This window comes from Rheinheimera sp., assembly GCF_037442525.1.
Lineage (GTDB): Bacteria > Pseudomonadota > Gammaproteobacteria > Enterobacterales > Alteromonadaceae > Pararheinheimera.
Genome location: NZ_JBBIQD010000007.1, coordinates 113,122 through 169,933 on the forward strand (window position 1 = coordinate 113,122; position 56,812 = coordinate 169,933).

General features: G+C 54.7%; 54 protein-coding genes (2 of these 54 running past the window's edge). 23 read left to right on the forward strand and 31 right to left on the reverse strand.

Annotated features, from left to right (window positions below; translation table 11 throughout):
• On the forward strand, positions 1-1,287 hold the 3' portion of the coding sequence (locus tag WKJ03_RS11985; protein ID WP_337842447.1) for a GH92 family glycosyl hydrolase. The gene continues 939 nt to the left of window position 1, outside the view; only the last 1,287 of its 2,226 coding nucleotides appear in the window; its start codon lies off the left edge, out of view; the stop codon is at positions 1,285-1,287.
• A 37-nt stretch (positions 1,288-1,324) separates the two neighbouring features.
• On the opposite strand, the gene WKJ03_RS11990 is transcribed toward WKJ03_RS11985, so the two are convergent.
• The 10 genes from WKJ03_RS11990 to WKJ03_RS12035 all read right to left on the reverse strand — a co-directional run bounded on the left by WKJ03_RS11990 (position 1,325) and on the right by WKJ03_RS12035 (position 10,456).
• On the reverse strand, positions 1,325-1,687 hold the full coding sequence (locus WKJ03_RS11990; RefSeq protein WP_337842448.1) for a VOC family protein: 363 nt from the start codon (positions 1,685-1,687) through the stop codon (positions 1,325-1,327).
• A 157-nt stretch (positions 1,688-1,844) separates the two neighbouring features.
• On the reverse strand, positions 1,845-2,213 hold the full coding sequence (locus WKJ03_RS11995; RefSeq protein ID WP_337842449.1) for a hypothetical protein: 369 nt from the start codon (positions 2,211-2,213) through the stop codon (positions 1,845-1,847).
• Positions 2,214-2,291: 78 nt separating this feature from the next.
• On the reverse strand, positions 2,292-3,104 hold the full coding sequence (locus WKJ03_RS12000; RefSeq protein WP_337842450.1) for a hypothetical protein: 813 nt from the start codon (positions 3,102-3,104) through the stop codon (positions 2,292-2,294).
• Positions 3,105-3,154: 50 nt separating this feature from the next.
• A complete protein-coding gene (locus tag WKJ03_RS12005) occupies positions 3,155-3,721 on the reverse strand; it encodes a hypothetical protein (protein WP_337842451.1) in 567 nt (188 codons plus the stop codon).
• Positions 3,722-3,724: 3 nt separating this feature from the next.
• The gene (locus WKJ03_RS12010) at positions 3,725-4,345 is read right to left on the reverse strand and encodes a class I SAM-dependent methyltransferase (RefSeq protein ID WP_337842452.1); all 621 of its coding nucleotides are present in this window, start codon (positions 4,343-4,345) and stop codon (positions 3,725-3,727) included.
• 13 nt (positions 4,346-4,358) lie between these two features.
• A complete protein-coding gene (locus WKJ03_RS12015) occupies positions 4,359-4,748 on the reverse strand; it encodes a DUF4440 domain-containing protein (RefSeq protein WP_337842453.1) in 390 nt (129 codons plus the stop codon).
• Positions 4,745-5,437: an aspartate/glutamate racemase family protein gene (locus WKJ03_RS12020; RefSeq protein WP_337842454.1), complete on the reverse strand. Its 693-nt coding sequence runs from the start codon at positions 5,435-5,437 to the stop codon at positions 4,745-4,747. The genes WKJ03_RS12015 and WKJ03_RS12020 overlap by 4 nt, the downstream gene beginning before the upstream one ends.
• Before the next feature lie 117 nt (positions 5,438-5,554).
• Positions 5,555-7,219, reverse strand: a complete 1,665-nt coding sequence (locus tag WKJ03_RS12025; RefSeq protein ID WP_337842455.1) for an acyl-CoA dehydrogenase family protein — start codon at positions 7,217-7,219, stop codon at positions 5,555-5,557.
• Between the two features lie 133 nt (positions 7,220-7,352).
• Positions 7,353-8,660: a TIGR00366 family protein gene (locus WKJ03_RS12030; protein WP_337842456.1), complete on the reverse strand. Its 1,308-nt coding sequence runs from the start codon at positions 8,658-8,660 to the stop codon at positions 7,353-7,355.
• Positions 8,661-8,770: 110 nt separating this feature from the next.
• The gene (locus WKJ03_RS12035) at positions 8,771-10,456 is read right to left on the reverse strand and encodes a bifunctional metallophosphatase/5'-nucleotidase (protein WP_337842457.1); all 1,686 of its coding nucleotides are present in this window, start codon (positions 10,454-10,456) and stop codon (positions 8,771-8,773) included.
• A gap of 210 nt (positions 10,457-10,666) precedes the next feature.
• On the opposite strand from WKJ03_RS12035, the gene WKJ03_RS12040 reads away from it, so the two are divergent.
• Both WKJ03_RS12040 and WKJ03_RS12045 read left to right on the forward strand, forming a co-directional pair.
• Positions 10,667-10,948 carry a type II toxin-antitoxin system Phd/YefM family antitoxin gene (locus WKJ03_RS12040; RefSeq protein ID WP_337842458.1) on the forward strand — a complete coding sequence of 94 codons (282 nt, stop codon included), beginning with the start codon at positions 10,667-10,669 and terminating at the stop codon, positions 10,946-10,948.
• Positions 10,945-11,088, forward strand: coding sequence for a type II toxin-antitoxin system RelE/ParE family toxin (locus tag WKJ03_RS12045; protein WP_337842459.1), 144 nt, complete (start codon positions 10,945-10,947; stop codon positions 11,086-11,088). The genes WKJ03_RS12040 and WKJ03_RS12045 overlap by 4 nt, the downstream gene beginning before the upstream one ends.
• Before the next feature lie 301 nt (positions 11,089-11,389).
• On the opposite strand, the gene WKJ03_RS12050 is transcribed toward WKJ03_RS12045, so the two are convergent.
• From WKJ03_RS12050 to WKJ03_RS12095, 10 genes are all read right to left on the reverse strand, one after another.
• Entirely contained in the window at positions 11,390-11,848 is a 459-nt protein-coding gene (locus WKJ03_RS12050; protein WP_337842460.1) for a DUF86 domain-containing protein, read from the reverse strand.
• Positions 11,838-12,233, reverse strand: a complete 396-nt coding sequence (locus WKJ03_RS12055) for a nucleotidyltransferase domain-containing protein (protein WP_337842461.1) — start codon at positions 12,231-12,233, stop codon at positions 11,838-11,840. The genes WKJ03_RS12050 and WKJ03_RS12055 overlap by 11 nt, the downstream gene beginning before the upstream one ends.
• A gap of 423 nt (positions 12,234-12,656) precedes the next feature.
• On the reverse strand, positions 12,657-12,974 hold the full coding sequence (locus WKJ03_RS12060) for a CcdB family protein (protein ID WP_337842462.1): 318 nt from the start codon (positions 12,972-12,974) through the stop codon (positions 12,657-12,659).
• Complete coding sequence (locus WKJ03_RS12065; RefSeq protein WP_337842463.1) at positions 12,974-13,219, reverse strand: type II toxin-antitoxin system CcdA family antitoxin; 246 nt, start codon at positions 13,217-13,219, stop codon at positions 12,974-12,976. Before WKJ03_RS12065 ends, WKJ03_RS12060 begins: the two co-directional genes overlap by 1 nt.
• A 133-nt stretch (positions 13,220-13,352) precedes the next feature.
• Positions 13,353-16,478, reverse strand: coding sequence for a CusA/CzcA family heavy metal efflux RND transporter (locus tag WKJ03_RS12070; RefSeq protein WP_337842464.1), 3,126 nt, complete (start codon positions 16,476-16,478; stop codon positions 13,353-13,355).
• A 9-nt stretch (positions 16,479-16,487) separates the two neighbouring features.
• Positions 16,488-17,465, reverse strand: coding sequence for an HlyD family efflux transporter periplasmic adaptor subunit (locus WKJ03_RS12075; RefSeq protein ID WP_337842465.1), 978 nt, complete (start codon positions 17,463-17,465; stop codon positions 16,488-16,490).
• On the reverse strand, positions 17,455-18,783 hold the full coding sequence (locus WKJ03_RS12080) for a TolC family protein (RefSeq protein ID WP_337842466.1): 1,329 nt from the start codon (positions 18,781-18,783) through the stop codon (positions 17,455-17,457). Before WKJ03_RS12080 ends, WKJ03_RS12075 begins: the two co-directional genes overlap by 11 nt.
• Before the next feature lie 46 nt (positions 18,784-18,829).
• Complete coding sequence (locus tag WKJ03_RS12085) at positions 18,830-19,162, reverse strand: hypothetical protein (protein ID WP_337842467.1); 333 nt, start codon at positions 19,160-19,162, stop codon at positions 18,830-18,832.
• 156 nt (positions 19,163-19,318) lie between these two features.
• Positions 19,319-21,280 (reverse strand): RNA-binding domain-containing protein, encoded by a 1,962-nt coding sequence (locus WKJ03_RS12090; protein ID WP_337842468.1) that lies wholly within the window; start codon positions 21,278-21,280, stop codon positions 19,319-19,321.
• A 46-nt stretch (positions 21,281-21,326) separates the two neighbouring features.
• A complete protein-coding gene (locus WKJ03_RS12095) occupies positions 21,327-22,904 on the reverse strand; it encodes a sodium/solute symporter (RefSeq protein WP_337842469.1) in 1,578 nt (525 codons plus the stop codon).
• Positions 22,905-23,127: 223 nt separating this feature from the next.
• Here WKJ03_RS12095 and WKJ03_RS12100 point away from each other — a divergent pair, with 223 nt between their 5' ends.
• From WKJ03_RS12100 to WKJ03_RS12110, 3 genes are all read left to right on the forward strand, one after another.
• Complete coding sequence (locus WKJ03_RS12100; protein ID WP_337842470.1) at positions 23,128-23,607, forward strand: DUF2059 domain-containing protein; 480 nt, start codon at positions 23,128-23,130, stop codon at positions 23,605-23,607.
• A gap of 119 nt (positions 23,608-23,726) precedes the next feature.
• Entirely contained in the window at positions 23,727-24,374 is a 648-nt protein-coding gene (locus WKJ03_RS12105; protein ID WP_337842471.1) for a DoxX family protein, read from the forward strand.
• A 45-nt stretch (positions 24,375-24,419) separates the two neighbouring features.
• Positions 24,420-26,018 carry a methyl-accepting chemotaxis protein gene (locus WKJ03_RS12110; RefSeq protein ID WP_337842472.1) on the forward strand — a complete coding sequence of 533 codons (1,599 nt, stop codon included), beginning with the start codon at positions 24,420-24,422 and terminating at the stop codon, positions 26,016-26,018.
• Positions 26,019-26,126: 108 nt separating this feature from the next.
• On the opposite strand, the gene WKJ03_RS12115 is transcribed toward WKJ03_RS12110, so the two are convergent.
• Entirely contained in the window at positions 26,127-27,026 is a 900-nt protein-coding gene (locus WKJ03_RS12115; protein WP_337842473.1) for a LysR family transcriptional regulator, read from the reverse strand.
• Between the two features lie 89 nt (positions 27,027-27,115).
• Between WKJ03_RS12115 and WKJ03_RS12120 the strand changes: the two genes are divergently transcribed.
• On the forward strand, positions 27,116-28,063 hold the full coding sequence (locus WKJ03_RS12120; RefSeq protein WP_337842474.1) for a DMT family transporter: 948 nt from the start codon (positions 27,116-27,118) through the stop codon (positions 28,061-28,063).
• Between the two features lie 65 nt (positions 28,064-28,128).
• Here WKJ03_RS12120 and WKJ03_RS12125 read toward each other — a convergent pair whose 3' ends face one another.
• Entirely contained in the window at positions 28,129-29,082 is a 954-nt protein-coding gene (locus tag WKJ03_RS12125) for a LysR family transcriptional regulator (RefSeq protein WP_337842475.1), read from the reverse strand.
• Between the two features lie 169 nt (positions 29,083-29,251).
• Here WKJ03_RS12125 and WKJ03_RS12130 point away from each other — a divergent pair, with 169 nt between their 5' ends.
• Together WKJ03_RS12130 and WKJ03_RS12135 are read left to right on the forward strand one after the other, a co-directional pair.
• Positions 29,252-30,001, forward strand: a complete 750-nt coding sequence (locus tag WKJ03_RS12130; RefSeq protein WP_337842476.1) for a 3-oxoacyl-ACP reductase family protein — start codon at positions 29,252-29,254, stop codon at positions 29,999-30,001.
• Between the two features lie 10 nt (positions 30,002-30,011).
• Positions 30,012-30,608: an NADPH-dependent F420 reductase gene (locus WKJ03_RS12135; protein ID WP_337842477.1), complete on the forward strand. Its 597-nt coding sequence runs from the start codon at positions 30,012-30,014 to the stop codon at positions 30,606-30,608.
• A 137-nt stretch (positions 30,609-30,745) separates the two neighbouring features.
• Here WKJ03_RS12135 and ssb read toward each other — a convergent pair whose 3' ends face one another.
• Positions 30,746-31,396, reverse strand: a complete 651-nt coding sequence (gene ssb / locus WKJ03_RS12140; protein ID WP_337842478.1) for a single-stranded DNA-binding protein — start codon at positions 31,394-31,396, stop codon at positions 30,746-30,748.
• 12 nt (positions 31,397-31,408) lie between these two features.
• A complete protein-coding gene (locus tag WKJ03_RS12145; RefSeq protein ID WP_337842479.1) occupies positions 31,409-32,779 on the reverse strand; it encodes an MFS transporter in 1,371 nt (456 codons plus the stop codon).
• A gap of 371 nt (positions 32,780-33,150) precedes the next feature.
• On the opposite strand from WKJ03_RS12145, the gene WKJ03_RS12150 reads away from it, so the two are divergent.
• The 5 genes from WKJ03_RS12150 to WKJ03_RS12170 all read left to right on the forward strand — a co-directional run bounded on the left by WKJ03_RS12150 (position 33,151) and on the right by WKJ03_RS12170 (position 40,556).
• Positions 33,151-36,369, forward strand: a complete 3,219-nt coding sequence (locus WKJ03_RS12150; protein ID WP_337842480.1) for a TonB-dependent receptor — start codon at positions 33,151-33,153, stop codon at positions 36,367-36,369.
• A 221-nt stretch (positions 36,370-36,590) separates the two neighbouring features.
• On the forward strand, positions 36,591-39,419 hold the full coding sequence (gene uvrA / locus WKJ03_RS12155; protein WP_337842481.1) for an excinuclease ABC subunit UvrA: 2,829 nt from the start codon (positions 36,591-36,593) through the stop codon (positions 39,417-39,419).
• A gap of 167 nt (positions 39,420-39,586) precedes the next feature.
• A complete protein-coding gene (locus WKJ03_RS12160; RefSeq protein ID WP_337842482.1) occupies positions 39,587-39,844 on the forward strand; it encodes a type II toxin-antitoxin system ParD family antitoxin in 258 nt (85 codons plus the stop codon).
• A 5-nt stretch (positions 39,845-39,849) separates the two neighbouring features.
• Positions 39,850-40,149, forward strand: a complete 300-nt coding sequence (locus WKJ03_RS12165; RefSeq protein WP_337842483.1) for a type II toxin-antitoxin system RelE/ParE family toxin — start codon at positions 39,850-39,852, stop codon at positions 40,147-40,149.
• 215 nt (positions 40,150-40,364) lie between these two features.
• Complete coding sequence (locus WKJ03_RS12170; RefSeq protein ID WP_337842484.1) at positions 40,365-40,556, forward strand: ribosome alternative rescue factor ArfA; 192 nt, start codon at positions 40,365-40,367, stop codon at positions 40,554-40,556.
• Between the two features lie 89 nt (positions 40,557-40,645).
• On the opposite strand, the gene WKJ03_RS12175 is transcribed toward WKJ03_RS12170, so the two are convergent.
• The 3 genes from WKJ03_RS12175 to WKJ03_RS12185 form a co-directional block, all read right to left on the reverse strand.
• Entirely contained in the window at positions 40,646-41,437 is a 792-nt protein-coding gene (locus tag WKJ03_RS12175) for an HNH endonuclease (RefSeq protein ID WP_337842485.1), read from the reverse strand.
• Positions 41,438-41,583: 146 nt separating this feature from the next.
• Entirely contained in the window at positions 41,584-42,651 is a 1,068-nt protein-coding gene (locus WKJ03_RS12180) for an MBL fold metallo-hydrolase (RefSeq protein WP_337842486.1), read from the reverse strand.
• A gap of 139 nt (positions 42,652-42,790) precedes the next feature.
• Positions 42,791-43,306 (reverse strand): DUF1569 domain-containing protein, encoded by a 516-nt coding sequence (locus WKJ03_RS12185; RefSeq protein WP_337842487.1) that lies wholly within the window; start codon positions 43,304-43,306, stop codon positions 42,791-42,793.
• Positions 43,307-43,470: 164 nt separating this feature from the next.
• Here WKJ03_RS12185 and WKJ03_RS12190 point away from each other — a divergent pair, with 164 nt between their 5' ends.
• From WKJ03_RS12190 to WKJ03_RS12205, 4 genes are read left to right on the forward strand one after another with little or no spacing between them, the layout of a single operon-like run.
• Positions 43,471-45,735, forward strand: a complete 2,265-nt coding sequence (locus tag WKJ03_RS12190; protein WP_337842488.1) for a TonB-dependent receptor — start codon at positions 43,471-43,473, stop codon at positions 45,733-45,735.
• 16 nt (positions 45,736-45,751) lie between these two features.
• On the forward strand, positions 45,752-46,009 hold the full coding sequence (locus WKJ03_RS12195; protein ID WP_337842489.1) for a hypothetical protein: 258 nt from the start codon (positions 45,752-45,754) through the stop codon (positions 46,007-46,009).
• The gene (locus tag WKJ03_RS12200; RefSeq protein WP_337842490.1) at positions 45,999-46,265 is read left to right on the forward strand and encodes a hypothetical protein; all 267 of its coding nucleotides are present in this window, start codon (positions 45,999-46,001) and stop codon (positions 46,263-46,265) included. Before WKJ03_RS12195 ends, WKJ03_RS12200 begins: the two co-directional genes overlap by 11 nt.
• Positions 46,262-47,737, forward strand: coding sequence for a PepSY-associated TM helix domain-containing protein (locus tag WKJ03_RS12205; RefSeq protein ID WP_337842491.1), 1,476 nt, complete (start codon positions 46,262-46,264; stop codon positions 47,735-47,737). The genes WKJ03_RS12200 and WKJ03_RS12205 overlap by 4 nt, the downstream gene beginning before the upstream one ends.
• 42 nt (positions 47,738-47,779) lie before the next feature.
• Here WKJ03_RS12205 and WKJ03_RS12210 read toward each other — a convergent pair whose 3' ends face one another.
• Entirely contained in the window at positions 47,780-48,301 is a 522-nt protein-coding gene (locus WKJ03_RS12210; RefSeq protein ID WP_337842492.1) for a hypothetical protein, read from the reverse strand.
• Positions 48,302-48,409: 108 nt separating this feature from the next.
• Here WKJ03_RS12210 and WKJ03_RS12215 point away from each other — a divergent pair, with 108 nt between their 5' ends.
• The gene (locus WKJ03_RS12215) at positions 48,410-48,715 is read left to right on the forward strand and encodes a TraR/DksA C4-type zinc finger protein (protein ID WP_337842493.1); all 306 of its coding nucleotides are present in this window, start codon (positions 48,410-48,412) and stop codon (positions 48,713-48,715) included.
• Positions 48,716-48,727: 12 nt separating this feature from the next.
• Positions 48,728-48,976 carry a YdcH family protein gene (locus WKJ03_RS12220; protein WP_337842494.1) on the forward strand — a complete coding sequence of 83 codons (249 nt, stop codon included), beginning with the start codon at positions 48,728-48,730 and terminating at the stop codon, positions 48,974-48,976.
• 40 nt (positions 48,977-49,016) lie between these two features.
• Here the strand turns inward: WKJ03_RS12220 and WKJ03_RS12225 are convergent, their stop codons facing one another.
• From WKJ03_RS12225 to WKJ03_RS12235, 3 genes are read right to left on the reverse strand one after another with little or no spacing between them, the layout of a single operon-like run.
• On the reverse strand, positions 49,017-50,021 hold the full coding sequence (locus WKJ03_RS12225; protein ID WP_337842495.1) for an aspartyl/asparaginyl beta-hydroxylase domain-containing protein: 1,005 nt from the start codon (positions 50,019-50,021) through the stop codon (positions 49,017-49,019).
• A complete protein-coding gene (locus WKJ03_RS12230) occupies positions 50,018-53,086 on the reverse strand; it encodes an efflux RND transporter permease subunit (protein ID WP_337842496.1) in 3,069 nt (1,022 codons plus the stop codon). Before WKJ03_RS12230 ends, WKJ03_RS12225 begins: the two co-directional genes overlap by 4 nt.
• Positions 53,083-54,213 (reverse strand): efflux RND transporter periplasmic adaptor subunit, encoded by a 1,131-nt coding sequence (locus WKJ03_RS12235; protein WP_337842497.1) that lies wholly within the window; start codon positions 54,211-54,213, stop codon positions 53,083-53,085. The genes WKJ03_RS12230 and WKJ03_RS12235 overlap by 4 nt, the downstream gene beginning before the upstream one ends.
• Positions 54,214-54,377: 164 nt before the next feature.
• On the opposite strand from WKJ03_RS12235, the gene WKJ03_RS12240 reads away from it, so the two are divergent.
• The 3 genes in view from WKJ03_RS12240 to WKJ03_RS12250 are tightly spaced (each overlapping or abutting the next) and all read left to right on the forward strand, a layout consistent with a single transcriptional unit that may run on beyond the window.
• Positions 54,378-55,199, forward strand: a complete 822-nt coding sequence (locus WKJ03_RS12240) for a MipA/OmpV family protein (RefSeq protein ID WP_337842498.1) — start codon at positions 54,378-54,380, stop codon at positions 55,197-55,199.
• The gene (locus WKJ03_RS12245; RefSeq protein WP_337842499.1) at positions 55,199-55,891 is read left to right on the forward strand and encodes a response regulator transcription factor; all 693 of its coding nucleotides are present in this window, start codon (positions 55,199-55,201) and stop codon (positions 55,889-55,891) included. Before WKJ03_RS12240 ends, WKJ03_RS12245 begins: the two co-directional genes overlap by 1 nt.
• On the forward strand, positions 55,854-56,812 hold the 5' portion of the coding sequence (locus WKJ03_RS12250) for an ATP-binding protein (protein ID WP_337842500.1). Its footprint extends 424 nt past the window's final position; only the first 959 of its 1,383 coding nucleotides appear in the window; it begins with the start codon at positions 55,854-55,856; its stop codon lies off the right edge, out of view. Before WKJ03_RS12245 ends, WKJ03_RS12250 begins: the two co-directional genes overlap by 38 nt.

Genomic DNA, 56,812 nt, shown 5'->3' on the forward strand with positions numbered 1-56,812 from the left:
GACAAAGTGCAGGTCAAAGGCAATGACCACAACAAAACTCTGCTGTACAGCGCGCTGTACCACAGCCTGATCCACCCGAATATTATTCAGGACGTCAACGGCGATTACCCACTGATGGGCCAAAGCGGCTTTGGCAATAGCGGCGGCAAAAACCGCTACAGCGTCTATTCGTTGTGGGACACCAACCGCAATGTGCACCCGCTGCTGAGCTTGTTGTACCCGGAGCTGCAAAGCGAAATGGTGCAATCGGCCGTGGCCATGGCCAACGAAAGTGGCTGGCTGCCGAAATGGGAACTGTACGGTATGGAAACCCAGGTAATGGTGGGCGACCCCGGCACAGTGATGATTGCCGACAGTTACTTACGTGGCATTCGCGACTTTGATACCGAAGCGGCCTACAAAGCCATGCAAAGAGCAGCAGAACAACCAGAGCAGAACCTGCTACGGCCAGAAAACCGCGACTATTTAGCACTGGGTTATGTGCCGGTGGATGACGAAGGCCCTTATGACGGCAGTGTCTCGACCAGCCTGGAGTATTACCTGGCCGACTTTAACTTAAGCCAGTTTGCCAGGGCGCTGGGCAAAACCAAAGACGCCGACACCTACCGGCAGCGGGCGCAAAACTACCGGCTGCTGTTTGATAAAGAAAGCGGCATGCTGCGGCCAAAACAGCGCAATGGCCAATGGCTTAGCCCTTACAACCCGGAGCTTGGCCGCAACTTTGAGCCGGCCCCTGGTTATATTGAAGGCAATGCCTGGAACTACCGTTTTTATGTGCCGCATGACACACCGGGTTTAATCAAATTGCTGGGCGGCGATCAGGCCTTTTTAACCCAGCTGGACGCCACCTTCAGCACCGGCAATTTTGATATGGCCAACGAGCCGGACATTACCTACCCCTACCTGTACCATTTTGTGCCCGGCCAGAGCTGGCGCAGCAGCGCCCGGGTGCAGCAACAAATTCAGCAGCATTTTGGTAATAAACCCGACGGGTTACCTGGCAATGATGACACCGGAACTATGTCGGCCTGGCTGGCATTTTCGATGCTGGGCTTGTACCCGGTCAGCCCGGGTCTGATGGATTACGCCTTGGTACAACCTAGCTTTGACGAAGTCACTATTCAGCTCAGCAAAAAGTATTACAGCGGCAACACAGTGCGCATCCAAAACCAGCTGAAAGGCCCGCAGCAGCCAGGCTCCAGCTGGCGCTGGCAGCAACAGCCGCTTGGCAGCAGCTTTATCAGCCATCAACAACTGGTGAAAGGCGGCAACCTGAGCCTGCAGTAACAGTAGATAGCATCAGGGGCTGTGCAGAACAGCCCCTTCAGAGCTCCTGGCCAAACATCAGCCGGTGGCCGTCCGGCGTGCGAACACCAAACTCAAGCATACCCCAGGCTTTGTCGGCCAGTGGCTGAGTAAACTCGGCACCGGTTCGTTGGTACTGGGCATAAAGGCCAGCGGCGTCATCGACCGTAATGTAACCATACCAGGAGTGATCGCCTAACTGATGCGCTGGGGTGGCATCCGTGCATTCCCCCAACATCACCCGAAAAGCGCCCAGCGCTAAAAAGCTCCAGCCCGGCGCTTCAAACTCCAGCTGCATGCCCAGTACCTGTTGGTAATAAAGCGTTGATCGCTCCAGATTTGCTACTGCCAGTACAAATCGTACTTTGCTGATTTCTGCCATCAGAGACTCCTTAGCGCCCAGTTAAACGTGCCGCCAGATTACAGCGGCTGCAGTTTAAGCTGAAGCAGTTGCACGGCGGCGCAAGGTCAGTACCATCATGACGATACACCATACCGCTGCTCCACCAATGGTTTGCTTTTTAGCCCAAGCAGCCGGCTCAGAGCATGGCGTTCAAGGCGTAGTGGATAAGCGCGGCAGCCACCAGCAATGCCAGTGATCCAAGCCAGCGAAAAGCTAGCCCCCAGACCGCAATGCGACTGGCCATCTGCCGGTGTTTAGCAGGCCCCAGCCAGAGTAAAAACCCAGTAGCCAGCCAGAGTACCAGCGCCAACAGCCAGTGTTCTGGCTGCTCATACGCCAGCCCAGTAAACAGCAGTGCCAGCACCAGCCGGCTGCCCACCTCAAAGCGGTGAAACCAACTCCGCTCTGAAAAACGCTGCACAGCTGCCGCAAAGCGTTGCGGCCAGCACAACATCCAGAGGCCAAAACCAGCCATCAGGCTTGCAAATAATAGCAATAGCAGCATTAGGGCGATCCTGTGTCACCTAGCCTTCAACCACCAGACTGATCGAAGTGTTATTTCGAACTGGTTATCGCAACCAGCTTATTTACCCAGTCGGATTAACCTGAAGCTACCGGCATAAGAGCTATGACCTCTTAAAGAATCTGACCAGTAGCCTTCAATAAAAGTGTCGCCATTGCGCTGCATCACCAACTGACGGTTGCTGCCCTGAATCGGATGCGTCCCCTGTATCAACCAAAGTTCGCCCTGCTTGCGGACATCTTCAGGTTTAAAACTGGACACATGCGAGACACTCATACCATTGATGTAACGGGTCATAGTGGAGGTTTGTTGGCTGCTGAATTCCAATAGCACCATATCAGCATCTCCAACCGAAGAAACCATCACACCTATCCAGACGCCATCCATAACATCTGCAGAAGTGGGTTGCAATGCTTTCAGCTGCGGTAAACGGGCATCCAGAAAACGCCGTACCGTGGACTGCGATTTTTGCTGCGCCAATCTGTAGTGGTCGCTCAAAATGGGCTTGCCTGTTTCATCATGCACAATATGTAGCACTGTAAAATAGTCATCCAGATAAGGCGTAAGAATAAGCCGGACAAATTCGTTAGGACGTCTCGTATTAGTGGCTTCTACAATGCATTCAGTGACACTGCATTTCACCTGATCATCACTAAACAAATAGAACTCAATTTGTTTAAAACCGGCCGATAATTTGGCGGAAACTAACCTGTGCGGACCCTTTTCATTAATTTCCAGCACTTGGTAAAACATATCGTCCGAACTGATACCTTCCCATAGCCCCGGCGACAACTTCAGGGGCTCAGCTTGCGACTCTGCCTGCAAAGTGAAAGCACTAAGCGCGATCACTAACACAAAAAACAACTTCAACATTTCAATCGTCCTTGAACAAAAACCATCGCAATTAAGCACTGCCAAAGCCTTCAGTCAAGCCTCGCCTGTACGGCCTGCTGTGCTTGTTTATACAGCAGCACCGCAAACAGCAGTTCAATCACAGCACCAGCTACTGCACCAGCGACGGCATTAGCCTGAGTCGCCAGCACCACAAAAGCAGCAATAGCCAGCGTGATCCCGCAGGCCCAATACAGCTTCAGGCCATACAAGGTCTGGAAGGTCAGATAACGGCCGCCAATCACCAGCAACATGGCCGGGAAAAACCAGTCCAGCCGGTACAGCGACAAACCATAGGCCAGCGGCAGGGAAAACATCAGCCACAGGGTAGTTTCCAGCGCCAGCGGCCCTAAAGGGTTGCTCTTCTGATGGGCGGCTTTGCGGCCGGCCAGTTTGGCCAGCAACAGCCCCAGTGGATGGATAAAGATACCCCCAATCAACAAGGCCCAAACCCCATGACCGGCGCCGCTATTCAGCACTACCAGTGCAGCCATGGTCCAGACCAGCGCCGAAGCTAACACGCCGGGGGCTCCATGCTGATAAGCCTCGCGCATATCCTGTTGTGCTGCGGTCAGACTGTCCTTTGTTATTGTTGACATTGCTTAGTCCTGTTGTTGGTTGAGTTCAGGTTTTTGCACTACAAACCAGCAGTGCAATTCAGGGTATTGGTCAAATTCCAGATGGCGGCACTGCAGGCCCTGTTCAGCAATCAGCTGCATGTAGCCTGTCACCCCCAAAGAGGCGTAATACAGCTGTGGCCCCATGCTGGCATCCAGATGTTCGCCTGGGGCATCAACCCCACCGGCCGAAAACATCAGCACGCCGCCCGGAGCCAGCGCCGCCATCAGTTTTTTCAGCACCAAGGACTGCTGCGACAACTCGATATGCCAAAGGCAATCCCAGACGCTGATCAGGCTGTAGTGTTCCATCGGTTGCCAGCGGACTATATCGGCAGCCCAAAAGGTCAACTGCGGATGCCGCTGCCGGGCCAGTTGCAGCATCTGCACTGAAATATCCAGCCCTTGCGGCTGATAGCCTTGCTGCAGCATCAAGTCTAAGAAACGGCCGGTGCAGCCACTGCCGACATCCAGCGCCGGGCCGGGCCTGCGCACAAAAGCCATAGCCCGCTGCAACTGCGCCAGGCCATTGTGGCGGTTAAAACTGTCTCGGGTCCATAAATGGGTGATTTGGTCGTACGCCTGGCCGATTTGTTCTGGTGTCATAGCGGTCACCACTTCATTCAATCTCAAATGGCAGGCATAAAGTGCCTTGGTGATAAATCATCTGCCACTGCTGTTGCTGGCAACGCCAAATTGAGCAGCGCTGCGAATAAGCCGGTTCAGCCCCCACTCTGGTCACTATGGCCTGATACAGCAGCTGCGCATGACCCGGCCCCAACCACCTTAGCTGATAATGGCCCGCCTGGATTTGCGGCGGCTGCTCGTCCGGCAAGCGCTGCAGCACATTCTGTTTGCCATAGAGCAACCCGGCCGCATTAATTTCCACAAAATCATCGGCAATCAGTAAGTCGAGAGTCTGTCTGCAGGCTCGGGTTTCCGGCTGAAACAGCTGCTGCTCCAGCGCAACCAGCTGTTGCTTCAATTTATTCAGATCCAGGTTATTCACAATGCCAGCGCCTTGGCTGCAGCGGCCCTGGCGTGCAAGGCTGTGGTATCGAACAAAGGCACGGCCGCGTCGGCAGGCCCCACCAATAAGCCTATCTCAGTGCAACCCAGAATAATGGCTTGTGCGCCCTGCGCGACCAGCTGTTGCATCACCTGCTGATACTGCAGACGCGATTCCGGCAACACCTTGCCCAGACAGAGCTCCTGATAGATCACCTGATGCACCAACTCGCGGCCAGCCTGGTCCGGCACCAGCACCTGCAAGCCATGCGACTCAAGCCGCTCACGGTAAAACTCCTGCTCCATGGTAAAACGGGTGCCTAACAAGCCGACGGTTTTCAGCCCGGCGTCGGTAATGGCCTGGGCGGTCGGGTCGGCAATATGCAGCAGCGGAATAGTCACAGCCGCTTCAATAGCGGCCGCCACTTTATGCATGGTATTGGTACAGAGCACGACAAAGTCCGCCCCGGCCGCTTGCAGTGCCTGAGCCGCCTGCGCCAGCACAACACCGGCCTGTGCCCAGTCACCGTGGCGCTGCAGCTGTTCAATCTGCTGAAAATCCACGCTGTACAGCACCAGCCGGGCCGAATGCAGCCCACCCAGTTGTTGTTTCACCTGCTCATTGATCTGACGGTAATAAGGAATGGTCGACTCCCAGCTCATACCGCCCAATAACCCTATGGTTTTCATTTGCTTGCCTGTGCAGCAGAAAAAGACAGCTCCAAGTTAACCTGAATTTAACAAGCTGAAAAGTACCTTGATGCACAAGCCGGGGCTATGCCGGGTAGAGTGGCTAACGGAGTTTTCTCAGCCTGGCGCCGGCATAGCTCTGGCGACTATGGCTGCACAATCCGTCTCAGCACTTAAGGTACCGTACTGGTAATAGGGCTGCGGGCCCAGGCGGGAACGCACAAAAGCCGAAGCAATCAAAGGTTCACCGTAGACCAGCAAAGTCGCCGCCTGCCAGCACAACGCCAGTTGTTCCATCAGTTGGCGGGCTCGTGGTTCGAGCTGATGTGAGTCAGTCAGTTGAAGTAACAGACTGTCGAGTTGCTGATCAAACAACGGCTGTTGACCACGAGCCAGCTCCAGCTCCGCCAGCAGCGCCGCTAAAGTGTCCGGCTCGCGTTGCAGCACCCGCAATAAATCCAGACACTGCACATTGCCAGACCCTTCCCAAATGGAGTTGACCGGCGCTTCGCGGTACAGGCGGCTGCAGATATTGTCATTGACATAACCCACACCGCCCAGGCATTCCATGGCTTCATAAGTCTGCCCAATGGCCCTTTTGCAAATCCAGTATTTACCTATGGCGGTGGCACAACGCACCAACGCCGCCTGAGCGGGCTGCTGTTTTTGGTCCAATGCATAGGCAATTCGCATCGAAATGGCCAGTGCCGCTTCGGCTTCAATGGCCAGATCGGCTAGTACATTCAGCATCAATGGCTGCTGATGCAGGTTTTTGCCAAACACGCTGCGGCCCGCCGTATGCCAGATGGCTTCTTTCGCGGCCTGCAGCATCAGGGCCGACGAGCCCAACATGCAGTCGTAACGGGTTAAGGCCACCATTTGGATAATAGTGTGAATGCCGCGGCCTTCGTCGCCCAGCAGCCAGCCATAAGCCCCACGCAGTTCAATCTCCGAACTGGCATTGGATTGATTACCCAGTTTGTTTTTCAGCCGCTGAATATGCACCGGGTTTTTACTGCCGTCTTCGCGCCAGCGCGGCACTAAAAAGCAGGACAACTTGCCCTTTGTTTGCGCCAGCATTAAAAACGCATCACACATAGGGGCTGAGCAAAACCACTTATGCCCCACCAGGCTATACAACTGGCCGGGGCCCGGCTGACTCAGCGCCGTGGCTGTGGTGCTGTTAGCCCGCACATCCGAGCCACCTTGCTTTTCCGTCATCGCCATACCTATGGTGACACCGTTTTTTTCAAACCAGGGCAGATTGCGGCTGTCGTACTGGCCGGACAGAATTTTAGGTAACCAGAGTGCCGCCACATCCGGCTGTGAGGCTATGGCCGGTACACAAGCAAAAGTCATGGTTAAAGGGCAGCCAGAGCCTGGGTCAGCATGGTTATGCAACACGGCTATCGCAGCCCGCACCTGATGGGCTCCAGCTTGCTGGCTGGTCCAGGGCAAATGGCAATGGCCGGCTTCAATGGCTGTTTGCATCAGTTGATGGTAAGCCGGGTGGTAATCGACCTGATCAATCCGCTCGCCAAACCTGTTATGCGACTGAAACTCTGGCAGATGTTTATTGGCCAAAAAGCCAGCCTCCAGCCCCTGATGCCCGACAAAGTCGCCAAACCCCTGCAGCTGCGTTTCGCCCCAGCCGCCACCAAACTTGTGCAGCCAGTACTGCAGCACTTTATCGGCCTTAAACGCATTGTACTGCTGCAAAGGGTGCGGCTGGTTCAGTACCTGATGGGTGTCACTGCTGTGTGCGGAGAAAATATCGGTCATGGTGGGTGCCCGCTGTTTGCTGTCACTGGTCACACCACCCTAGCCCAAGCCGGGCAGAAGTTGCAATGCCAGCAAGCTGGTGTTGGGACTGTTCCCAGCACAAAACCAGCAACCACGCGGGTATCAAACCGGCTCAGACAAAACTTAGCACCAGGCTAATCACCACGCCTGTGACCAGCAGCTGCAGCAGGCAATAGCCCATAATATCTTTGGCTTTTAAACCAGCGATGGCGAGCACTGGTAAGGCCCAGAAGGGTTGGATTAGATTGGTCCAGGCGTCGCCCCAGGCCACGGCCATCGCAATGCGGTTCACTTCGGCGCCCAGCTCCAGCGCAGCCGGGATCATCACCGGGGCCTGAACCGCCCACTGGCCGCCGCCAGACGGAATAAAAATATTGATAATACCGGCGCTGATAAAGGTCCAAAACGGCAGGCTGTCGGCACTGGAAAAACTGACAAACCATTGCGACAAACTGGCCGCCAGGCCGGATTGCAGCATCACCGCCATAATGCCGGCGTAAAAGGGAAACTGAATCACAATGCCAGCGCCGCCCTGAATCGCCTGCTGCAGGCTATGCAATAAACGCCGTGGCGTACCGTGCAGCAGAATAGCCAACATCAGAAACAGGAAGTTGACGATATTCAGGTTCAGGCCACCGGCTGTGGCGAAGTAGTTCAGCAAATAGGCCAGGCCCGCCAGCCCGACCAACAGCGCCAACAGGCCGCTGTTTTCCAACTGGTCGGCCGGGCGTTGATCTTGTGGTTCAGGGGCAGATTCATGCTGCAGTAACGTCGGATCGACGGCTTTGACGTCTTCAGTTTTTGGCTGCATCAGCCAGTTCAGCAGCGGCACAGTCACCACAAGGGCCAGCACAGCGCAGAGGTTAAAGGCAGAGAAAATAGTGTCGCTGGTGGGGATCAGGCCGATTTGCGCTTCGGCAAAATGGCCCGGTGTCGCAATGGTTAAAGGCACAGACCCGGACAAACCGCCATGCCAGACCACAAAACCCGAATAAGCACTGGCCACCAGCAGGGCATAATCTACCCGCACCCGCCGTGCCAGGGCTTTGGCAAATAAAGCCCCTACCACCAAACCAAAGCCCCAGTTCAGCCAGCTGGCGAGCAAAGACACCAGAGTGACCAGCACAATGGCCTGACCGCCGGTTTTCGCCAGCCCGGCCAGCCGGTTCAGCAGGCTGTTTACCAACGGCGTGCTGGCCAACATAAAGCCAGTGACCAGCACCAGCAGCATCTGCATGGAAAAACTCAGCAGGCCCCAGAAGCCGTCGCCCCACATTTGCAGCACCGCCTGTGGGCTGTGCGGCTGCGTCGCCACAGCGGCCACGCCCACCAACAAAGTCAGCAGTAACACCAACACATAAGGGTCCGGCAGGTAACGTTCGGTCAGTTTGACCAGGGGTTTGGCAAGGGCATTTAGCATGGCGTTTTCGCTCTTGTTATCAGCTAGTGGCTTACCATAAGGCGAATTACCCGTTCAGGCAATCGCCTGGGGTCAGGTCTGACCCCAGGCGAGTCGCGGGCAAGGCGGGGTTAGTTTACTTTCTGCACCCGGTCAAAAGCCGCAGGTTGAATGCCTGGGTGGGCCACCAGATACTGCTCCAGCACCTCCAGGTCCAGCCCGCCGGTCAGCGGCTCTGTCGCTTCGGTAAATACCGAAAAGCCATCGGCACCTGAAGCAATAAAGTTATTAATAGTGACGCGGTAGCTCTGTGCCATCTGCAGTGGCTGGCCGTTCAGCTGCATGCTGCCAGGCACCACTTTTTGGCCCAGCGGATTACGGTCATCCCACTGATAGCTGAAGCCCTGCGACACCTGCAACATTTCGTATTCCTGGCCGTCCGGGCGGAACTGCTGCTCCAGAATACGGCGCAGCTGGTCGCCGGTCAGGCTGACGGTGATCAGGTTATTGGAAAAGGGCTGCACCGCATAAATATCGCCAAAGCTGATTTGACCATTCGGGCCCGGTTGCAACGCGGCGCGCACACCGCCCCCATTCATCAGGGCCATGACCGCAGCCCCTTTGTCTGCCGCTGTGGTAGCCGCCAGGTGCGCGTCGGCCAGCAACTGGCCTATGGCCGAAGCACCGGACTCATCCGGATCCCGGCTAAACTCAGCGCCAATAGTGCTGACCACGCGGTTGGCCAGTGGCGCACTTAAGGCTTCATACCGGGCGATTAGCGCGGTTTGCTTAGGTTCAGCTTTAAACTGACTGTGGCGCACTACCAGATTATTGGCTTTGGCACTCACCACATCGCGGCTCTGGCGGCTCAGTTGCAGGTCAATTTCAGTAACTAAAGTGCCGTATCTGTGACCACTGGTGACTAAACGGCCGTCAATTTCACAGGTATAAGCTTCGTGGGTGTGGCCGCTGACAATGAGGTCCACAGCTTTATCCAGCTGTTTCACAATCTGCACTATAGGGCCGGAAATACCCGGGCATTCGTTAATGCTGCCCACCGGCGTGCCGCCTTCATGGATCAGCACCACTATGGCTTCTACCCCTTTGGCTTTCAGCTCTGGCACCAGCGCATTCACAGTGTCAGCTTCGTCGGCAAAGGTTAAACCGGCCACGCCACCGGCTGACACCAGCTTACTGGTGCCCTCCAGCGTCAGGCCAATAAAAGCCACAGGCACACCGTCAAAGTCTTTGATTTGGTAGGCAGGTAACACGGTTTTGCCGCTATCTGCATACTTGGTGCTGGCAGCCAGATACTGAAAGTTGGCGCCTGTAAATGAATGGCCCGGCGTACAGCCCTGCACCGGGTGACAGCCGCCCTTTTGTTTACGCAGCAGCTCGGCCAGACCATGGTCAAACTCATGGTTGCCCACCGCAGCCAGATCCAGCCCCATCAGGTTCAATGATTCAATGGTTGGCTCGTCATGAAACAGCGCCGATAGCAGCGGCGAGGCGCCAATTAAGTCACCCGCCGCCACAAACACATGGTTTGGGTTTTTACTTTTCAGCTCTGCCACTGCCGTGTGAATATATTCCACGCCACCGGCCTGCACTTCTACCGCCAGCTCCGGCTGGGCCGGGTCTTCGCCTTTTACCTTCACCCCTTTGCCCGGCGTTTTTAAATTGCCGTGCAGGTCGTTAATGGCCAGCACTTTGACCGACACAGAATCAGACAGCGGCGCCTGGCTGGCACAGCTGCTCAGCACCAGGGCAGAAAGAATGGCGCAGCACACAGCTGCAGGGCGAAATACAGAAGTCATTGGCACTCCAAAGGGGGACGCAAAAATAAGTGGCGATAGTAACACAGCAAAAATGACAGTCTGCCTGTTCTGCGCTGGTCCGGCTCACAAAGCCGACGTTTTGATACCGAATTCGACGTCTACCGGTTTGCCTGTCTGGTCGAATGAATTGCTAGGCTCCATTTACGAGACTACAATCAATACAACATTTAGTACCAAATAAGGGCTGACATGACCCGTTTACGTCTCGATCAGGATATACACCCCTTGTCTGAGTTTAGAGCCGGTGCTGCGGCTTTTATTCGTCAGATTAATGAAACCCGTCGTCCATTGGTGATCACTCAACACGGCAAAGGTGTGGCTGTGGTACTGGACGTTGTGGAGTACGAAGCGATGCGCGAAAAAATAGAGCTTCTGGAAGAAATCCGTACCGCAGAAACTCAACTCGCCGCCGGACTTGGCGTCTCGAATGACGAAGCCCGGGCACAGCTGTTAAGCCAACTGCGCAAATGAAGGTGGTTTGGTCGCCGCTTGCACTGGCAAAGTTGAGCGAAATTGCAGCTTATATTGCTCAGGATAAAGCAACTGCGGCCGAGAGCTGGGTCAACGAATTATTTGATAAAGCAGCCTTGTTCCCTTTGTGCTCTGCATAACAAACTCAATGATTTGAAGATTGAACTCACTGAAGATAAGGATGGTAAGCCTGCACTCCGCCTTTTTCGACCGCCAGCCTGATTTAGAGCATATCCTTCAACAAATTGCGCAAGCAAGTAGCTGGTGACTGCGTAGTAAGCGATATAAAAGTGAACGCGGGAGGCGTGAACGGGCGAACGCAGTAGTCTCCGGCTGCTGGCTTGGTTGCCTCGGAGCCGAGGCGTAGACAGATAAAGGCGCAGCAAGCTACGCCGCTACACTTTTAATCCGCGACACATGGCTGGCGGCTAACAGCATTCTTCAGCTTTGCGGCGGTGGGATTGCTTCGCCGCTCGCGGTGAGCAGAGTGCTGCTGTAGACACGAAAGTCGTCCAGCCGGTGCAGGATCACCATTTCGACTATTGGCAACTGGATGCGTTGATACTCGTGCACGGCAATATTTCTGAAGCCCACCATTTTCTTCAGGTTGGTCGCTAAGTCTGCCGAAATCAGGCTGGCTGCCGCCAATAAGGTGAACACATCGCGCGAACTTTGCGGCACCCCCAGTTTATGCAGGCGGATCAGGTGCTGCCCCATATCTAATGCGGCTTCACAAGCGCGTTGAATATTCAGAATAGCGGCATCCTGACGGGTAAAATCGCTGGCAAAAGTGGCAGGGGCTTTGTCATATTCCTCGCGGGCACGCTGAATACAGCGCTCAATAGTGGCCGCTTTATTAATTAAAACATCATCAGGCAACGGGCCTTGGTTAACGGCCATACACAAACCCACCTTGTTGAATGTCGGCCAGCAAACCCGCTCGGGCTTCGTTAAGCGCCGTCATGTCAGACAGCAGGCCGGCTTCATAACTGTCAATGCTGCTGTCCAGTGCAAACAGGCGCTCACCTTTGGTCAGGATCTGGTACTGCATCACGGTGGATGCGGCGCGAAAATCCAGTAAATCGACTTCGCAATTCACCAACTCTGCCACATCACTGCTGATATCCCATAACTCAATCGAGTCGGCGTAACCGGCCACTAACACAGCCAGGTCTAAATCACTGTGCTGATCCGCAGTGCCTGCCACCTGGCTACCAAAGGCATACACAGCCAGCAGTGTCGGTAAGCGGCTTTGCAACAGTTGCACCACCAAAGGGAAGTTCACAACAGACTCCAATGCAGTCGATTCAGGGTACACCATAGTAACCACGGATCCCTGCCACGACAAATAAAGTCTGCAGTGGATAGGCCGCCTGCACCACCAACTCATGGATCTAAGTGGCTAGTTTTGCACTACGTCACCCTAGAATTACCTGAAGCAGATGCAGCTTGCCACCATTCCCCTCAAGCAAGTAGCGGGTGACTGCGTAGTGAGCGATATAAAAGTGAGCGCGCCAGAAGCGAACGGGCGAACGCCCTAGTCTCCGGCTGCTGGCTTAGCTGCTGCAGGATCCGACGTTGAACTCTTTTACAATGAGGCGTTGTGCTGAAACGGAACATCTCGGGCGGGGTAAACCGCGATCCTACCATCCGGAATAAGGGCACAACGCAAAAGGCGCAGCAAGCTACGCCACTACAACCGAGCACTTTAGATGCCTGAGACAACAAAATCCAAAGCGGCCATTATTTCTGTGCGATAGGCGGATAAATCACCAGCCTTAGCGCCCAGCTGTTTGCGGTCTATACCTGCCATTTGCTGGGTCAGCAGCGTAAAAGGCTGGCCATCAATCAGCAGGCTGGGGTTAAGCCGGGTCAGGCCAATGGCGGTGCCAAGTTTGGCTGGGGTCAGCGGGATCACCACTCTGGTTCGCAACTCACTGAGCAAGTCACTTTGGATATCCAGCAAATAAGGGTACTGGCTGCAGCTGGCAGGATTGGGGTTGTGATAAGCGTAAAATTGGCTCATCAGAAGGTCCTGACGCTGTCGCCAAAGGTGCCGTTGTCTTCGACAAACTCGTTGTAAGCCTCAATAGCTGCAGCGTTTTCGCTTAACCATTGTTCGCGCTGGGCACTGCGCAGTTGCTCCACCAACGCCTGCTCCAGTGTGGCCGAAAGGTTGATCTTCAGACTTTTGGCTTTTTCGAGTAAATCACTGTTAATACTGACATTAGTCGGCTTTTTTGACGCCTGAGTGTTGTAGATAGAATTCATCGCAGCAGCCCCACAGCAATAATGCGTATAGTTTATGCGCATATCAGCCATTGAGCAATGCAGCAGGCGCCACCTTAAAACCCTATAAAAAAGGGCAGGGTAAACCCCGCCCCTGCCCCCAATTTAACTACAGCTAAACCTCAGCCGAGCGCTTGCTAAACAACCTGTATAAAGCCGGAAGTACCAGCAGCGTTAACAAGGTCGAACTGAGGATGCCGCCAATGACTACCGTGGCCAAAGGTCGCTGAATTTCAGCGCCAGTGCCGGTATTAAAGGCCATAGGCACAAAACCTAAACCCGCCACCAAGGCTGTCATTAACACTGGCCGCAAGCGGCTGCCCGCGCCTTGCAAAATGGCGGCAAGCACTGCACCGCCTTGTTGCTGCAACTGCCGGATGGCGCTGACCAGTACGATGCCGTTCAGCACTGCTATACCCGACAGGGCGATAAAACCCACAGCAGCAGAAATCGACAGTGGCATATCACGCAGCGCCAAAGCCCAGACGCCGCCGGTAAGCGCCATTGGCACTGCGCTAAACACCAGCAGGCTATCGCGCCAGCTGTTTAAGGCGCTGTACAGCAACAGCAGGATCAGCGCCAGCGTCAGCGGCACCACCATACTTAAACGCTCGGAGGCCGATTGCAGTTGCTCGAAAGTACCGCCGTAACCCAGCCAATAACCAACAGGCAATGGCATCACGGCCAGCTGTTGCTGCACCTCCGCCACCACAGTGCCTAAATCGCGGCCTTCAATATTGGCGGTCACCAGCATATGGCGTTTGCCACTTTCGCGGTTGATCTGATTTGGCCCTTCGGTTTCGCGGATATGCGCCACTTCCCCCAGCGGTACATACCGCAGCTCGCTGCTGTCTTGTGCCGGTAAGGTGACAGGAATACGGGCTAAACTGGCCGGGTCCTGCCGCATTGCTTCCGGCAGGCGCAGCATCAACTTAAAGCTTTTATCACCTTCGTAAATCAGCCCCAGCTGTTGGCCACCAATGGCGGTTTGAACCAGTTGCTGTACGCCTGCCACGTCCATATTCACCAGCGCCAGGTGGTCTGTTTCCGGTTCAATCGACAACATAGGCAAACCCGTGGCTTGTTCCATCCGGGCGTCCACTATGCCGTTCACCTTGCCCAGCGCAGCTGCGACCTGCTGGCCCAGCTGTGCCAGTTGGTCCAAATCGTCGCCATACACCCGCACCGCTAAATCAGTACGGACCCCGGCAATCAGCTCGTTAAACCGCATTTGGATCGGCTGGGTAAACTCGTAGTTATTGCCCGGCACCGCCTGCACCACAGCGCGCAGTTGCTGCTCAAAACCAGCTTTGCTTTGGCTTGGGTCTGGCCACTGCTCTTGGGGTTTTAAAATCACAAAGGTGTCGGCGACATTAGGTGGCATGGGGTCATTCGCCACTTCCGGCGTGCCGATTTTTGAGAATACCCGCTCCACCTGGGGCAAAGCGGCGATAGCCTGCTCCAGCTGCAACTGCATTTGCACCGACTGGCTCAGGCTGGTGCCCGGAATACGCATGGCGTGCAGCGCAATATCGCCTTCATCCAGCTGTGGCAGAAACTCGCTGCCCATCCGGCTGGCCTGCCAGACCGAACCGCTACACAGCAGTACGGCCGCCAGCACAGGCAACAAGGGCCTGTGCAGCGCCAGCTGCAATAGCGGCTGATAACTGCGGCGCAGGCCACGCATCAGGCGGTTTTCCTGCTCCGACACCTTGCCACTAACCAGCAGCGCCACCGCAGCCGGTACAAAGCTAAGTGCCAGCAGCAAAGCGCCCAACAAAGCGGCAATGACCGTAAAGGCCATAGGCTCAAACATCTTGCCTTCCACCCCAGACAGCGCAAACAGCGGCAGGTACACCAGCATAATAATCAGCACACCAAAAGTGGCTGGCGTCATCACCTCACTACTGGCTTGTTTTACCAGCGCCAGCCGCTCTTTTAAATCGAGCGTGCGGCCCAGCCGATGCTGGGCGCTTGCCAGATGGCGTAAACAGTTTTCCACCACAATCACAGCGCCGTCGACAATCAGGCCAAAGTCGATGGCGCCCAGGCTCATCAGGTTACCGCTGACTTTATTGGCCGCCATGCCACTGAAGGCAAACAGCAAGGACAGTGGGATCACCAGCGCGGTGATCAGCGCGGCCCGTAAATTGCCCAAAAACACAAAGAGCACCACTATAACCAGCAGCGCTCCTTCAAACAGGTTGCGCTGCACTGTGGCAATGGTTTTGTCGATCAGGCTTTCGCGGTTGTAGCTGATTTCGGCCACCACGCCCTGCGGCAAGCGCTGGTTCACTTCGGTCAGTTTGGCGGCTACAGCGGCCGACACGGTGCGGCTGTTTTCACCAAGCAGCATCATGACGGTGCCAAGCACCACTTCGCCGCCGTCCTGGGTGGCAGCCCCTGTGCGCAGTTGTTTGCCAATTTGCACTGTGGCCACGTCTTTCACCCGCACAGGGGCATCGTCGCGTTTGCTGATCACCAGTTGCTCAATGGCCGCAATAGACTGCAGCTGGCCGGGGGAGCGGATCAGCCACTGCTCGCCATTGCGTTCAATATAACCGGCACCAATGGTGGCGTTATTGCGCCTGAGCGCCTCGGCCAGGTCGTTGATGGTCAGTTTAAAAGCCAGCAGTTTGACCGGGTCTGGCGCCACCTGGTATTCACGGACAAAACCGCCAATGGTGTTAATTTCGGTCACACCTTTTACCTTCAGCAGTTGGGGCTTAATCAGCCAGTCCTGCAGGGTGCGTAAGTCTTCGGCGCTGTAAGGCTGCCCTTCGGCCGTTCTGGCCTCTGCGCTGGCTTTGACTGTGTAGGAGAAAATTTCGCCAAGCCCCGACACCACGGGGCCAAGTTCAGGTTCAATGCCTTCTGGTAATTCGCCGCGCACCTGCAGCAACCGCTCGGTCACCTGCTGGCGTGCCCAATAAATATCGGTGCCTTCGTCAAACACCACTGTCACCTGCGACAAACCATAACGCGACAACGAACGGCTGTACTGCAGTTTCGGCAAGCCAGCCATGGCGTTTTCCACCAGGTAAGTCACCCGCTGTTCGGCTTCCAGCGGCGAATAACCTTCGGCTTTGCTGTTAATTTGCACCTGCACATTGGTAATGTCGGGTACCGCGTCCATCGGCAGTTTCAGCGCCTGCCAGAAACCAGCGCCCGCCAGCAATAATGTCAGCAGCAGGGTAAAGCCCGGCCTGGCCAACGCCAGCCGTAATACAGACTGAATCATGCTGACCTCCTAGTGCGCGTGACCGGCGCCGGATTTCAGCAAATCGGCTTTGATCAGAAAACTGTTCTGACTGACATAGACCTCACCTGCGCTCAAGCCCGACAGCACCTCAACATACAAATCATCACGCTCACCCAGCTCGACTGGCCTTGGCTCATACTTCTCGCCTTCGCGTACAAAGACGACCGTTTTGCCTTCCATACGCTGCAAGGCCGACAACAACACCCGCACTGAGACCTGACGGCGCGACACTTCGACATCGGCTTTGACATGCATACCGGGCCGCCAGAAACCATCCGGGTTTTGCACTATGGCGCGGGCACGGGCTATATGGCCTTCGGTCATCTGTGGTGCCAGGTAACTCAGCACAGTTTCAGCCTTGCGCTGGCCATGCACATCAGCCACCAGCACGGCATTACCCGGCTTCAGGCCAGCCAAATCGCCGGGGAAAGCTGACAACTCCAGATACACAGAGCTGAAATCACTGAGTTGCAACAGCGCTGCCTCACCAGCCCGCTCACCCGGGTTGGCAAAACGCGCTGTCACTTCAGCCGCCGCTGGCGCCTGCAGGCTGTAGCTTTGCAAGGTCACCCCATGCTGCAGCTTCGCCAGTAACTGGCCTGCCTGCACTTTGTCGCCCACTTTGACCGGCAGCTGCTGCACCAGCCCGGCATAAGGCGCACTGATACGCCATTGTTGCTCCGGGATCACCGCGATGACACCAAATAAATGCGCGAAACGGCGGATTTCCCCAGCTTCGGCACTCTGCACCTCAATGCCGGATTTGGCCGCTACTTCAGTGCTGAGCTCCGTATGTTCAGGCACTTCGTCATGGTCGTGACCTGTTGCCTCACCGTGCTTATGTGGATGCTCATCTTCGTGCTGACTCTGCTCAGTCGCAGACTCAGCTTCAGGGCTATGTTTGGCCAGTACCACAGCTGGCAACAGCAAAGCGGCCAGCACTAACAACATCAATTTATTTTTCATCAGACAACTCCCTGGCCCGTACAGAGGCTAACGGGGCAACGACAGAAACTTCAGCGGAAGCAGAAAAGGCAACAGGACCAGTCTGCGCCAGACCAAAACCAGTCAGGCGCTGCAGTTCAGTCAGTTGCAGGTGAAAGCGGCGTTGTAATTGCAGCAGGCTCAGTTCGCTGTCCAGCAGCTCCTGCTGCGCCGCCAGCAGGTCGGTCATATCGTACACACCGCTTTGATAACCCTGCTGGGTCGCACTCAGTACAACACGGGCCGAAGGCAATAACTGCTGTTCTGTGGCGCGAATTTCGGCCCTGATGCTGTGCAACTGGCGTAACAAACCGAGCAGGCTCAGTTGCAGCTGACGCTGCTCCAACTCTGCCGCCACAGCGGCCTGCTGTGCTGCTGCGCTGGCCGCTTCGAGCTGAGCAGAGCTGCGCTGAGAATTCAGCAGCGGCATACTCAGGCCCAATTGCAAAGAAGGCGAGTTCACTTCGTTGTTATACCGTACCCCAGCCGACCAGCGCAGGCCAGCCACTGCATTGGCACTTTGTAACTGCAGCAGGCTGTCGGCCAGCCGCTGTTTCGTCAAAAACAACGCCAGCTGCGGGCTTTGCAGCAAACGTTGCTGCAGCCGTGCTTCTTCCGGCAACAAAGGCAACAGCGATAAATTACCACTGAGCCGGTCAAAATCCGGCTCCGCATTCCACAGCAGTGCCAGCTGTCGCCGAGCCAGTTCCAGTTCGCCTTGCAGCCTGGCCTGGTCCAGCCCGGTTTGTAGCAAACGCCGTTCTAAGCGTTTCACATCGGCCTGCTGCACTAACGCCTGCGCGGCGCGTTGTTGTGCTGTCAGCAAAGCTTTTTGTTCCAGCTCAAAGCGTTGCGCCAGCCAACTCAGCTGTTGCTGCAGGCTTAGCACCTCAATAAAACGCCCGGTGCTTTGCGCCAAAACATCCAGCTTGTCGGCGGCAAAGCTGGCCTGAGTCAGTTGGTGTTGTTGGTTAGCCTGGGCGCTGCGCAGCTGAGCTTTATCGCCGCGCTCCAGCAACTGGCTGAATACCAGGCTGATTTCCGCGCCTTTGACACCGCTGAGTTCATTGGTGCCCAGCAGGTTTTCTGCCGACAGCTCCAGCTCAGGGTCGGGTTTAAGTAACGCCAGTTGCTGCAAGGCCGCATCCTGACGCAGTTGGTAAGGGTAAGTTTGTAGTTTCGGGCTGTGCTGTACTGTGCGCTGTAACGCCTCAGCCAGCGTTAGCTCGACAGCCGCCAACGGGCCACTACAAAGCAGCACAACCCACAGCCATAGCTGCCGGCCAAATAAAGTTGACATAAAAATGCTCCGTTTAAGTTACTGAAAAATTATAAAAATCAGTAAATTAAACGGTAGGCGGAGGTAATAAAGGCCGGTAACTTAAACCACGGAAAAAAGACGAGATGGATTCAGGACGGGATGCTGGTTGCGCATCCGCAGAAGCTTGCGCCTGATAACTGACAAAACACAGCACATGGGCATGTGGTTCGGCTGCACTGTCGTCGTCATGGCTGTGATCGGTATCAAGCTGATATTGATGCTGGCCCTGCTCCATGGTCAGTACATGGTTATGGTCATCCGGCATATGCAGCACAACGCCATCACAAGCCGCAAAGGCGTGATTGAGCATCAGCAACAAAATCAGGCTTAACAGCCAGCGGGATGAAGGTAGCAACACAAAGACCCAAAGCGTAGTTTGCTGCCAAGTTCACCATAAAGTAGCCAACAGAACAAGCCAGACTGACACTTAAAAGTGTGTTAATCGTTGCAATCTTTGCAGGCTAAACTAGTGATCACTGAAGAAGTCACCACCCAAGAAGCATCAATACAGTGGTTAAACCAAGGAATAGCCCTGTTTTGGCGAATTTGGCTTATCCGGAAAGGCCAGCTCCAAAACTTTTTCATCAACCATGGGCTTCAGGTAATTCTGACGAATACTTTGAGCTTTTCTATCAAGCAGTTGTTCTAGCACAGACACAGCAAGGTACTGCCCGTCACAAAGCTTTCGAATACACTGTCGCAAGTCGTCAGAATTCACGCGCCTGGTCTGCCGGACTGGTGCAGCAACCTCTTCCAACTGGACACGAAATGCAGCACTTAGCTGCTGAAGATCGTCAATAAATGGCTTCGCCAGCAAGTGACTTATCACTCTTCCATTGTTATCTCTTTGAATTTGCGATGGGTTTACTTTATGCGTTAAGTCAGTTGCCAAATGCGTTAAGTCTGCACCTGAATGCGCTAAGTTTTTCATCGAGCTTAACGCATTACTGCTAAATACCTCTTCAGGAGAAACCGGGTTCATACCAGGCAAGCTGTATGATTTATGCCGCTTCTCTCCACTTGGCACTAAAAACCCTTTATCAACTAATTTCGGCAAAGCAAGAGTTACATCCCGTGAATGCTTGGACGTCAGTTGGCACGCACGTTCATGGTTAATCCACCCTTCTACCGCTGCAGTCACAACGATCATGCGTTCAAATTCATTTAACTGACCGAAATCCTTTCCAAACATTAACGTCAACAGGTCCATGATCTCTTGCGGTATCAAGCTCGCAGTCGATAGCTCCAATAACGTTTGCTCATTAGGTTCTGTCTTTTCGTAAAGTTTTGGAGTCCGCCAGTTTGCCCAGCGCCAACCACTATAAATTTTGGGGATCCCAGAACCGGCTCTTTCTCCAGCTCCAATAAGCAAAAACATTTGGTGCATCCGTCTGTTCCGGCAATCACTTTCACCACCTTTGATCGCTTGCTCTGGCGAAATTCGCATCAATCCGGGATTTCTGAAACCAAACATATCTGGCCGCTTAACCACCAGTATGGATGCGCGCCCACTGTAATCGGCATGTACCAAGGTATTGACTAAAGCTTCGCGAATAGCTTCATGAGCTTTGGTATCATCCAAACGCAGGCCGCCCTGGAGTTCAAAAGGCACCTTCAAATCTGCAATCAGTTTGCGGTAAGTTCTGCGATAGAAATCGAATACATTGCCAGACCAAGTGCCATCCGGGCAAAACCTGTCTATCCAGCGAGCTTCAACGTCTGAATCTGTGCGTTCCCGGTAATCTACAAAATAGTTAGGGGCTGCGTCTTGGATAGCTTCCCAAGAGCCAAACATCAGAATGCCCGCAAGAGTTATACCTTCTTTTGCTGATTGCCGGTCTTTACGCCAGCCTCCAATACTTTTGAAAAACTCAAACAACTCCAAATCAAGCCATGGGTGCTGAGGTTTCGCTGCTGCAAGCAGATTTTTGTACGCTTTCAGACTATCAATTTCAATGTCACTGAACGTGAAACCGTCAAGAATCCTATCATCCCGACTGGTTTCGATTTGCTCAGCCAACATTCTGCGTACCTGTTCATCGTCACACCGGCGATCACCGTCATGTAATCGTATAAAGGTTTCTTTCATCGGCTGATTATTAAGATAAACAGGTTTTTGCTCCCTCTTTGCAGACGGAATATGCACTACCAAATATTGTTTATCTTCGAGCTGGTATTGCTGAACACTCTGTTCAGTCAACAAATTAACACTGACTTTCTGCTTATTGTTGGCAATATCAAATAGCTGCCTTTTAACTACATCAATATTGGAAATACCAGCAAGCTCAAACCGTCCTGATTTCTCTTTTATGCCCAGAACAATATAGCCACCACGGGAATTTGCCATCGCACTGTAAGTTGGCCAAAAATCATCCGGAAGTTTCCCTTTTCCATCTTGCCCATGAGCCAATTTAAACTCCAGCTCTGCAGACTCGGCTAAATCCGTCAAATCATCCACATTGTTAATCTGAAGCAACTGTCACTCCTGAAACCTATGAAATACCACCTATCATTTCATTCAATCACCAGAACTGCCAGTACAGATACACCAGCAACACCGTCACCAGAGCACTGCCGTGCAGGTAAAACCGGCTGGGGGTCATGTCCAGACTGACTGCCTGAGCTTGTGGCAGTTCAGCTTTCGCCGGCTGGCGCAACAGCCACATGACGGCACAACACAACAGGAAGATATACCCAACCCTGTCCATAAAGGGCACTTCAGGCCACAGCAGTTTCATTGCCAGTGAGCCAAAGCAAGACAACAACGCTGCCGCCAAAGCGCCATTGCCAGAGGCGCCTTTCCAGAAAATACCCAAAATAAAGATGGCGCAGATACCCGGAGTAAAGAAGCCGGTAAATTCCTGAATGTACTGAAACGCCTGTGGGAAATTGCCCAGCAGTGGCTTGGCCACCAGCACCGCAACCAGCAGCGCAACCCCACTGACCAGACGACCCACGCCAACCAGCTGCGGTTCGGTTTTGCTGGTTTTGCTCAGCGGCTTGTATAAATCGAGGGTAAAAATGGTGGCGATGGAATTCATCATGGACGCCAGCGATGACACTATGGCGGCAATCAACGCAGCGAAAATCAGGCCACGGATACCGTCCGGCACCAGCGCCAGTAAGGTTGGGTAAGCAGCGTCAGCTTTGTCCACCGCAATACCACTGGCCGGGTCCTGGCTCAGCACATAAGCAGCAATACCCGGCAACACAATAATGACCGGCATCAGCATTTTCAGAAAAGCGGCAAACAAAATGCCTTTTTGCGCTTCGGCAAAACTTTTGGCGGCCAGCGCACGCTGAATAATATATTGGTTAAAACCCCAATAACTCAGGTTCATCATCCACATACCGCCCAGAATCACCGCCAGACCCGGCAGGTTGACGTACTCCGGGTGCTCTTTCGCCAGGATCATGTCGAACTTCTCCGGCGCTTTTTGCAACAAGGTGTCAAACCCTGCCAACACACCAGCCCCGCCCGACACCTGGTTCAATGCAATCCAGCTCAGCAGCAAACCACCGCCCACCAGCAGTAAAATCTGAATACCGTCGGTCAGCGCCACGGCCTTTAAGCCACCATACAATGAGTAAGACACCGCTATCAGCGCCAGCCCGACCATACCCCAGACCACGGGCAAACCAGTTAAGGTGGCAATGGCGGTGGCGCCCAGCCAGAGCACAGCGGTTAAATTGACAAAGGTGTACAGCAACAGCCAGAACAGGCTCATCACGTACTTCACTCTTTTGTCGAAACGTTGCTCCAGAAACTGTGGCATGGTGTAAATGCCTTTCCGCAAAAACACCGGCAGGAAAAACCAGCCGACCAGCAGCAGAGTTAAAGCGGCCATCCACTCGTAGGACGCAATGGCCAGGCCGACCACAAAGCCAGAGCCAGACATACCAATAATTTGTTCAGCAGAAATATTGGCCGCAATCAGCGACGCACCAATGGCCCACCAGGGCAAGGTTTGCCCGGCCAGGAAAAAATCTTTACTGTCTTTCTGATGCCCGGCTTTGTCTTTGGAAACAACTATCGCCAGCACCAGAAGCAACACCACGTAGCCGACCACAATGGCCGAATCAAGCGCACTGATCACCATGTTTTACCCTTGTTTTGTTTAATTATTGTTTTACTCACTGCGCACAGGGCTGATGCCGCAGCACCAGCTCCCCCGCACAGAGCATAAAGCGCGACGAGGCCCCTGCCAAGTGAAAGCAGCCTGTTTTGCCAGGCCACAACAAATATGAAATTTTTAAACAATTTTTTGACAATTTGCCCAAAAGCAGACACCCTTTGGGGGCCAATCAGCAAGGAGGCAACCTATGAAATTGAAACTTATGGCCCTGACCGCTTTAGTCTGCTGCAGCTTTTTCAGCCAGGCCGAGCCCGCCAAACGTGAAACCATTGAGCAAGTACTGAAAGCGACAGATGCACCGGCAATGCTGGATTACGCCTATGCTCAGATGGAACAAATGATGCAGGCCAACCAGACCACCCCCAATGACGCGTTAAGCCAGAAACACATGCGCGAAATGCAGCAGTTATTTCGCACTGAGATGTCCTGGTCACAGCTGGAAGAGCCGATTATCGCCATGTATACCCAAGTGTTCAGCGAAGAGGAAATGCAGAGTATTTTGGGCTTTTACCAGTCGCCGGCTGGCCAGAAACTGGTAAAACGCCAGCCTGAGCTGGTGCAGCAGTCGATGCAGATGATGCAAACCCTGATGCAGGGTATGATGCCAAAAATGCAGGCCATGTCGGAAAAACACGCGAAAGAGCGCGCCGCACAAGCCGCTCAGTAATCTCTCGCCGGGGGAGGCCGCCGCCTTCCCTTCTCTGTTTCAACTGCCCCGAAAGTTTTTATGCCTTGAGCAGGTCTGCATAGTGGATAGTTTATCGGCTCTGCACTCTGAGGTGTTTTATGCGCTCTGCCTTGCTTCATTCCGCCTTGTCACAGTACCAGCGTTTTACCACTGCACTCACGTCCTTCAGTGGGGTTCCGGCCTTGTTATTACGTTTGTATCTGGCCCCTGTGCTGATCCAGGCGGGTTGGAATAAATACCAGGCCTTTGACAGCACAGTGGCCTGGTTTGCCAATCCGGATTGGGGGCTGGGTTTGCCTGCGCCTGTGCTGCTGGCAACTCTGGCTATTGCGGCCGAACTGCTGGGTGGCGTTTTGCTGTTGGTCGGGCTCGCCACCCGGCTGGTTTGCCTGCCGTTGATTGCCACTATGCTGACGGCGATTTTTTCAGTGCACTGGCCCAATGGCTGGCTGGCCATTGCCGACAACTCCAGCTGGCTGGCCGATGGTACCTTGTTGCATGACGAGCGAGTGCAGGCGGCGCAGGAAAAACTGGCAGCCGCTAAAGCCATTTTGCAACAACATGCAGACTACGACTGGCTGACCAGCAGCGGCAGCCTGGTCATCCTCAACAACGGCATCGAGTTTGCTGCCACTTACCTGCTGATGCTGCTGTCGTTGTTGTGCACAGGCGGCGGCCGTTACCTGAGTTGTGACTATTGGCTGAAACGGCGATGGTGCCCACAGACAGAAGGTCAGTTTTCGTAAGCTAGAGTCATCACGTCATTGAGTTCAAACAGAGGAAGGTGTGCTTTGCAACAGTCAGCTTCGATTAAAAGCCGGATCTTTATCGGTTATGCCGCCATTTTGTTGGTCACCCTGATTGCCGCTGTTTTACTGATCAGCAGCAACCGCCACCTCAGCCATCAGGTTGGGGGCTTTGTCGATGAGTCGCTGCCCGCCTTGCATAGGGTAAACAGCATGCAAAGCGCTGCCAAACAACTGGTGCTCACCGGCTACGAGTTGTATGGCACCACCATCACAGCTCAGCAATTTGGTCAGACCCAGCAGACGCTGGATGCTGGTATTCAAAAGCAGCTGTCCAGTCTGACCCCTTATCAAAGTAATGAGGCCAGCAGCAGGTTTCAGGCATTAAGCCAGTCCTTGTCTGAACTGAGCAGACTGATGCAGGTCAGTCAGGTTGACTGGGATCAGGCAAGAGAGCAGCTGGCACGCATCAATCAAAGCGCCACTGAATTTAATAGGGCCGCAGATGCGCTGGCGGACCGCATTACGGAGCAAGCCCGGGGGAAAACGCTGAGCATCAGCGACACCCTGTCAACGAATACACTGACGGTCGCGGTCCTGTTGTTACTGATCCTGCTGGTCGCCATTGGCTTTTTACTGCTGGCACAAAAGCAGGTAGCCAGCCCTATAGTGCAGCTGTCTGCCAGTCTCGGCCAAATTGCCGCCAGTCGCGATCTGACCCACAAGCTGCACTCCGACGGCGCGGCTGAAGTCATTCACGTGGCGGCCAGTGTGAACCAGTTACTGCGGGTGTTTCAGCAAGGCATTGCCGAAATGTATCAGGCCATTTCAGGTATTCATCAGGCGGTTGGAACACTGGCAGGCAGCAGCCAACAATCCTCCGGGTCTGTTACTGAACTGCAACAAAAGCTGCAGTTGCTGGTGCAGGCGATGACGCAGCTCGAGCAGCAGATGGAACAGAGTGTCAGCCGGTCAAGCCACGCCGCAGAAGCCGCCAAAGCCGGTGCCGATTCGATGTCCCAGAGTCAAAAGGCCGTGCTTGATACCTCCAGCAGCATCAGTCAGTTGTCCAGCGATATTGAAGCCACAGCGCAGATGCTGCTAACCCTGCAATCGACTGGAGACCAGGTGAGCTCAGTGGTGAATACCATTGCCGAAATTGCCTCTCAGACCAATCTGTTAGCCTTAAATGCAGCCATCGAAGCCGCCCGCGCCGGCGAGTCTGGCCGGGGTTTTGCTGTAGTAGCCGACGAAGTGCGTACCCTGGCCGTTCGTACTCAGCAATCCACCACGGAAATCAACAGCATGCTGGCCAATATTGTCAGCTCGATACAAGGGGCAGTGGCGAATATGCAGTCCAACAGGGAAACGGCCCAACGTTCGGTAGAGCTGGCGACCAATCTGGTGCACACCCTGGAAGGCGGTCGCCAGATTATTCTGGATTTAGCCTCGGTCAGCCAGCAGGCTGCCGAACTGGCGGGTCATTCGCAGCAGATGACTCAGGAACTGCAACAGGACATTCTCGCTTTTGCACAGCTGGGTACTTCAGTGTCTGCCGCCAACCAGGACGTCGCCGCCACCAGCCAGTCACTGACCGCATTGGCGGGGCAACTTCGACAAACCGCTGACTTGTTTAAACATTAGCGCTGCAACAGGTTTCAGCCGCAGCGCTGCTGATTCAGAAGCTGGTACTGAGCGCCTGCAACAACTGGGGGTGAAACCGCTCCGGTGCCTGAATGTGCGGCGAATGGCCTAATATTCTGGCGGAGCCACCGCCAACAGATGCTCGATTAACAACCGCAGCCGCAGCGGCTGATTGTCCCTGTCGCGGTACAGCAGGTAGGTATGCCGCCGCGGCCCCCGCCAGTCCGGCGCCACCGGCAACAGGCGACCGAGCGCCATTCGTTCCTCCACCACCCGCCGCGGCAGGTAGCCAATACCAATACCGGCTTCGATGGCTCGCTGGGCCATATTCAGGTCGTCCACCGCCAGCCGGATATTGCCCTGAGGCCGGTATTCAAAGAGTTCTTCAGTCTGTTGCTGAATTAACCGCCACTGGCGGATAGGGTTACCTATCACCAGCGGGTAATTCACCAATTCAGCGGGATGGGTCAGCTCTGCCCATTGGGGTTGATGGCTGCTGGTACAAAGCACCGACTGGACCAGTGTCAGCGGCCTGGCTATCCAGCCCTGCAGTTTGGGTTCGCCAACGCGGATCGCCAGATCAATGGCATGTTCGCCAACATCCAACACCCAGTTGGACAGGCGAATATCCAGTTCAATCTTCGGGTGCTTCAGCTGAAAGTCCTGCAAGGCTGCGGCCAGCCAGCGGTGCATGGCATTGACCGGCGCAGTCAGCCGGATCAGACCCACAGGTTGCTGTTTATCGGCCTGCATATCACCGGCTATATCCTGCAACTCATGAAACAAAGGCCCACAACGCGCCAGATACTGCTGACCCGTGCCGGTCAGACTGATGCGGTGCGCGTCTCTGTGCAGCAGGCGTAACCCAAGCGACTGCTCTAATGCATTGATCCGGCGGCTTAAGGTAGAAGGCGGCATGGCCAGTTGTTCGGCTGCGGCACGGAAACTGCCTGCCTGCGCCACCAGCCAAAACAAGCGTAAATCGTCCAGCGAGTATTTAAGTTGCATATATGGAATTTAACCTGCCGTTAATCTGGCTTTCATTGATTTATGAAACCAATACACTCTAGGCCAGCTCACTACAGGAACGCAATGCGATGACTACTTCAACTTCGAGACAGACCATCATCCTGCTGCTGATCAGCATCTTTGGCTGGGGCAGCGTGTTTCCGCTCTCCAAACTGGTGCTGGAGCAAATGTCGCAGCATTCGCTGGTGGTCTGGCGCTTCACTATTGCTGCTTTGTGTTTAGTGCTGTATTTGCCAGTGCATCTGCGCCGCCATCCGGCGCCCTGGCCGCGACTGTCATGGCGGCAATATCTGTGGCTGATCAGCATCAGTCTGGTGGGCGTGGGCGGTTTTAACCTGCTGCTGTTTAGTGGGGTGAAGCACACTGCCGCCACCAATGGCGCGCTGGTGATGGCATTAAGCCCGCTGGTGACGGCACTGATGGTGGCGCTGTTGTCGCGCCGTTGGCTGACTGGTATGCAAAGTGCCAGTCTGGCACTGGGCCTGGCCGGTGTCCTGCTGGTGATCACCAATGGCAGCTGGCACAGCCTGCAACAGTTTGCCTTTAATCAGGGCGACCTGACGATTATCGGCGCCATGTTGCTGTGGTCGGCTTATACCACAGCATCGCAACAGGCGACCCGCTGGTTACCTGTGGTGCCTTATACCCTGATTAGCATGCTGGCGGGCGACCTGTTTATTCTGCTGGCCAGCGGCTGGCAGGGCAATGTACACCCGCTGGATGAGCTGCTGCAGTTATCCCTGCCGGGCCTGCTGTCGATGCTGTATATAGGAGTGGTTGGAACCGTACTCGCCTACCTGTTTTTCTTGCAAGGCGTGCAAAAACTGGGCTCAGCCACGGCCTCGCTGTTTTTTAATTTAATTCCGGTATTCGCGGCGCTCACCGCACTGCTGTTAGGCCAACAGGTCAGCCTGGTGCAGGCCGCCGGCATGGCTATAGTACTGTTGGCCCTGATGCTGCCACAGCTGTACAACTGGCTGAAACCCAAACCTAAACTGCTGAACCGCGGCGCCTGAGAGTTTTGCATGTATTACATCAGAGTGTGATAGGAACGGCACCACTTACTGACGCAACAAGCTGTCTACCTAACTCTGGTCGGTTCATTCTGTCTGAATCGAGCCGCCAAATGCAGACGTTCAAATTCGGCCACTAAATAATCAATAAATACTCTCGTTTTAGCAGGCATCAGGCTTGCCCCTGCTGGGTGACTGCTGAAATAAAGATTGATGCTGCCTAAATCGGCATACCAATCCGGTAAGACCCGCACCAGGCGACCAGACTGGAGATGAGCAACGGCATGGGGCATGGCAAGCGCTGCAACGCCCATTCCAAGCAAAGCGGCGCGAGTTAATGCATCAGGATCATCGGCAATAAAACGTGCATTGAGAATAGGCGTTACAGTTTCACCAGCAGGGCCCTTAAACCCATACTGATGAAGCTTGCCACTTTGGGGGGAGCGCATTTGCACCGCTGGCCACTGACTGAGCTCGGCAGGATGAGAAGGATGCCCTCTTTCGTGCAATAACTCCGGAGCCGCAACCCAAATCACATGCACAGGTGCAAGCCTCCTGGCTATCACACCGGGCGCCAATTCAATGCCACCACCAATAGCAGCGTCGAAGCCCTCTTCAACTAAATGCACCTGTCGGTTCGATAATTGCCAATCCAGGCGTACCGCAGGATAACGGGCCAGAAACTCAGGCATCAGCGGCAGTATGTGCTCCAGCCCAAAACCAGGGCTCAGGCTTAGCCGCAACGTGCCTGCTGGCTGGCCGGCATTCTGACTGATATCCGCTATCGCCGTCTGGATACCAGCCAGGTTTCCTCTCACTGCCTGCAAAAATTGCTCGCCTGCTTCGGTCAGCAATAACTTGCGGGTGCTGCGCTGAAACAGTTGCACTCCCAGGTTTTTTTCCAGTTGCGCCACATTTCGAGACACCGCCGCTGGCGTCAGGGCAAGCAGCCGGGCAGCCGCGGAGAAGCTGTGCTGTTCAGCACTGCGGACAAAAGATTCAAGGTTTGATAAGGCTTCCATCCGATCTGCTGCTATTCCGTGTTCATGTCATTCACAGTCAAGCTTAGGCTGTTCACGCTGCCATCTTCAAGTTTAACTTGAAATTGATTCCACTGATTACCGGCTACTGGAGGTGGATTCAGTTTTCTATAGTGACACTGCACTGACAACATCACTTGAGGAAAACATCATGTCTGCAACCACTAAACTGCAAAACAAAATCGCCATCGTTACCGGTGGTTCACGTTCAATAGGCGCAGCCATCGTGCGTCGCCTGGCCGCTGAAGGCGCCACTGTGGCATTTACTTACAATGCCTCTCCTGAAAAAGCCGAAGCACTGGTCTCAGAAATTCAGGCGGCTGGCGGTAAAGCACTGGCTATCCAGGCCGATGCAGGTAATCCAGAAGCGGTGCGCCAAGCCGTAAACCAAGTGGCCGCCAGCTTCGGCAAAGTCGATATTCTGGTCAATAACGCCGGGATTAGTGTTTTGGGTCAGCCGGAGCAGATTGCCTTCACTGACTTTGAACGCATTCTGGCCGTCAATGTGACCGGCGTCTTTGTGGCCACTCAGGAAGCTTTAAAACACATGGGGACCGGTGGCCGCATCATCCATATCGGCAGCTCTATGGTGCAGTATGCCGCATTCGGCACTGCTTCCGCTTATACCCTGACCAAAGGTGCCGTTGCCGGTTTCAGTCGTGGTTTGGTTCGCGATCTGGGCCCAAGAGGCATCACAGTGAATACCGTCCACCCGGGCCCAACCGACAGCGACATGAACCCTGCCGACGGCGCAGTCGCAGACTTCGTTCGGCCAAACATCGCGGTCGGACGTTATGGTCAGGGTGCAGACATCGCAGGTGCTGTCACCTTCCTTGCCAGTGACGAAGCCGCTTTCGTGACCGGAGCTGAACTGGTAGTCGATGGCGGTTTTACCGCATAAGGAGCTTACGATGAACACAATCAGCATTATTGGCGCAGGAAGTATTGGCAGTGCCATTGCTCACCTGCTGGCCCAGGCCGGGATCCCGTTTGCAATTGCCAACAGCAGAGGTCCTGCTTCGCTGGCAGCTTTAGTGGAGGAGTTAGGTCCAACCGCAAAGGCTGTGTCCGCGAGCGAAGCAGCCAAGGCTGACCTGGTATTCCTGGCCGTCAACTGGTCAAAAATACCCTCCGCAGTCCAGGGGCTTGGCCCCTGGGATGGACGAATTGTGGTCGATACCAACAATCCCATTGAAGCCCCGGCCTTTAAAGCGGTCGATTTGCAGGGGCTGGCATCCAGTGCTGTGGTTGCCTCTCTTGTACCGGGGGCAAGAGTCGTAAAAGCCTTTAATCATTTGCCACCCGCCTTACTGGCACAACCCAGTGCGAAAGGTGGCAAACGGGTCATGTTTTACTCAGGCGAAAACACCGCGGCCAAAGCGGTTGTTGCCAAACTGATTGCTCAACTCGGTTTTGCTGGCATTGATTTGGGTGGCACTGAACAAGGTCGGCTGGCTCAGTTCCCGGGGGGTCCCTTGCCAGCCTTAGATCTGGTGAAATTTGGCTAAATCACAGGCAGGCTTTTTGGCCGAACCATAATTCTGCAATAGGTTGGCATCAGAAAAACAAAGGGTAAGTGACTGATTTGTCTACTTACCCTTGTTAATCGTTATGCTTTTACATTATGAACAGTAAAAGGCGCAACTCAGAACGGAATATCGTCATCAAAGTCGATTGGTGGTTCCATTGGCGCACGTTGTTGTGGCGCTGACTGGTTAAAACCGCCCTGCTGGCCACCGAAGTTGCCCTGTGGCTGGTTAAAACCACCCTGAGCCGGGCGTTGCTGGTAACCCTGGTTCTGCGGTTGTTGTTGTGGCTGGAAACCACTTTGTGCCGGAGCCTGTTGTTGCGGCATACGTTGTTGTGGTGCAGCCGGAGCCTGCTGGTAGCCGCCCTGGCCTCCCCCCTGGTTAGCGCCGCCCATTTGCCCGCCGCCCATGCTGGCGCCCTGACCATCACCACGGCCGTCTAACATTTGCAGTTCGTTGGCAATAATCTCGGTAGTGAAACGTTCCACACCTTGTTGATCCTGCCACTTGCGGGTACGCAGTTTGCCTTCGATATAAACTTTGCTGCCTTTACGCAGGTATTCACCGGCAATTTCAGCCAAACGCTGATAAATCACCACACGGTGCCACTCGGTTTGTTCTTTCTTTTCGTTGGTGGCTTTGTCCGTCCAGCTTTCGCTGGTGGCCACAGTAATATTGGCCACCGCGCCACCTGTTGGCATATAACGGACTTCCGGGTCGGCACCCAGGTTACCGATCAGTATTACTTTATTAATTCCACGAGCCATGCGACTTTCTCCTCAACTTTCGCGGCTGCCGCCGGCAACCAAAGACTGTGCTTCGGCCAGATTAAAATTCTGCTGACCCACTTTCAGATAACAGCGTTGTTCTGCCACCAGCACGGTGGCTTCCTGCACTCCAGGCAGGTGACATAAGCGCGCCGCCAACAGATCGGCAGCGGCCTGATTGGCCACATTCACGGGCAGGGATAAGCGTTGCGAACGCTCCGGCACTGTCATGCTACTGGCACAGACCAGCCATATTAAACCAATCAGCGCGAGGAAAACAAACAGGCTTTCACTGCCCAGCGCACCGGAAATCCAGCCACCGAAAAGACCGCCTAAAAAGGCACCAAAAAATTGCGCACTGGCATAAGTGCCCATGGCCGTGCCTTTTAAACCGGCAGGCGCAATACGCGACAACAAGGCAGGCATACTGGCTTCAAGGTAGTTAAAGCCGGTAAAAAACAACAACAGCGCCAGCGCTATGCACCACAACTGCTGATTGCTTAAAATTAACACAAAACTAACAATTAGCAGGCCAATGGCCAGCAAAAAGTAGCGTTTTTCCTGTTGTTTCCGGCTGGCCAAAATCATCAGTGGCACCATAGCGACAAAGGCCAGCAGGATCACCGGTAAATACAGCTGCCAGTGCGTTGCCGATAAAAATTGCTGTTGCTCCAGTAAAGGAGGCAACACCACAAAGATCGCTGTTAACAACAGGTGCAACACCAGCACGCCCAAATTCAGCCGCAGCAATTGCGGGTGGCTGAACAGGCTGGCAATTTTGCCCGGTGTGGCCAGGGTTTCTGCACCTGCCACTTTATGCGAGGCATCCGGAACCAGTTTCCAGACCAGCAAAATACCAAACAGGGCTATACCAGCGGTAAACCAGAAAATACCACTTAAGCCTGCTACCGCCGCTATGGCCGGACCAGCCACCATAGCGACCGCAAAGGACAGGCCTATGGTCATCCCGATCACCGCCATCACTTTGGGGCGCTGTTCTTCACGGGTCAGATCAGAGGCCAGTGCCAGCACAGCGCCGGAAATCGCCCCCATGCCTTGCAACACCCGGCCTGCGGTCACGCCATACACAGAGTCGGACAAAGCCGCGACCACAGAGCCGAGCACAAACAGGCTTAACCCGGCAAACATCACTGGTTTTCTGCCAAAACGGTCCGAGGCCCAACCCATAGGAATTTGCAGCACCGCCTGCGTCAGGCCATAGGCGCCTATTGCTAACCCAATCCATAACGATGAAAAGCCAGCCAGATGGTTGCCAAAAATAGCAAACACCGGGATCAGCATAAATAAACCTAACATTCTGAAGGCAAAAACCAGTGCCAGCGAAATTGCGGCACGCCGCTCGACAGCGGTTAAATGTTGCATCAGCACAAAATCTCAAAGGACAGACAGGATTTCAGGGCCTGAACTCAGAGTTTCACGCCCACCAACGAGGTGGCGATTCTAGCACAGCTGAGTGGTCCACCACAGTGTCGAATGCCTGGTGTTACTGGGTAACAACAACCAATGAAATAAAAAATTCAAAAAGTATAATAATTAATTATAAAGAGCTGTTTTTTCACCAAATAATGTTTACTTATTCGCCGCCATGGTACAAAGTAACATCAGACCTTGACTTATTTGGTAGTGATGTCGGGTTTCACCAGGATGAACAAGAGCACCATAAAGTGGCTTTGTCAGTAGTTGCGCTGCCGGCAAAGCAGAATGGGTTACACAACAAGAAATGAGATCAAACCATGTCTGAATTACTCAGCTATAGCAACAAACACCGCATTCAACGCACCAGGCTCAGCCTGGCTGTTTCTGCCGCTTTCTTGGGGCTGTGCCCATTGTTTGCGGCTGCACAAAATTTGCCGGAAAATGACAACGCTGTCACCACTAAAGAAAAAGGTGAGCAGATGGAAGTTATTGAAGTAAAAGGCATTCGTGGCAGCATTATGTCGGCGCAGGATCTGAAGCGTTATGCCGACACGGTGAAAGATGTGATCACCGCCACCGACATTGGTGCGCTGCCGGACAAATCCGTGACCGAAGCACTGCAACGGGTGCCAGGCGTGACCATTGAACGTTTCGCATCGTCCGACGACCCGAAACACTATGCCGACGAAGGTACGGGTGTGCTGGTACGGGGTTTAGACCGGGTGCGCTCGGAAGTCAACGGCCGCGACGCCTTCAGCGCCAACCCATGGGGTGGCCTGAGCTACGAAGATTTTCCGGCCGAACTCCTGGGTGCAGTGGAAGTCGTCAAAAACCAGACCGCCGACCTCACCTCAGGTGGCATTGCCGGTACTGTCAACCTGATCACCCGCAAGCCCTTTGATTCCGACAAACGAGTCATCGCCTTTGGTGGCAAAGCCAACTACGGCGATTTCCGTGAAGACACCACACCGTCTTTTAACGCGCTGTATTCAGACCAGTGGGAAGTGAACTCAGGCCGCTTCGGTATTTTGCTGGCGGGTTCTCATTCCGAATACCGTACCCGTGGGGACGGTGTTGGTTTGGGTAACTTCCACTCGCGTGGTGATTCCTTTATTCCGACCACAGACCAATGGGGCGGCATCACAGGGGTAGACCCGGATTCTCCGGTTGACGGCCCGGCCTTACCTGGCCAGCCAGCCGGCAGCGTCTGGCACGTGCCAGTGGCTATTCATATGAGCACCGCTGATAACGACCGTAAACGTGACGGCTTCACCGGCTCATTACAATGGGCCAATAAAGACGACACTGTTATTGCCACGCTGGAACACATTAATTCCAATGCGTCGCTGGAATGGAACGAGCGCCAGATAGGTCAGGCCGCTCAGGGCTTTAAAGGCTTTATGGGGTCGTCGCAGAACTGGCGTGACGATTCCGCCACTGGCCGCCCGCTGACGGTGGAAAATGGCTACGTGACTTCAGGTGTGGCATTGGGTGTCAGCCCGGAAACGCCCTTCTTCTACCGCAGCCGCTGGAACTACAACGAAAATACGGTGGAAGACACCTCATTCAACCTAGCCATTAAAGCCAGTGACCGCTTAAAACTGGAATTCGACTACCAGCATATCGACTCCGAAAAAGTGGTGCACAACTACAGCATGTCTGGCCAGACCCGCGGTAACCATGTGCATGTGGTGTCGCCTTATTACCTGGATATGCGCGGCGAACGCCCGACTGTGGAGTTTTTAAGCGACAATATTCTAACCCCAGGCTGGTCACCCAACAGCGACTGGAACGGCCCTGTACCCAACCTGTTCCTCGGCAGTGGTATGGAGCAGGAAGAACACAACACCGCCAAAGCCGACAGCTTTAAGTTTGACGTCAGCTACCAGCTGGATGGTGTGTTCTCCAGCGTCAGATCCGGTATCTATTACTCAGACAAAGACCTGACAGTGCGCGACACCGCCTATGAAGGCTGGTCAGCCATTGGGACGCCCTGGGATATGAATGACCGCAACGCAGCCGCTGCCGTCAACCGGCCTGAGCTGTTTGAGCGGGTCGACTTTTCCGACTATTACAACGGCGATGTATTGGTCGGCAACGTCAACAACTTCCTGTTCCCACGGATGGATTTAGTACGTAACTACGCCGAGTCCCTGCGCCAGGGTTGTGCCGAAGGTTGGCACAACGCCACCTTAAGCGCCGCCAATGGTGGTGTCTGTACCGGAACTTATGTGCCTTACACCGACAAACCTAACCGGGTGGAAGGGCCTTTTGCGGCACATAACATCAGCTCGTCCAACGAAAAACGCACCGAAGTTTACCTGCGTGGTGACTTTGAGCTGCCAAACCAGCAGTTCCCGCTGATTGGTAACCTCGGCCTGCGTTATGTGAATTATCAGCTGGAATCGACAGGCGCCTTTGTGCAGCCACTGACCACCAAACGCGGTGAACCAGGCACATCCCTGAACACTGTGATGCAACAGCCGCAATACAAACGCTATTACGACCTGGCCAATGGTGAATCGCAACTAAGCACAGTGGACGGCACCGACTACAGCACAGTGCTGCCCAGCCTGAACCTGAGCTTTGAAATGTCGGAGGATGTGGTGCTGCGTTTTGGCGCGTCCAAAGGTTTGTATTACCCCAGCCTGGTGGACGCCCGCAATATCAGCCTGCTGGATCTGGACTACACCCGCATCCTGCAGACACCGGGGCAGGATCAGGACGAAACCAACAATCCTGTGGTGGGGCTGGACGATATTGAGATCTCAGCTTTGGCGGGCAACCCTTACCTGGAGCCGGAAGAGTCCATTAACGCCGACCTGACCACTGAATGGTACTTTGCCCCGGCCGGTTTTATTACGGTTGGCCTGTTCCACAAAAAGCTGGATAACATTATCCGCAACCGTGCTTTTGATCTGGACGTCACGTACAACGGTGAAACCTACGACGTGTCTGCCTATGGCCCGGCCAATACCGGCTCTGGTACTTTGCGTGGTGCCGAGTTCTCCTATTCGCAGTTTTATGACATGTTACCGGGTGTATGGCGCGGTTTAGGTTTGCAATTTAACTACACCTATATCGACCAGAGTGGCCTGGAAGACCCGAACGAAGTGTCCAAAGGCACGTTGGGCTTCGACGAAAACGGCAACAGGTTGTCAGACAACCGCAATACCTTCCGGGTCTTCAGCGGTCTGCCACTGCAAGGCTATTCCGACCAGAACATGAACATTGTTGGTATGTACGAGTATGAAAAAGTGTCGTTCCGTCTGGCCTACACCTGGCGCTCTGAGTACCTGCTGACCCTGCGGGAGTCGGAAGAGTATGTACCGGCCTATGCGGAAGCCTCTGGCATGATGGACGCCAGCTTCTACTACAGCATCAACGACAACTGGAAAGTGGGCATTGAAGGCAGCAACCTGCTGGATACCGAAACCAAAACCCAGTACCAGATGAACCAGCAAGGGGACCGCACTCAGGCACTGAGCTTTACCACAGACCGCCGTTATGCGCTGAGTATCCGTGGCGTGTTCTAAGAGGTGCTGACAGTTCACACTGTCTGGAAAACCGCGTAGCCCTGGCTGCGCGGTTTCTCTTTTTATCCTGCACAGGTTTAAATCCGCCCCGACCCGCTTGCTGAAACAAATGTATTTATATACAGTAGTCAGGCTTTTTTTCTGACCAGACTGATCCAGCCAGGCGGCGCAGCCATACTGTGCATCAGTTTGTGTATTTCACATCAGCCAAGAGACAAGCGATGGATAAAATTGATATCCGCGGTGCCCGCACCCACAACCTGAAAAATATCTCGCTGCAAATTCCGCGCGACAAACTGGTGGTGATCACCGGCCTGTCCGGCTCGGGCAAATCGTCTCTGGCTTTTGACACCCTTTACGCCGAGGGGCAACGCCGTTATGTGGAATCGCTGTCGGCTTATGCCCGTCAGTTCCTCAGCCTGATGGAAAAACCCGACGTCGACCATATTGAAGGCTTGTCCCCGGCTATTTCGATTGAACAAAAGTCCACCTCGCATAACCCGCGTTCGACCGTAGGCACCATTACCGAGATTTACGACTACCTGCGGCTGTTGTTTGCCAGGGTGGGTGAACCGCGCTGCCCGACGCACGACTTACCGCTGGCCGCCCAGACCATTACCGAAATGGTGGATAAAGTAGTGTCCTTTCCGGAAGGCACCAAACTGATGGTACTGGCCCCTGTGGTGCAGGAGCGCAAAGGTGAACACGTGAAAACCCTGGAGACCTTAGCGGCCCAGGGCTACATTCGCGCCCGCATTAATGGCGAAATATGTGATTTGTCGGACCCGCCAAAGCTGGAGCTGCATAAAAAGCACACCATTGAAGTGGTGATCGACCGCATTAAAGTCCGGGACGACATTAAACAGCGGCTGGCCGAAAGTTTTGAAACCGCGCTGGAGTTGTCCGGCGGTATTGCCAAAGTAGCGTCGATGGACGACCCAAATGCCGAAGAGCTGGTGTTTTCCGCCAACTTCGCCTGCCCGACCTGCGGTTATTCGATGGCCGAACTGGAGCCACGGCTGTTCTCCTTTAACAACCCGGCTGGCGCCTGCCAAAGCTGCGACGGTTTGGGCGTGAAGCAGTATTTTGAAGCCGGTAAAGTGATTGTCAGCGACGAGCTGAGCCTGGAAGGCGGCGCCATTCGTGGTTGGGATAAACGCAATTTCTACTACTACCAGATGCTGAAATCGCTGGCTGACCATTATGGCTTTAAGCTGGATGAGCCCTTCAGCAGCCTGAAAAAAGAGCACCAGCAGGTGATCTTAAACGGCACCGGAAAAACCCAGATTGAATTTAATTACCTGAACGACCGCGGCGACATTATTAAACGCAAACACCCGTTTGAAGGCATATTGCCCAATATGGAACGGCGTTATCACGAAACCGAATCGATGGCGGTGCGGGAAGAATTGTCCAAGTATCTGGCTTCTCAGGCCTGCCCAAGCTGCCATGGCTCACGGCTGCGCGAAGAAGCCCGCCATGTGTTTATTGGCAAAACCAACTTGCCCACTGTAGTGGAGCTGTCGATTGGCGACTGCCTGAACTTCTTTAAACAGCTGCAACTGACCGGCCAACGCGCCAAAATTGCCGAAAAAGTATTAAAAGAAATTCAGGACCGGCTGATGTTTTTGGTCAATGTGGGCCTGAATTACCTGAACCTGTCGCGCAGCGCCGAAACCCTGTCGGGTGGTGAAGCCCAGCGTATTCGTTTGGCCAGCCAGATTGGCGCCGGTTTAGTGGGCGTGATGTATGTACTGGACGAACCTTCCATTGGTTTGCACCAACGCGACAACGACCGGCTGCTCGCCACCCTGAACCACCTGCGTGATTTAGGCAACACCGTCATTGTGGTGGAACACGACGAAGACGCGGTGCGCGCCGCCGACCATATTATCGACATTGGCCCGGGTGCCGGTGTGCATGGTGGCCAGATTGTTGCCCAGGGCACACTGAAAGACATTATGGCCAGCCAGGATTCGCTGACCGGCCAGTACCTGTCGGGCGTGCGCAAAATTGAAGTGCCGGCCACCCGCCACCAGGGCAAAGCCGGTAAAGCCCTGAAAATTGTTGGTGCCAGCGGCAATAACCTGAAAAACGTCACTGTGGAGATCCCGTTTGGCGTGCTGACCTGCGTGACAGGGGTGTCCGGCTCCGGCAAATCGACGCTGATCAACGACACCTTATTCCGGGTGGCGCACAAGGTACTGAACGGCGGCGAAGCCGGTGACGAGCCAGCGCCCCATAAAGCCGTGGAAGGTTTCGAGCATTTCGATAAATGTGTCGACATCGACCAAAGCCCGATAGGCCGCACGCCAAGGTCCAACCCGGCCACCTACACTGGCATATTCACCGCCATTCGCGATTTATTTGCCGGTACTCAAGAGGCCCGTTCACGTGGTTACCAGCCTGGCCGCTTCAGCTTTAACGTGAAAGGCGGCCGCTGTGAAGCCTGCCAGGGCGACGGTGTGATCAAAGTAGAAATGCACTTCCTGCCCGACGTGTACGTGCCTTGTGACGTCTGTAAAGGCAAACGCTACAACCGCGAAACGCTGGACGTGAAGTACAAACACAAGAGCATTCACGAAGTGCTGGAAATGACGGTAGAAGACGCCCGCGAATTCTTCGACAGCATTCCGGCGGTGTCACGCAAACTGCAAACCCTGATGGACGTGGGCCTGAGCTATATCAAGCTCGGCCAGTCGGCCACCACCTTGTCGGGCGGTGAAGCGCAGCGGGTGAAACTGGCGAAAGAGCTGAGCAAACGCGACACAGGCCAGACCCTGTATATTCTGGACGAACCCACCACAGGCCTGCACTTCTACGACATTCAGCAACTGCTGAACGTGCTGCACAAGCTGCGTGACCACGGCAACACCATAGTGGTGATCGAACATAATCTGGATGTGATTAAAACCGCCGACTGGATTATCGACTTAGGCCCGGAAGGCGGCAGCGGCGGCGGTGAAATACTAATCACCGGCACCCCAGAACAAGTGGCCGCCTGCGAGCAATCTTACACCGGCAAATACTTAAAACCTTTGTTGGCTTAACCGACTGCAGGGCAGCCTGTAGGGGTGGGGTTTACCCCACCCACTGGTTTCGGTTTACCTCACCCGCTTTTTCGCCGCAGACAAGGCCACCCCTGCCCAACCAATACAATCATTGACAATCTTTGTATCAAATTCTAGCCTTATGACAGGCAGCTTTGGAGGCCAGTATGCATATCTCATTAACCCCTGAACTTGAATCCCGGGTAAAAGCCAAGGTAGAAAGCGGCTTGTACAACAATGCCAGCGAAGTTATTCGTGAAGCGCTGCGTTTTATGGATACCCATGAAGACTGGATCCACGAAATCAAACTAGCCCGGCTAAGAGAGCAGTTAAAATCGGGAATAGACCAATTAGATAGAGGCGAAGGCATAGTGCTTGAGTCAAAAGCTGCACTGGATGCACTGTTTGACGATATACAGGCCTGACCCTGATGGCTGCGTACCAGCTGGTTCTTGCACCAGCAGCCAAAGCCGATCTGAAAGAAATTTACTTGTATGGCGTACGCCAATGGGGACAAAAGCAATCCGAAAGTTACCTGCAACAGCTCAAAAATCAGCTCTGGACCATCACCCTCCAGCCTTTGATTGGTAAGGAACGCACAGAACTCTTAGCTAACATTCGCAGTTTGCCTGTCGAAAGTCACATCTTGTTTTACCGCGTTGCGCTCAATCGTATTGAGATTATTCGCGTATTACATGGCCGCCAAGACCCGGTGCGTCATTTAAAGTAAGTGAACCGGCTTCACCCTCACTGCTGTCTGCGTCTGCACTTTAACCATTTCAAGCACTGATGCAGACAGTTTTGTAGCGGCGGGGTTTACCCCGCCTTTGGGCGCAAACGGACCGGCCAATGGGAACAATCACACTTTTATTTGATTACAAAACCAAGATTGCCGAAAAAACCAACCCCCCTTACACTGCGCGTTGTTTCAACCCAGGAGGCACTATGGCTACGAAAAAGCAGCCGCAACTGGCACACCAGCATGACCGCGGCACCATCACCGACAACGCCCTTAAAGCAGTCGTCACCAGCAAACTCTTTACCACCCGGGTGGTAAAAGCAAAAAAGGGCAAAGGTTCCTACCGGCGTCGAAAAGTTTCTCCTGACTTTTCGACGTACCATACATCCTGTATATAAAAAGGCCGTAACTCGAAAGATTACGGCCTTGTTGTTTGTGGTGTTCTGCGCCTGAACTAGCTCGAATCAGCTCTCAATTCACACTAAGTCTAAAAGCGTTTTTCAAAAATCGTGTCCCGATGCAAGGCTAAAAATTCAGTGTTAGGGCTGAATTTCTCTGGCATAAACATTTTTTTGCCGTGGACACTTTGAATCGCTGCTTGAAAGAACTCATCCCGATGTAATTTCAACTTCGCGGAAACAACGACCCGGTATTGTTCGTCGATCGTTAGCATTCCTAAATCAAAGGCTTTGTCATGTAACGCAGACAACGCTAAGCCATTTTGTGGATTAAGCCTGTGTTTCACATCTTCGCTCCAAGGCACAATATGGCTAGCTATCAGTAGTTTAGGGACAGTTAAGCCCGTTATGCAGCAACGATTATTGTAAGCACTCAGTACGGCATTTCGAAAATACGCTTGGCCTATCCGAACCTGCACTACCGACTCTTTGGTTGTACTTGAATAATTAGGGACAGGGAAATCATGGACTTCTGGCCACACTAGGGGCTCAGATTGTGGCTGCAACACCGCGACAGTTTGCGCCATTTGCAAGGAAAAGGCTGACCAATCGTCCTGCAGCTCCTGCCACATTGCACGATCAGCGGCCGAAGCACCTGTTAGGCCGGAGCGGCCCGACGACGTAATGACTGGGTCTAGGCTGGCGATATTCCCCAACTTCATCGCTAAAGCTGAAGGCGAGCGACCAATTAATGCAGCAAATGCAATCACCTCTGCGTTACGCTGATCGAACTGACCAAAACGCAATCTGGTATAGAGACTATAGGCAACTAACAGCTGCTCCCTACTCCAACCTTTTGATTTATTTGCCAATGCCAGCATCCATGTTTCACTTTTGATACAAAAGCAGTGTGCCAGGTCTGACAGAAAGTCTCAAATGCCTATGCTATTTTGCCTATTCGCCTCACAAAATGAGGCGAATAGCAGCTTTAATTGCCTCATTTAGCCATCATCACAAGCCAGAAGCCTTACACCCCAACAATTTCGCCTTCATTCAGTACTTGCAGCTGTACTTTGGAATTCAACTGGCGATGCATAGACAGCAGGCGCAGCAGGGCGGAGTGGGAGCTTTTATCGCCCATCAGCCAGCTGTAGTTACCATAACCCCAGGGGATCATGCGCTTGCAGCCTAAGTCTTCCGCGACCTGCAGCGCATCTTCCGGCGTCAGGTGGGCGTTGCGGTAGTTTTCGCCGTGATAAGAACCAATAGGGATCAGGCAGAGGTCCATAGCACCGTAGCGGTTGCGAATTTGTTGAAAAACCGGCGAATAACCGGTATCACCGGCGAAATATAGCTTTTGGCCCTGCAGTTGCAGTACCCAGCCGCCCCATAAACTAGTGTCACCATCCAATTCATACAGGCTGCGGCCTGTGTAGTGGTGTGCCGGTACAAAATCAATGTTAACCCCGCGCTGCTCTGTGCTGCTGTACCAGGCCATTTCATGCAATTGCAGTCCGGCTTCCGGTAGGTACTTCGCCATGCCCGCTGGTAAATACAGCGGGCTCTGTTGCCCAAGTGCCACGGCATCAGCACGGTTAAAGTGGTCGTAATGGGCATGGGAATACAACACAGCGCTGGCCTGCTGCTGGCCCGCCAGCAATTCAAACTCCGGCGCTGCGCGCTTGTTACCCACCAAGGCAGCCAACCAGTTAAATGGCCAGTCAAACCCCGCAGACACAGGGTCGAACAGGAATAATTGACCATCGGCGGTTAACAGCCGGAAGCTGGCGTGACCTGTCCACTGCAATTGGGCCTGTAGCAATGGCGGCATGGCTGGCCATTGAACCTGGCAATCCGAGGCAGTTTCTTTGCACAGCACCCGCTTATCAGCCAAATAACACTGTTGCTCACAGTTGTGCGGCCACTGCTTTGGGCTGGCGAAAAGATTGCGATAGCGTCCGTCACTGTTCAGCGTGTCGCTGGCCAAGGCAGCGGGTGGCTGATGCTGCAGTATCTGGTTTGCTGGTCCTGCAGTTGAACAGCCCGTCAGCAGGCTGAGTAACAGACTAAAAGTGGCTGGTAGTTTTAACGTCATGCTGAAGCTCTTTGGGTAATAATGCACAGAACTGCAGCATAAAGAGTTGGCGGCGGCCGCAGCAGTCAGAGCCATTCAAGCGCCGAAAGCAGCCGTTTAACGGCGGAAAAACCAGAATAAAACGCGCCAGCCCAGCCCGCTAGACCACAGAAATCTGGCCTAAATGCTGTTCAATATGCAGCTGATGGGCGGCTAAGTAATCGGCTTTGGATAAGTTGCCGTAGGCAAAATGTGGCTGTAACTCTGTGGCGTCATTAAAGTTTTGCAGGGCAGCCACTAACTGGCCCAACGCATATTCCACAGGTAACGCCGGGTCCAGCGCGGCCATGCCAGGAATAGGCTGATCCAGCGGGTGCTGCATGGCACCGGCCGCTTTAAACAGCTGCAGCGCCAGTGGCCCGACCGTGTGGCTGAACCAGGCCGCTTTGTGCTCTGGAAACCCTTGCAACGACCCCTGAATACTTTGGGCTAAATGCTGAAAAATCTGGCTGGGGTTCCAGCTGCCACTGCTTTGCAGGTTTTTCCCCTGCAACTCAAGCAAACGTGCCAGCAAAGGTTCGTAGTCTGGTGAATAACGGCTGGCCGCCAGACTGACACCAGCGCCAATCACCACTGGCACTGCAGCCAAGCCGATTAAAAAACCTCTTCTGTTCATTTCTCCACTCCGGCACCCGATCTTTCCCGTCAGAGTACGCCAAGTTTTTGTTGGCAGCCATAGACTTAGATAAGATGCGAATAGATCTCAGTTGCCATTGAGATCTATTCGCATCTTCGATACCATAAAAGAGACTAGAAAAATCCCTTTTGCATGGAGCTGTTATGTCGTTGCCCCCTTTTCGCCAGTCATGTGTCACCCTTTGTTTAGTTGCAGCCTTTTCTGTGTCAGCCCAATCAAGCCCGGATGGGGCTAAAGAAGCTGACGTTGAACGCATTACCGTCAAAGGCGAAAAGACGGATCGGGGCCTGCAGGAAACCACCAGCAGCGTCGCTGTGACCACGGCGCTGAAAATTGAGCAGGAAAACCTGCAAAACCTGGATGACATTATCAACCGCACCGCCAACGTCAGCTCTATGTATGGCTCTCGCGGCTTTACCATTCGGGGTATTGCCAACGAAGCAGGTGCGCCTAACCCACTGGCTTCGGTGTATCTGGATGGTGCAGCGCTGCCAAGCCAAATCAGCGATTCAGGCCCAACCGATTTATGGGATATCAGCCAGGTAGAAATTCTGCGTGGCCCGCAGTCCACTATTCAGGGCGAAAACGCCTTGGCCGGTGCTGTAATAATGCGCAGCGCCGACCCAAGCATGGATTGGAGCGGTAAAGTACGGGCGCAGTGGTCAGATCCGGACGACAAGCGTTTTTCTTTTGCCGGTGGTGGCGCTTTGATAGAAGACGAGCTGGCAGCCCGTTTATCACTGGAAAAACGTGATTTTGACGGTTATGTCTGGAACCCAACCCGCAATGAACCGGAAGATAAATCGGAATCCCTGCTTGGCCGCATCAAGCTGTTGTGGACACCATCTGCCTTACCTGGCTTTACCGCCCGCCTGACACATATGCGCGATGACCGTGAAGGCCCTTATATGTACAGCTATGCCTCGCTGGCTGCGGAAGATTATTTTAACAACCGCGTGAACTACTCCAACAGCCCAAGCAGCACTGACGCCAAAACCGATGTCACCACGCTGGAACTGGATTATCAGCTGAACAACGACTGGTCGCTGACTGCAGTAACAGCCCGCACCAAAGCCGACGCCACCCGTACTTATGACAACGACCTGACTGCGGAAAATTTGTCCTATGGCTCTACCGACGAGCACTACAAGACCAGCTCGCAAGAAGTACGCCTGCATTACGACGGTGACAAACTGTCGGCCTTAGGTGGTTTGTACTGGTCCAAACGTGAGATGGACAACCAAAGCAGCAGCCTGGTGAATGTGCCTACCCCGTTGGAAACTATTGCTTTAGTGCTGCAAGGCGCAGGTTTGGATGCCGCCACTGCCACTTATGTTGCAGGCCTGTATGGCCAGGCACTGCCGGTGATCCCGGTGGATTACCTTAGCACAGCACCTACTCAATCAGAAAACCAGGCCGCCTTTATCGACCTGGAATATCAGCTGGCTGAGCAATGGTCGCTGCTGGCCGGTATGCGTTATGACAAAGAGCAGTACGATTTTGAAAACGTCAGCACCGCTGAATTTGTCGGTGTGCTGCCAGACCCAGCCAATTATGGTCAGCTTGGCCCAGCCATTGCCGGTATCAATATGGCGGTGTTAGGCCTGGTGGCCGATGCCGCCAGTGAAACTCCAGCCAGTAGCCGCGATTTCACCGCCTTCCTGCCGAAATTGGGTCTGCGTTGGCAGTTCACGACTGATCAATCGCTGGCTTTTACGCTGCAACGTGGTTACCGCTCTGGCGGCAGCTCCTACAATATTGCCCGCGGCCAGGTATTTGCTTACGAGCCTGAGTTCACCACCAACTACGAGCTGGCGTACCGCAGCAGTTGGTTGGATCAAAGCCTGACCCTGAACAGCAACCTCTATTACATTGACTGGACCGACAAACAAGTGATTGCCAACTTCGGCAACAATGTCTACGACTACCACACAGTCAACGCCGGTAAATCACACCTGTACGGTGCCGAGTTTGAGCTGCGCCACCGCATTAACAATGCGTTTGACTGGTACGGTTCTTACGCCTGGTCTAAAACCCAGTATGACCAATTCGAAACCGTTGAAAACGCCCAAATTACCGATTACTCAGGCCAGGAATTCGGCTATGCGCCACGCCATACCGCAGCTGTAGGCGGTAACTGGTATATCACAGACCAATGGCAGCTGAACCTGAACACCAGCTTCCGCAGTGATGTCACCACAGGCCCGGGTACAGATGTCATAGAGCTGTCATCGCGCACTCTGGTCAATGCCCGCTTAAGTTACGACGCCACCCAGTGGTCGGCTTACCTCTTTGCCAACAACCTGCTGGACAAAGGCTATATCCAGTACCGCTGGCCTACTGATCCTGTGGCTATTTTTGGTGCACCACGGGTGGTGGGTGTAGGCGTCACCTGGCAATGGCAATAGCTGCGGGTAACAAACAATGCTGACCTTTGGCGCTTTAGTCTGCAGCCTGCTGGCTGCCTGGTTGCTGTACCTGCTGGCCCCGCGCCAGCAGCACAGCTATAAACCGGCCCTGCTCTGGGCCGGTACAGCCGTTAGCCTGGTGCTGGCCTTATGGCTGGCTGCTTTGGCTTATGGCTTCTGGCCTGGGGTTTACCTGGTGTTAACCGCACTGATGCTGGTCTGGGTGTTGTTGCCAGTGCTGGCTCAGTGGAGGAGTAAACCTCATGTGGGGTAAATCAACTGCCGCTGCCTTTTGTGGCCTGCCGTTAACAGTCGCCATTATCGGCATTATTGCGTTGTTGCTGCCGGGGGCTGAACAGCGCTGGACTATGTCCTGGCTATTGCTGTCTTTTCCGCTGTGGGTGGGCCTGATGTCGCTGGCGTTTTTATGCCAAAACGGTAAAAGCGCCTGGAAACTGCTGCTGGGCCTGACCATTGTCTGTTACGGCTTATTGCATGGATTAAAACTACTGTTGGGGTCGGCCGGATGAAAGTCAGCACACAAAAAAGCTTCAGGGCTGTGCACACCTGGACTGGCCTGGTCGCGGGTCTGTTTTTGTTTATCGCTTTTTATGCCGGTTCGGTGTCGGTCTTTGTGCATGAACTGATGAGCTGGCAACAGCAGGGCGAACTGCGCCAGGCTACCAGCCTAGACCGCGCCCAGCCGCTGATCGACCAGTTTTTAGCGCAAACCCCTGAGGCTGCTCATGGTTTTAGCCTTGTGCTGCCCGGTCATCATGGCCCGGAGTTAAGTCTGTACTGGTACAACGAACAAAGCGGTGCCCAGCAGAAAATCCAATGGCAGGGTGACGAACTAAGCCATGCACCAGCCCGGCAGGATTTTGTCAGCCTGATTTACGACCTGCACTTTACCGCTGGGTTGCCGCGGCTGTTTGGCACTTACCTGTTCGGTATTGTCTGTATTTTGTATGGCCTGGCGCTGGTCAGCGGCGTGGTTATTTATGCGCCGGTGTTTTTTAAAGACCTGTTTGCTTTGCGCTTCGGCCAGAGCCTGAAACGTGTCTGGCAGGACGCCCATAACCTGATCGGCGTGTTGTCGTTACCTTTTCATATTCTGTTCGCCTGGAGCGGTGCTGTGCTGACCATAGGCTTTGTGCTGCTGGCCCCTTTTCAGTTTCTGGTATACGACGGCAAGCTGCTGGAAATTCTGGAACCTGAGTTTGAAGTGGTGGCCCATGTCGAGCCTACAGGCGTCAAAGTGCCACTGCTGCCAGTCACCGAGCTGTTGGCCAAAGCTCAGGCCACGTTGCCGGAGCTGGAAATAGAAAGCCTTTATTACCATGACGCAGGTGACCAAAACGGCAATGTCACTTTTTACGGCCAGATCCATAGTCAGGCCCTGACTCAAAGCGGCGTCGTGGTGCTCAACGCCAGTACAGCTGAAGTGCTGGGCCAGCTGACGCCGGAGCAGTTCCGCCCTGGCACCACCTTTTTACGTGGCCTGCAAAGCCTGCATTACGGCAATTTTGCTGAGTATCCGGTGAAATGGCTGTATTTTCTGCTGGGCCTGGCTGGCGCCTTTTTGTTTTACAGTGGCAATTTGATGTGGATTGAAGCCCGGCGCAAAGCGGGCGATGTGCTGCAACCCCGCTCCATCCGCTTTTTGACGGCGCTGACCAACGGCAGCTGCATCGGTGCCATGGCCGGAGTGTCTGGCCTGTTTTTGGCTGGCACCCTGCTGCCAGAAGCGTTGCACGCCAAGGTCTATTTTGCGCTGTTCGGTCTGGCCCTGCTGTGGGCTTTTATCCGTCCTGCTGTTCAGGCCCGCCGCGAGCTGCTGTTACTGACGGCATTGCTGACGCTGCTTATTCCGCTAGCCGGTTATCTGCACAGTGGCGAACAGCTGCTGAGCGCTCTGCTCCAGGGCCATTGGATCCGCTTTGGAGTGGATGCGACCGCCCTGGGGATGGCGGCGGCGTTCTGGCGTTTGTCGCGGATTTAACCGCCAGTGCTGAATACAGAAGGGCCGGAATCTCCGGCCTTTTTATGCATGATCGGCCAGTTGCCGCACTAAGGCTGCCGCCCTGACAATTTTTTCATTACTCAGCTGGCGGTAGTCAAAATAGGGTGTCACCAGCAGCCGGTTGGCCGGGTCTATGGCAAATTCTTCATTCAGCCAATGCAACTGACTGTGCAGCATGCCCTGCGCCAGCCAGTCTTTGGCGCAGCTGCGCCCGGCAATCAGGTGAACACAGTTGGTGGCAGTCAGATCGGGCGGGCTGAACAATAAGGCGGTTCCTGAACCCTGCTGCAACAAAAACTGGTCACGGTATTGCTGCCAGCTTGGCGCTTGTTGCGCAAAACCAAAGGCAGGCCCCAGCTCATACAGCAGCTTGGCATACACATTAAACAGCTTGCGCCAGCCATTGCCGCAGTCGCGATAAATCTGATCGATCTCACCCGCTTGCAGTGGTTGCAGTTGCCACAACTGCTGATACTGCGGCACCGGCGGCCGGTTTTGCACATAAACCCGGAAACGGGCATTCAGATCGCCTACACCAATCATGGCTGTCCTTCTTCTGTTGCAGTTATGCACTACGCTTTTGTTGTTTTGGATCAAGCTGTCGCTCTGCCGTGGCGACTAGGATACCAGTATCTGGCCGGGGAGAACCTTATGCAAAAACAACGTGAAGCTCTGCAACAGCTGCAGTACCAACTGCAACAACGCTTGCACAGGTTGCAGCAGGATTTCCGTCAAAGTCACAGCGCCGACGGTCCGGATCAGGCCGCGGAACGGGAAAACGACGAAGTGCTGCAGCAACTGGAAACTCAGGTGGCTGCCGAACTTTATGCCGCCGAAGCCGCGCTGGACCGGTTTGACGCCGGCCGCTATGGCCTGTGCAGCCGCTGCGGCCAGCCCATTGCGGCGCCCCGGCTACAGGCTTTACCTCTTACGTTGTATTGCCAGCATTGCGCTTAAAGGAGCCAGCTTATGTCAGAAAAACACGATTTAGTGCATGAATTCCCGGAGTTTCGGCAGCACATTCACCAGCTGAAACTGACCGACAACCATTTCGCTGTACTGTTTCAGCGGTATCACGAACTGGATCACGAAATTCACCGCATTGAGCAAGGTGTTGAAACCACCAGCGACGACTACCTGGACCATCAGAAAAAGCAGCGCCTGTTCCTGAAAGACGAGCTGTTCCAGCTGCTGCAAGCCCGCGCCGAAGTAGCCTGAGCCAAAAACAACCAGGGCAGCCAGATGGCTGCCTTGGTTTTTATTGGTGCAGCAGTACCAGGCCGCCCTGCCAGACAAAGGCATCCAGCAGTTTAAAGGCCAGCACCAGCCCCAACGCCAACAGTAAAACCAGCGTTGTATTTAACAGCCACTTCAGCAGCTTATAGGCGCGACGGTGGCGGGCTTTCAGCTGCAGGGCCCGCTGCTGCCAGGGGCTTAATGCTGCAAACAAAGCACTGACCGCACCTTGTTGGTCTTCCGGCAGGTTCGGCACCAGCGAGTGCCGGGCCAGACCAAGGTAACAGCGGTTAAACTGTCGCCCCAGCCAGCTTAGAGGTCTGTCGACGTCGCACATCAGGATCAGCCGGTACTGGTCGCTGTTGTTCACCGCGTAATGTGGATAGGTTTCGTCAAACACAAAATCTTCGCCGTCTTGCCAGCTGCAGCTGTGGCCATCCACCACAATACGACACTGCGCCGAATTAGGGGTGACAAGGCCCAGATGGTAGCGCAGCGAACAGGCCAGAGGGTCTGAGTGCAGGCTTAGTTCGGCACCGGGTGGCAACAGAGAAAACATGGCGCCCCTTACGGCAGGCACCTGCTGCAGCAAGGCGACGGTTTGTGGGCATAGCCGCTGGGCAGAGTGATGTATGGTGCCGTACCAGCTCAGGTAAAATTTGCTCCAGCCCCGCTTATAGAAAGTACGAAAGCCTAAATCGTAATAACCGGCCGATCCCGGCGTACGGATGGCGTCAAATAACCCGGCATCCAGCAAGGCCTGCGCTTCATCCCGAATCAGTTGCCAATGCTGGCGCAGCAATTCAGTGCCGGCAAAAGCATCGCTGGCCAGCACCGGCTGGCGCGCCTGCGCTTTGGTGGTCAGGTACAGCAGGCAATTCAGCGGCGCAAACACAGGCCAGGCTTTGCGCAGATACTGGCTGAAACTGGCATAACGCACAGAACCACGCCAGCGGTAGACGTAAAGCACCGACGCCAGCACATAACAGAACATCAGCACCAACAGGGTTTTACTGAGCAGCGTCATAGCGGGCTCCCTGGAGTTTTAAAGCAGGCACGAAGCCAAAGCACCAAGTCATCGACATAGGTAAACAGCACCGGCACCACCAGCAGGCTCAGGACTGTCGAGGTGAATAAGCCGCCTATCACCACTATGGCCATTGGGGCTCGAAAGCTGGCATCAGCGCCTAACCCCAGCGCGATAGGCAACATGCCTGCGCCCATCGCCAGACTGGTCATCACAATGGGCCGTCCGCGTTTCTGGCAGGCATCCACCAATGCATCCAGCCGTGACAACTGCAGGTCGCGACGGGCCAGGATGATGTAATCCACCAGCAGAATGGAGTTCTTCGAGGCAATACCGATCAGCATGATAAGACCAATCATCGATGGCATCGACAAGGCAGACTGAGTGACAAACAGCGCCGCCACAGCGCCGGGAACAGACAGCACCAGAGCGGCCAGAATAGTGACCGGCTGAACAAAATCTTTAAACAGCAGCACCAGCACTATGTAGATACACAGCACGCCAGTGGCCATCGCCAGGCCAAAGCTGCTGAACAGCTCCGCCATCTGTTCCGCATCCCCTTCAGCGGCCAGCTGAATTCCTGCGGGCAACTGCTGCAACAGTGGCAATGCCAGGATCTCTTGTTCCACCTGGCCTAAAGATTGGCCGTTCAGTTCGATATCCAGACTGATATTGCGTTGACGGTCATAACGGGTCAGGTCGGCGGGGCCACTGCCAAGCTCAAGTGATGCGACGGTTTCCAGCGGCACAGCGCCATTTAACCCAGGCACAGGCAGGCGTTTTAACAAGTCCAGATCGGCCCGATCCGCCGCACTTAGCCGGACCCGGACCGGCACCTTGCGTTCATTCAGATAGATACGCGCCAGTTCCTGGCCATAGTCGCCGCTGGTCGCTACCCTCAGGCTGGCCGCGATATCCGCAGGAACCACACCAGCACTGGCGGCCCGGCTAAAATCGGGCCGCACCACCAGCTCAGGCCGGGTCAGGCTGGCACTGGACGTTACAGCACCAATACCATCCAGGGTGCGCAGCTGTTGTGCCAGCTGATTGGCAAAGTGGCTAAGCTGCTGACTGTCTTCGCCCTGCAGCACCAGCTGGTAGGTATCCGACTCCCCATCCCCTACCCGAACCCGCACCCCGGGTACAGCCGCAAACAGCGTCCGCAACTGACTTTCCAGCTGCAACCTGCTCACTGACCTTTGCTGCGATGGCAGCAACTGCAGGCTCAGACTGGCTTTGTTTACCTGCAAAGGCCCGGCGATACCTGAGTCTTCATCCATGCCAACCGAGGTTCCGGCCAGCGTAAACACCTGTTGAACCGCAGGGTTTTGCAAGGCGAGGTCGCGCAGCTGAGCGCTGACCTGCAAGGTTTGCTCCAAGCTGCTGCCTGGCGGCAAGGTGACAGCGACCTGAATTTGCGGCAAATCGTCAGCAGGCATAAAGCCGGTCGGTAACCAGGGCAGCAGGGCCAGGCTACTGACAAAACAAGCGGCGGCGGCCAGCAAGGTACGACCTCGGTGATGCAGGCAGCGCAGCAACCACTGCTGATAACGCTGCTGCCAACCGGCCTGTGGTTCAATGTCCCGCGGCGGTTGCAGCCAATAGGCCGCCAGCATAGGTGTTAACAGCCGCGCCACCAGCAAAGAAAACAACACCGCAAAAGCCGCAGTCCAGCCAAACTGGACAAAAAACCGGCCGACCACACCGCCCATAAAAGCAGTGGGCAAAAAGACCGCGATCAGCGCAAAAGTGGTGGCGACCACAGCCAGGCCAATTTCGTCTGCCGCTTCCATCGCAGCCTGATAAGGGGTTTTGCCCAGCCGCAGATGGCGCATAATGTTTTCAATTTCAACAATGGCGTCGTCAACCAGCACACCAACCACCAGCGACAATGACAGCAGCGTGACGGTATTCAGGCTGTACCCCAGCCAGTACATCAGCGCAAAGGTCGGGATCACCGACAGCGGCAAGGCGGTGGCGGCTACCAGGGTTGCCCGGCCACTGCGTAAAAACAGCCAGACCACCAGCACGGCCAGCACTGCGCCTTCATACAACAAGGTCAGCGAACCTTGGTAATTCTCAGCTACAGGCCGGGTTAAGTCGGCCACCTGGCGGATTTGCACCGCCGGATGCTCCGCCTGCAAACGCTGTACTCTGGCCTGCACCAGCGCTGCGACCTCCAGTTCTCCTGCCCCCAGCGCCCGCACTATTTCAAAACCAACCACCTGCTGATCGCCCAGCAGCGCCTGACTTTGGGCTTCGCGCACTGTGTCTGAAACAGTGGCAATCTGACTCAGCCGCACCCGCTGCCCTGCCGGTAAATTCAGCTCCAGTTGCGCCAGTTCCTCTGCCGACTGCACTGTGGCATAGGTACGGACACTTTGTTGGGCGCCGCCAATATCGGTCTGGCCGCCGGAACTGTCCTGCAATACCAGCTTCAGCTGAGCCGACAAATCAGCGGCGCTGAAATTAAAGGCCAGCAACTGTTCGGGCTGCAGCTCGACACGCAACTCGCGCTCGGAGCCGCCCAGCCGGTTGACGGCCCCGACTCCGGCTAACGCCTGCAGCGGCCGGATCAGCTGCTGGTCAACAAACCAGGACAGCTGCTCCTGGTCCATATGCGCCGCCTGCACGGCGTAGGTTAAAATGGCGCTACCGGAAAACTGCTCTTTGCGTACCACAGGATCGGGTAATTCAGCCGGTAAATCAGTACGCTGCCGTGCGACGGCGTCCCGCACTTGATCCAGCGCCTCCTGCAGCGGCTTTTCCAGCCGGAATTCCACCTTTAAAGTGGCTTGACCATCCGACAGCTGGCTTTGGATATGCCATACGCCCTGAATGGACGAAATGGCATTTTCCAGCGGACGTGCCACTTCATTTTCCAGCTGCACGGCGGACGCGCCGGGCAGCTCGGCCGTGACCCAAATAGTGGGCATTTCAACATCCGGAAAATTCTGCACTTGCATCCGGCTGAAGCCGACCAGGCCAGCCAGCGTCAGTAACAGAAACAGCAAAATAGCCGGAATAGGGTTACGAATAGACCAGGCAGACAGATTCAGGCTCATGGCTGGCCTCCAGTGCTGGCTTGCCGATCAGCCGCCATCGCCGGATCGACCAGCTGCACCGCATCACCGTCTGTTAAAAAAGCGCCGCCACTGGCCACAACCCGGCTTTCAGGCTGCAGCCCGGCACGAATTTCCACCCTGTCGCCCTGGCGCTGGCCAGCCTCCACTTTATGCAAAGCCACGGTGGAGTCCGGATTCAGCAAAAACACATAACTAAACCCATCCCGCTGCAGCAGGGCCTGCTGCGGCAAAGTCAGCACCTGTGCGGTTCCCAGGGCAAATTCGCCGCGAACAAAGATGCCGGCAGACAAGCCGGAGTCCTGCGGCAAGTCGACATAGATCAGAGCGTTTCGGCTTAAAACATCCACCACAGGTGACAGGGTGCGCAGCCGTCCCTGCACGGGCGGCAAACCGGCCGGAAACACGCTGACCTGCTGACCAGGGCTTAAGCCGGTCAGATCGGCAGCGGCCACTTCGGCCAGCCATTGCAGACGGTTCTGCCGCACCAGCCGGAACAATTGCTCGCCAGCCGTCACCACAGCGCCCACAGTAGCGGTTCGGGCGGAAATCACTCCATGGTCAGGTGCCAGTACTTTTGTTTGCGCCAGCCGCACCTGCTGCAACTGCACCTGGGCCTCGGCGGCCTCCAGCTGAGCTATCGCCAGTTGCTCAGCATTGAGATAACGCTGCACTTGCTGTTTGGACAGCGCCACTGCGCCCTTAAATAAGGAGCGGGCCCGTTCTGCATCGGCTTTCGCATCCGCCAGCCTGGCTTTTGCTTCAGCCAGCTGAGCCCGGCTTTGCTGCAGCTCAGCCTGAATGCTGTCAGCGGCAAACACCGCCAGCAGCTGGCCCTTATGCACCTTGTCGCCCACATCAACATACAGCTGAGCAAGCCGCAATGCATTGACCTCAGCGCCAATTACCGCCTCCTGCCAGGCCTGAATAGTGCCACTGGCGGTCAGGCGTTGCTCCCACTGCTGCCACTGCGGTTGCACTGCCGTCACCGCCAATACGGCTGATTTAGTCGGTTCCACTGCAGGGACTGTTGGCTCGGAGCTGAGCTGCCAAAGCAGTAAGCCAGCCAGAGCCAGTCCACCGAACCAGGTATAAAAGGTTTTATTCATAAAAGGTTTCCATCGCTGCCGCTGCGGCGGCTGGGTTGAACACTGGCCTTACTATCGGGGGGGAAAACTTGCTGCTCCCTTACCGAAAAAAACAAAATCCGGTAAGGAACTGGTAAGGCTGGCGCATGGATGCTGAGGCTGTATTCAACCCATTGGAGAAATCAATGCATACTCAGTTCTTCGCTGCTTTTAGCAAACCTCGTTTCTACTGTGCTGGCCTGGCTGCACTGCTCAGCCTGCCCATGCTGGCCAATGCCCAACAAGAACCCACAGGGCAGACAGAGCCAGAATCGTCCTGGGGCCTGGGTGTCGCAGCGCTCAGTTCGCAAAAGGCCTTTACTGACATGGACAGAGATACCAAAGTGCTGCCCTTTCTGACCTATGAAAACCAGTACCTGAGCTGGATGGGTCCCAACCTGGACATCAAGTTACCCGGACTTGATTTGAGGGATTCGCAGCAACTCGATGTCGCCCTGACAGCCCACTACGATTTTGGTGGTTATGACGACGATGATATTCGCGACACCCCTATTCTGGCCGGAATGGATGAACGCAAAGGCGGACTCTGGGCAGGGATTACGGCCAAATGGAGCAGCCCCTGGGCTGACCTGAGCTTGCAATGGTTGTCTGACGCGTCAAGCCACAGCAAAGGCCGGCGTTTAAGCCTCGGCATTGAACGCAACTGGTTTTTTGGCGACCATCTGATCCTGACCCCTAAAATCAGCGCCAGCTGGCTGGATGACAAAGAAGTAAATTATCTTTACGGTGTACAACAGCATGAGGCCAGGCTTGACCGCCCTGCTTATACAGCCAGCTCAACCATGAATATCGAATACGGAGTGCGGGGAATGTATCTGTTCAACCAAAGTCATTCGTTGCTGTTGGATCTCAGTGTGACCAGCCTGGGCTCTGAAATTAAAGACAGCCCGCTGGTCGACAGTTCCACCGAACAGCGCGTGCTGTTTGGCTACATCTACCGCTTCTGATGAGCCGGATCCTGTTGGTCGAAGACCATGAGCGCCTGGCCGGGTTGATCAGCAAACAACTGGCCAGTGCAGGTATTGCCGTGGATGTCTTTGGCCAGCTCGACGCGGCCTGGTCGGCATTGCAACAGATGCCGTACCAGGCGTTGGTGCTGGACAGAGGCTTGCCGGATGGTGACGGCATCAGCCTGATTAAACGGCTGCGCCAGTCTGGCTCCGGCATTCCTTGCCTGGTGCTGACGGCGAGGGACGCCCTGCATGATCGGGTGGCAGGGCTGGAAACCGGTGCTGATGACTACCTGACTAAACCTTTTGCGATGGATGAGCTGGTGGCGCGGGTGCGGGCTTTATTACGCCGCCCCGCCCACAACCTTGCATCTGACCCTTGCCATGCAGATTTGATACTGAAACCCGAACAAGGGTTACTCTGCTGCGGTGACGACAGTGTCACTCTGGCTCCGGCCGAATTGCAGATAGCCCTGCTGCTGATCCGCAAACAAGGCGACGTGGTGCGGCACAGTGCATTGGAGGCCGCCGCCTGGGGCTTTAGCGACACCGTCACTCCCAACGCACTGGACGTGGCTATTCACCGGCTGCGGCGCAAACTGCAAGCCATTGGATCGACCCAACAGATTGTCAATTTGAGAAACCTTGGTTATGCACTTCGTCAAAAAGCCTCTGCGCCTGCCACGTAACAGCCTCAGTCTGAAGGTCTTGATGGCCTATTTTATCGGGGTCCTGTTGAGCCTGATTTGCATCGGCCTGATGATTGCGCTGCTATCGGCTCAAAACAGCAAGCTGCTGCTGTCTACCAATCTGATGGACACAGTCGAAGGTGCAGCTGACGAACTGGTGTTTAACAGCCAGAATTGGCCGGTTGCCGTAATCGATGATGAAGATGGCGAGCAAAACTGGTTTTTCTTTGATTCCATGAGTGAAGACGCCGCCTTCCGGGTGATCTCGCCCACCGGCGACATTGCCCTGAGCTCAAAGGCCGGAGAGGATTTCTGGCCTGAAGATCCAGAGCTTAAACAAATCAGTAACGCGCATTTTGAATTCACGAAGCATGGGTTGCATGTGCAGGGCGCCAGTGCCACCCGAGAGCACAATGGTCAGCTATGGGTGGTTCAACTGGCCATTAGCAGCCGCTTTCTCAATTTGGTGGATAAACATATAGCGGTGCCTTTTATGGCTCAGGGGGTCAGTGTCTTTGGCGTGGTGCTGCTGTTTGTGTTCGGTTTTTGTGCCTTTGTTACTTTGGGCTATACCCTGGCGCCGCTGCGGCAACTGTCACAGTCGGCGGCGGCCATTTCACCGCGTTCCCTGCATACCCGCTTACCGTTGGACAAAGTGCCAGCCGAAATCGCGCCATTGGTCAGCAACTTCAATCAGGTGTTGGACAGGTTGCAGCACGGCTTTCAGGTGCAGCAGGAGTTTTTGGCCACTGCCGCCCATGAGCTGAAAACGCCCCTGGCACTGATCCGGGCGCAAATTGAAGTCAAACCGCCAAGTGCTGAGCGCGATATGCTGCTGAACGATGTCAGTCATATGACCCGCCAGGTGCAGCAACTGCTGTTGCTGGCGGAGGTCAGTGAACCGCAGAATTACCAGTTCAG

Excerpts from the sequence above, each read along its gene's own strand:
- WKJ03_RS11990 (WP_337842448.1), bottom strand. The coding sequence starts at position 1,687 with ATGGCAGAAATCAGCAAAGTACGATTTGTACTGGCAGTAGCAAATCTG.
- WKJ03_RS11995 (WP_337842449.1), bottom strand. The coding sequence starts at position 2,213 with ATGCTGCTATTGCTATTATTTGCAAGCCTGATGGCTGGTTTTGGCCTC.
- WKJ03_RS12000 (WP_337842450.1), bottom strand. The coding sequence starts at position 3,104 with ATGTTGAAGTTGTTTTTTGTGTTAGTGATCGCGCTTAGTGCTTTCACT.
- WKJ03_RS12005 (WP_337842451.1), bottom strand. The coding sequence starts at position 3,721 with ATGTCAACAATAACAAAGGACAGTCTGACCGCAGCACAACAGGATATG.
- WKJ03_RS12010 (WP_337842452.1), bottom strand. The coding sequence starts at position 4,345 with ATGACACCAGAACAAATCGGCCAGGCGTACGACCAAATCACCCATTTA.
- WKJ03_RS12020 (WP_337842454.1), bottom strand. The coding sequence starts at position 5,437 with ATGAAAACCATAGGGTTATTGGGCGGTATGAGCTGGGAGTCGACCATT.
- WKJ03_RS12025 (WP_337842455.1), bottom strand. The coding sequence starts at position 7,219 with ATGACCGATATTTTCTCCGCACACAGCAGTGACACCCATCAGGTACTG.
- WKJ03_RS12030 (WP_337842456.1), bottom strand. The coding sequence starts at position 8,660 with ATGCTAAATGCCCTTGCCAAACCCCTGGTCAAACTGACCGAACGTTAC.
- WKJ03_RS12035 (WP_337842457.1), bottom strand. The coding sequence starts at position 10,456 with ATGACTTCTGTATTTCGCCCTGCAGCTGTGTGCTGCGCCATTCTTTCT.
- WKJ03_RS12040 (WP_337842458.1), top strand. The coding sequence starts at position 10,667 with ATGACCCGTTTACGTCTCGATCAGGATATACACCCCTTGTCTGAGTTT.
- WKJ03_RS12045 (WP_337842459.1), top strand. The coding sequence starts at position 10,945 with ATGAAGGTGGTTTGGTCGCCGCTTGCACTGGCAAAGTTGAGCGAAATT.
- WKJ03_RS12050 (WP_337842460.1), bottom strand. The coding sequence starts at position 11,848 with ATGGCCGTTAACCAAGGCCCGTTGCCTGATGATGTTTTAATTAATAAA.
- WKJ03_RS12060 (WP_337842462.1), bottom strand. The coding sequence starts at position 12,974 with ATGAGCCAATTTTACGCTTATCACAACCCCAATCCTGCCAGCTGCAGC.
- WKJ03_RS12065 (WP_337842463.1), bottom strand. The coding sequence starts at position 13,219 with ATGAATTCTATCTACAACACTCAGGCGTCAAAAAAGCCGACTAATGTC.
- WKJ03_RS12070 (WP_337842464.1), bottom strand. The coding sequence starts at position 16,478 with ATGATTCAGTCTGTATTACGGCTGGCGTTGGCCAGGCCGGGCTTTACC.
- WKJ03_RS12075 (WP_337842465.1), bottom strand. The coding sequence starts at position 17,465 with ATGAAAAATAAATTGATGTTGTTAGTGCTGGCCGCTTTGCTGTTGCCA.
- WKJ03_RS12080 (WP_337842466.1), bottom strand. The coding sequence starts at position 18,783 with ATGTCAACTTTATTTGGCCGGCAGCTATGGCTGTGGGTTGTGCTGCTT.
- WKJ03_RS12095 (WP_337842469.1), bottom strand. The coding sequence starts at position 22,904 with ATGGTGATCAGTGCGCTTGATTCGGCCATTGTGGTCGGCTACGTGGTG.
- WKJ03_RS12100 (WP_337842470.1), top strand. The coding sequence starts at position 23,128 with ATGAAATTGAAACTTATGGCCCTGACCGCTTTAGTCTGCTGCAGCTTT.
- WKJ03_RS12105 (WP_337842471.1), top strand. The coding sequence starts at position 23,727 with ATGCGCTCTGCCTTGCTTCATTCCGCCTTGTCACAGTACCAGCGTTTT.
- WKJ03_RS12115 (WP_337842473.1), bottom strand. The coding sequence starts at position 27,026 with ATGCAACTTAAATACTCGCTGGACGATTTACGCTTGTTTTGGCTGGTG.
- WKJ03_RS12120 (WP_337842474.1), top strand. The coding sequence starts at position 27,116 with ATGACTACTTCAACTTCGAGACAGACCATCATCCTGCTGCTGATCAGC.
- WKJ03_RS12125 (WP_337842475.1), bottom strand. The coding sequence starts at position 29,082 with ATGGAAGCCTTATCAAACCTTGAATCTTTTGTCCGCAGTGCTGAACAG.
- WKJ03_RS12130 (WP_337842476.1), top strand. The coding sequence starts at position 29,252 with ATGTCTGCAACCACTAAACTGCAAAACAAAATCGCCATCGTTACCGGT.
- WKJ03_RS12135 (WP_337842477.1), top strand. The coding sequence starts at position 30,012 with ATGAACACAATCAGCATTATTGGCGCAGGAAGTATTGGCAGTGCCATT.
- ssb (WP_337842478.1), bottom strand. The coding sequence starts at position 31,396 with ATGGCTCGTGGAATTAATAAAGTAATACTGATCGGTAACCTGGGTGCC.
- WKJ03_RS12145 (WP_337842479.1), bottom strand. The coding sequence starts at position 32,779 with ATGCAACATTTAACCGCTGTCGAGCGGCGTGCCGCAATTTCGCTGGCA.
- WKJ03_RS12150 (WP_337842480.1), top strand. The coding sequence starts at position 33,151 with ATGTCTGAATTACTCAGCTATAGCAACAAACACCGCATTCAACGCACC.
- uvrA (WP_337842481.1), top strand. The coding sequence starts at position 36,591 with ATGGATAAAATTGATATCCGCGGTGCCCGCACCCACAACCTGAAAAAT.
- WKJ03_RS12160 (WP_337842482.1), top strand. The coding sequence starts at position 39,587 with ATGCATATCTCATTAACCCCTGAACTTGAATCCCGGGTAAAAGCCAAG.
- WKJ03_RS12165 (WP_337842483.1), top strand. The coding sequence starts at position 39,850 with ATGGCTGCGTACCAGCTGGTTCTTGCACCAGCAGCCAAAGCCGATCTG.
- WKJ03_RS12170 (WP_337842484.1), top strand. The coding sequence starts at position 40,365 with ATGGCTACGAAAAAGCAGCCGCAACTGGCACACCAGCATGACCGCGGC.
- WKJ03_RS12175 (WP_337842485.1), bottom strand. The coding sequence starts at position 41,437 with ATGCTGGCATTGGCAAATAAATCAAAAGGTTGGAGTAGGGAGCAGCTG.
- WKJ03_RS12180 (WP_337842486.1), bottom strand. The coding sequence starts at position 42,651 with ATGACGTTAAAACTACCAGCCACTTTTAGTCTGTTACTCAGCCTGCTG.
- WKJ03_RS12185 (WP_337842487.1), bottom strand. The coding sequence starts at position 43,306 with ATGAACAGAAGAGGTTTTTTAATCGGCTTGGCTGCAGTGCCAGTGGTG.
- WKJ03_RS12190 (WP_337842488.1), top strand. The coding sequence starts at position 43,471 with ATGTCGTTGCCCCCTTTTCGCCAGTCATGTGTCACCCTTTGTTTAGTT.
- WKJ03_RS12195 (WP_337842489.1), top strand. The coding sequence starts at position 45,752 with ATGCTGACCTTTGGCGCTTTAGTCTGCAGCCTGCTGGCTGCCTGGTTG.
- WKJ03_RS12200 (WP_337842490.1), top strand. The coding sequence starts at position 45,999 with ATGTGGGGTAAATCAACTGCCGCTGCCTTTTGTGGCCTGCCGTTAACA.
- WKJ03_RS12205 (WP_337842491.1), top strand. The coding sequence starts at position 46,262 with ATGAAAGTCAGCACACAAAAAAGCTTCAGGGCTGTGCACACCTGGACT.
- WKJ03_RS12210 (WP_337842492.1), bottom strand. The coding sequence starts at position 48,301 with ATGATTGGTGTAGGCGATCTGAATGCCCGTTTCCGGGTTTATGTGCAA.
- WKJ03_RS12215 (WP_337842493.1), top strand. The coding sequence starts at position 48,410 with ATGCAAAAACAACGTGAAGCTCTGCAACAGCTGCAGTACCAACTGCAA.
- WKJ03_RS12220 (WP_337842494.1), top strand. The coding sequence starts at position 48,728 with ATGTCAGAAAAACACGATTTAGTGCATGAATTCCCGGAGTTTCGGCAG.
- WKJ03_RS12225 (WP_337842495.1), bottom strand. The coding sequence starts at position 50,021 with ATGACGCTGCTCAGTAAAACCCTGTTGGTGCTGATGTTCTGTTATGTG.
- WKJ03_RS12230 (WP_337842496.1), bottom strand. The coding sequence starts at position 53,086 with ATGAGCCTGAATCTGTCTGCCTGGTCTATTCGTAACCCTATTCCGGCT.
- WKJ03_RS12235 (WP_337842497.1), bottom strand. The coding sequence starts at position 54,213 with ATGAATAAAACCTTTTATACCTGGTTCGGTGGACTGGCTCTGGCTGGC.
- WKJ03_RS12240 (WP_337842498.1), top strand. The coding sequence starts at position 54,378 with ATGCATACTCAGTTCTTCGCTGCTTTTAGCAAACCTCGTTTCTACTGT.
- WKJ03_RS12245 (WP_337842499.1), top strand. The coding sequence starts at position 55,199 with ATGAGCCGGATCCTGTTGGTCGAAGACCATGAGCGCCTGGCCGGGTTG.